General features: G+C 63.0%; 53 protein-coding genes and 1 tRNA gene (1 of these 54 cut by a window edge). 28 read left to right on the forward strand and 26 right to left on the reverse strand.

Annotation, left to right across the window (positions count from 1 at the left end):
- Window positions 1-667, reverse strand: a 667-nt coding sequence (locus FAA86_RS20230; protein WP_136542850.1) for a hypothetical protein, incomplete at its 3' end; no start/stop codon positions are given.
- Between the two features lie 145 nt (window positions 668-812).
- Between FAA86_RS20230 and FAA86_RS20235 the strand changes: the two genes are divergently transcribed.
- The 4 genes from FAA86_RS20235 (at window position 813) to sseA (ending at window position 4,514) form a co-directional block, all read left to right on the forward strand.
- Window positions 813-1,061, forward strand: coding sequence for a type II toxin-antitoxin system Phd/YefM family antitoxin (locus tag FAA86_RS20235; protein WP_136542851.1), 249 nt, complete (start codon window positions 813-815; stop codon window positions 1,059-1,061).
- A 212-nt stretch (window positions 1,062-1,273) separates the two neighbouring features.
- Window positions 1,274-2,311, forward strand: a complete 1,038-nt coding sequence (locus tag FAA86_RS20240; protein ID WP_136542852.1) for a cysteine synthase A — start codon at window positions 1,274-1,276, stop codon at window positions 2,309-2,311.
- Between the two features lie 19 nt (window positions 2,312-2,330).
- Window positions 2,331-3,068, forward strand: coding sequence for an alanyl-tRNA editing protein (locus FAA86_RS20245; protein ID WP_136542853.1), 738 nt, complete (start codon window positions 2,331-2,333; stop codon window positions 3,066-3,068).
- Window positions 3,069-3,089: 21 nt separating this feature from the next.
- Window positions 3,090-4,514, forward strand: a complete 1,425-nt coding sequence (gene sseA, locus FAA86_RS20250; protein WP_136542854.1) for a 3-mercaptopyruvate sulfurtransferase — start codon at window positions 3,090-3,092, stop codon at window positions 4,512-4,514.
- Between the two features lie 3 nt (window positions 4,515-4,517).
- Here sseA and FAA86_RS20255 read toward each other — a convergent pair whose 3' ends face one another.
- A complete protein-coding gene (locus FAA86_RS20255) occupies window positions 4,518-5,444 on the reverse strand; it encodes a DUF4344 domain-containing metallopeptidase (protein ID WP_246035141.1) in 927 nt (308 codons plus the stop codon).
- 192 nt (window positions 5,445-5,636) lie between these two features.
- Between FAA86_RS20255 and FAA86_RS20260 the strand changes: the two genes are divergently transcribed.
- The 3 genes from FAA86_RS20260 to FAA86_RS20270 all read left to right on the forward strand — a co-directional run bounded on the left by FAA86_RS20260 (window position 5,637) and on the right by FAA86_RS20270 (window position 8,240).
- A complete protein-coding gene (locus FAA86_RS20260; protein WP_136542856.1) occupies window positions 5,637-6,113 on the forward strand; it encodes a DUF1203 domain-containing protein in 477 nt (158 codons plus the stop codon).
- Complete coding sequence (locus FAA86_RS20265; RefSeq protein WP_205910048.1) at window positions 6,110-7,060, forward strand: DMT family transporter; 951 nt, start codon at window positions 6,110-6,112, stop codon at window positions 7,058-7,060. Before FAA86_RS20260 ends, FAA86_RS20265 begins: the two co-directional genes overlap by 4 nt.
- 82 nt (window positions 7,061-7,142) lie before the next feature.
- Window positions 7,143-8,240 carry a catalase family protein gene (locus FAA86_RS20270; RefSeq protein ID WP_136542857.1) on the forward strand — a complete coding sequence of 366 codons (1,098 nt, stop codon included), beginning with the start codon at window positions 7,143-7,145 and terminating at the stop codon, window positions 8,238-8,240.
- A gap of 110 nt (window positions 8,241-8,350) precedes the next feature.
- Here FAA86_RS20270 and ald read toward each other — a convergent pair whose 3' ends face one another.
- Complete coding sequence (ald, locus tag FAA86_RS20275; RefSeq protein ID WP_136542858.1) at window positions 8,351-9,469, reverse strand: alanine dehydrogenase; 1,119 nt, start codon at window positions 9,467-9,469, stop codon at window positions 8,351-8,353.
- A 159-nt stretch (window positions 9,470-9,628) separates the two neighbouring features.
- Between ald and FAA86_RS20280 the strand changes: the two genes are divergently transcribed.
- The 4 genes from FAA86_RS20280 (at window position 9,629) to FAA86_RS20295 (ending at window position 13,116) form a co-directional block, all read left to right on the forward strand.
- Window positions 9,629-10,090, forward strand: a complete 462-nt coding sequence (locus tag FAA86_RS20280; protein ID WP_113461753.1) for an Lrp/AsnC family transcriptional regulator — start codon at window positions 9,629-9,631, stop codon at window positions 10,088-10,090.
- Between the two features lie 91 nt (window positions 10,091-10,181).
- Window positions 10,182-10,517, forward strand: coding sequence for a PilZ domain-containing protein (locus FAA86_RS20285; RefSeq protein ID WP_136542859.1), 336 nt, complete (start codon window positions 10,182-10,184; stop codon window positions 10,515-10,517).
- A gap of 167 nt (window positions 10,518-10,684) precedes the next feature.
- On the forward strand, window positions 10,685-11,023 hold the full coding sequence (locus tag FAA86_RS20290; RefSeq protein ID WP_136542860.1) for a PilZ domain-containing protein: 339 nt from the start codon (window positions 10,685-10,687) through the stop codon (window positions 11,021-11,023).
- 104 nt (window positions 11,024-11,127) lie between these two features.
- Window positions 11,128-13,116 (forward strand): bifunctional 2',3'-cyclic-nucleotide 2'-phosphodiesterase/3'-nucleotidase, encoded by a 1,989-nt coding sequence (locus FAA86_RS20295; protein ID WP_136542861.1) that lies wholly within the window; start codon window positions 11,128-11,130, stop codon window positions 13,114-13,116.
- Window positions 13,117-13,168: 52 nt separating this feature from the next.
- Here the strand turns inward: FAA86_RS20295 and FAA86_RS20300 are convergent, their stop codons facing one another.
- Window positions 13,169-14,104, reverse strand: coding sequence for a LysR family transcriptional regulator (locus FAA86_RS20300; RefSeq protein ID WP_136542862.1), 936 nt, complete (start codon window positions 14,102-14,104; stop codon window positions 13,169-13,171).
- Window positions 14,105-14,234: 130 nt separating this feature from the next.
- Between FAA86_RS20300 and FAA86_RS20305 the strand changes: the two genes are divergently transcribed.
- Window positions 14,235-14,846, forward strand: coding sequence for an FMN-dependent NADH-azoreductase (locus FAA86_RS20305; protein WP_136542863.1), 612 nt, complete (start codon window positions 14,235-14,237; stop codon window positions 14,844-14,846).
- Window positions 14,847-14,906: 60 nt separating this feature from the next.
- On the opposite strand, the gene amt is transcribed toward FAA86_RS20305, so the two are convergent.
- A complete protein-coding gene (gene amt / locus FAA86_RS20310; protein WP_246035142.1) occupies window positions 14,907-18,152 on the reverse strand; it encodes an ammonium transporter in 3,246 nt (1,081 codons plus the stop codon).
- Window positions 18,153-18,251: 99 nt separating this feature from the next.
- Window positions 18,252-18,572 carry an HlyU family transcriptional regulator gene (locus FAA86_RS20315; RefSeq protein ID WP_136542864.1) on the reverse strand — a complete coding sequence of 107 codons (321 nt, stop codon included), beginning with the start codon at window positions 18,570-18,572 and terminating at the stop codon, window positions 18,252-18,254.
- Window positions 18,573-18,687: 115 nt separating this feature from the next.
- Between FAA86_RS20315 and FAA86_RS20320 the strand changes: the two genes are divergently transcribed.
- Entirely contained in the window at window positions 18,688-19,677 is a 990-nt protein-coding gene (locus FAA86_RS20320; protein ID WP_183954720.1) for an alpha/beta hydrolase, read from the forward strand.
- On the opposite strand, the gene ilvA is transcribed toward FAA86_RS20320, so the two are convergent.
- Entirely contained in the window at window positions 19,670-20,884 is a 1,215-nt protein-coding gene (gene ilvA, locus FAA86_RS20325) for a threonine ammonia-lyase (RefSeq protein ID WP_210309988.1), read from the reverse strand. The genes FAA86_RS20320 and ilvA overlap by 8 nt on opposite strands.
- Before the next feature lie 132 nt (window positions 20,885-21,016).
- On the opposite strand from ilvA, the gene FAA86_RS20330 reads away from it, so the two are divergent.
- Entirely contained in the window at window positions 21,017-22,471 is a 1,455-nt protein-coding gene (locus FAA86_RS20330; protein ID WP_136542866.1) for a TrkH family potassium uptake protein, read from the forward strand.
- Window positions 22,472-22,567: 96 nt separating this feature from the next.
- Window positions 22,568-23,182, forward strand: coding sequence for a hypothetical protein (locus FAA86_RS20335; protein WP_183954718.1), 615 nt, complete (start codon window positions 22,568-22,570; stop codon window positions 23,180-23,182).
- A 30-nt stretch (window positions 23,183-23,212) separates the two neighbouring features.
- Here the strand turns inward: FAA86_RS20335 and FAA86_RS20340 are convergent, their stop codons facing one another.
- The 6 genes from FAA86_RS20340 to wrbA all read right to left on the reverse strand — a co-directional run bounded on the left by FAA86_RS20340 (window position 23,213) and on the right by wrbA (window position 27,401).
- Window positions 23,213-24,031 (reverse strand): ABC transporter permease, encoded by an 819-nt coding sequence (locus tag FAA86_RS20340; RefSeq protein ID WP_136542867.1) that lies wholly within the window; start codon window positions 24,029-24,031, stop codon window positions 23,213-23,215.
- A complete protein-coding gene (locus tag FAA86_RS20345) occupies window positions 24,028-24,816 on the reverse strand; it encodes an ABC transporter ATP-binding protein (protein WP_167495045.1) in 789 nt (262 codons plus the stop codon). The genes FAA86_RS20340 and FAA86_RS20345 overlap by 4 nt, the downstream gene beginning before the upstream one ends.
- A 145-nt stretch (window positions 24,817-24,961) precedes the next feature.
- A complete protein-coding gene (locus tag FAA86_RS20350) occupies window positions 24,962-25,996 on the reverse strand; it encodes an ABC transporter substrate-binding protein (RefSeq protein WP_136542868.1) in 1,035 nt (344 codons plus the stop codon).
- Window positions 25,997-26,190: 194 nt separating this feature from the next.
- Window positions 26,191-26,276 (reverse strand) — tRNA-Leu (locus tag FAA86_RS20355).
- Between the two features lie 94 nt (window positions 26,277-26,370).
- Entirely contained in the window at window positions 26,371-26,634 is a 264-nt protein-coding gene (locus FAA86_RS20360) for a PilZ domain-containing protein (RefSeq protein WP_136542869.1), read from the reverse strand.
- A 170-nt stretch (window positions 26,635-26,804) separates the two neighbouring features.
- The gene (wrbA, locus tag FAA86_RS20365) at window positions 26,805-27,401 is read right to left on the reverse strand and encodes an NAD(P)H:quinone oxidoreductase type IV (protein WP_113461766.1); all 597 of its coding nucleotides are present in this window, start codon (window positions 27,399-27,401) and stop codon (window positions 26,805-26,807) included.
- Window positions 27,402-27,592: 191 nt separating this feature from the next.
- Between wrbA and FAA86_RS20370 the strand changes: the two genes are divergently transcribed.
- The 5 genes from FAA86_RS20370 to FAA86_RS20390 all read left to right on the forward strand — a co-directional run bounded on the left by FAA86_RS20370 (window position 27,593) and on the right by FAA86_RS20390 (window position 32,882).
- Window positions 27,593-28,378: a competence/damage-inducible protein A gene (locus FAA86_RS20370; RefSeq protein ID WP_136542870.1), complete on the forward strand. Its 786-nt coding sequence runs from the start codon at window positions 27,593-27,595 to the stop codon at window positions 28,376-28,378.
- Between the two features lie 119 nt (window positions 28,379-28,497).
- Window positions 28,498-29,340: a universal stress protein gene (locus FAA86_RS20375; RefSeq protein WP_136542871.1), complete on the forward strand. Its 843-nt coding sequence runs from the start codon at window positions 28,498-28,500 to the stop codon at window positions 29,338-29,340.
- Between the two features lie 225 nt (window positions 29,341-29,565).
- Entirely contained in the window at window positions 29,566-30,063 is a 498-nt protein-coding gene (gene gpt, locus FAA86_RS20380; protein ID WP_113461769.1) for a xanthine phosphoribosyltransferase, read from the forward strand.
- Window positions 30,064-30,738: 675 nt separating this feature from the next.
- Window positions 30,739-31,179, forward strand: a complete 441-nt coding sequence (locus FAA86_RS20385; RefSeq protein WP_136542872.1) for a DUF2231 domain-containing protein — start codon at window positions 30,739-30,741, stop codon at window positions 31,177-31,179.
- Complete coding sequence (locus FAA86_RS20390; RefSeq protein WP_136542873.1) at window positions 31,176-32,882, forward strand: PQQ-dependent sugar dehydrogenase; 1,707 nt, start codon at window positions 31,176-31,178, stop codon at window positions 32,880-32,882. Before FAA86_RS20385 ends, FAA86_RS20390 begins: the two co-directional genes overlap by 4 nt.
- Window positions 32,883-32,973: 91 nt before the next feature.
- Here FAA86_RS20390 and FAA86_RS20395 read toward each other — a convergent pair whose 3' ends face one another.
- From FAA86_RS20395 to FAA86_RS24680, 3 genes are all read right to left on the reverse strand, one after another.
- Entirely contained in the window at window positions 32,974-33,513 is a 540-nt protein-coding gene (locus FAA86_RS20395) for an SRPBCC family protein (protein ID WP_136542874.1), read from the reverse strand.
- On the reverse strand, window positions 33,510-33,872 hold the full coding sequence (locus tag FAA86_RS20400; protein WP_136542875.1) for an ArsR/SmtB family transcription factor: 363 nt from the start codon (window positions 33,870-33,872) through the stop codon (window positions 33,510-33,512). Before FAA86_RS20400 ends, FAA86_RS20395 begins: the two co-directional genes overlap by 4 nt.
- Window positions 33,873-33,945: 73 nt before the next feature.
- Complete coding sequence (locus FAA86_RS24680) at window positions 33,946-34,107, reverse strand: hypothetical protein (protein WP_167495047.1); 162 nt, start codon at window positions 34,105-34,107, stop codon at window positions 33,946-33,948.
- 141 nt (window positions 34,108-34,248) lie between these two features.
- On the opposite strand from FAA86_RS24680, the gene FAA86_RS20405 reads away from it, so the two are divergent.
- Window positions 34,249-35,079, forward strand: a complete 831-nt coding sequence (locus FAA86_RS20405; RefSeq protein ID WP_136542876.1) for a DUF1206 domain-containing protein — start codon at window positions 34,249-34,251, stop codon at window positions 35,077-35,079.
- A gap of 37 nt (window positions 35,080-35,116) precedes the next feature.
- Here the strand turns inward: FAA86_RS20405 and FAA86_RS20410 are convergent, their stop codons facing one another.
- Window positions 35,117-35,746 carry an NAD(P)H-binding protein gene (locus FAA86_RS20410; protein ID WP_136542877.1) on the reverse strand — a complete coding sequence of 210 codons (630 nt, stop codon included), beginning with the start codon at window positions 35,744-35,746 and terminating at the stop codon, window positions 35,117-35,119.
- Window positions 35,747-35,918: 172 nt separating this feature from the next.
- Complete coding sequence (locus FAA86_RS20415; protein ID WP_136542878.1) at window positions 35,919-37,829, reverse strand: methyl-accepting chemotaxis protein; 1,911 nt, start codon at window positions 37,827-37,829, stop codon at window positions 35,919-35,921.
- Window positions 37,830-38,662: 833 nt separating this feature from the next.
- On the opposite strand from FAA86_RS20415, the gene FAA86_RS20420 reads away from it, so the two are divergent.
- The 3 genes from FAA86_RS20420 to FAA86_RS20430 all read left to right on the forward strand — a co-directional run bounded on the left by FAA86_RS20420 (window position 38,663) and on the right by FAA86_RS20430 (window position 43,740).
- Complete coding sequence (locus tag FAA86_RS20420) at window positions 38,663-42,445, forward strand: vitamin B12-dependent ribonucleotide reductase (RefSeq protein WP_136542879.1); 3,783 nt, start codon at window positions 38,663-38,665, stop codon at window positions 42,443-42,445.
- A gap of 552 nt (window positions 42,446-42,997) precedes the next feature.
- Window positions 42,998-43,237 carry a DUF378 domain-containing protein gene (locus tag FAA86_RS20425; RefSeq protein WP_113462271.1) on the forward strand — a complete coding sequence of 80 codons (240 nt, stop codon included), beginning with the start codon at window positions 42,998-43,000 and terminating at the stop codon, window positions 43,235-43,237.
- Window positions 43,238-43,428: 191 nt separating this feature from the next.
- Complete coding sequence (locus FAA86_RS20430) at window positions 43,429-43,740, forward strand: DUF1883 domain-containing protein (protein WP_113462272.1); 312 nt, start codon at window positions 43,429-43,431, stop codon at window positions 43,738-43,740.
- A gap of 35 nt (window positions 43,741-43,775) precedes the next feature.
- Here FAA86_RS20430 and FAA86_RS20435 read toward each other — a convergent pair whose 3' ends face one another.
- The 5 genes from FAA86_RS20435 to FAA86_RS20455 form a co-directional block, all read right to left on the reverse strand.
- The gene (locus FAA86_RS20435; protein ID WP_136542880.1) at window positions 43,776-45,182 is read right to left on the reverse strand and encodes a flavin monoamine oxidase family protein; all 1,407 of its coding nucleotides are present in this window, start codon (window positions 45,180-45,182) and stop codon (window positions 43,776-43,778) included.
- Complete coding sequence (locus FAA86_RS20440) at window positions 45,172-46,665, reverse strand: diguanylate cyclase domain-containing protein (RefSeq protein WP_136542881.1); 1,494 nt, start codon at window positions 46,663-46,665, stop codon at window positions 45,172-45,174. The genes FAA86_RS20435 and FAA86_RS20440 overlap by 11 nt, the downstream gene beginning before the upstream one ends.
- Window positions 46,666-46,750: 85 nt before the next feature.
- Entirely contained in the window at window positions 46,751-48,064 is a 1,314-nt protein-coding gene (locus tag FAA86_RS20445; RefSeq protein WP_136542882.1) for a replication-associated recombination protein A, read from the reverse strand.
- On the reverse strand, window positions 48,061-49,419 hold the full coding sequence (locus FAA86_RS20450; RefSeq protein WP_246035145.1) for a DegQ family serine endoprotease: 1,359 nt from the start codon (window positions 49,417-49,419) through the stop codon (window positions 48,061-48,063). The genes FAA86_RS20445 and FAA86_RS20450 overlap by 4 nt, the downstream gene beginning before the upstream one ends.
- Before the next feature lie 154 nt (window positions 49,420-49,573).
- Window positions 49,574-50,662, reverse strand: coding sequence for a serine hydrolase domain-containing protein (locus FAA86_RS20455; protein ID WP_136542884.1), 1,089 nt, complete (start codon window positions 50,660-50,662; stop codon window positions 49,574-49,576).
- A 143-nt stretch (window positions 50,663-50,805) separates the two neighbouring features.
- On the opposite strand from FAA86_RS20455, the gene FAA86_RS20460 reads away from it, so the two are divergent.
- A complete protein-coding gene (locus FAA86_RS20460) occupies window positions 50,806-51,204 on the forward strand; it encodes a lysozyme inhibitor LprI family protein (protein WP_136542885.1) in 399 nt (132 codons plus the stop codon).
- An 82-nt stretch (window positions 51,205-51,286) separates the two neighbouring features.
- Here FAA86_RS20460 and FAA86_RS20465 read toward each other — a convergent pair whose 3' ends face one another.
- The gene (locus FAA86_RS20465) at window positions 51,287-52,195 is read right to left on the reverse strand and encodes a LysR substrate-binding domain-containing protein (protein WP_136542886.1); all 909 of its coding nucleotides are present in this window, start codon (window positions 52,193-52,195) and stop codon (window positions 51,287-51,289) included.
- Between the two features lie 117 nt (window positions 52,196-52,312).
- On the opposite strand from FAA86_RS20465, the gene FAA86_RS20470 reads away from it, so the two are divergent.
- The 3 genes from FAA86_RS20470 to FAA86_RS20480 all read left to right on the forward strand — a co-directional run bounded on the left by FAA86_RS20470 (window position 52,313) and on the right by FAA86_RS20480 (window position 55,121).
- Window positions 52,313-53,449, forward strand: coding sequence for a TauD/TfdA family dioxygenase (locus FAA86_RS20470; protein WP_136542887.1), 1,137 nt, complete (start codon window positions 52,313-52,315; stop codon window positions 53,447-53,449).
- Window positions 53,446-54,210: a class II aldolase/adducin family protein gene (locus tag FAA86_RS20475; protein WP_136542888.1), complete on the forward strand. Its 765-nt coding sequence runs from the start codon at window positions 53,446-53,448 to the stop codon at window positions 54,208-54,210. Before FAA86_RS20470 ends, FAA86_RS20475 begins: the two co-directional genes overlap by 4 nt.
- A 122-nt stretch (window positions 54,211-54,332) precedes the next feature.
- On the forward strand, window positions 54,333-55,121 hold the full coding sequence (locus FAA86_RS20480) for a carbon-nitrogen hydrolase family protein (protein ID WP_136542889.1): 789 nt from the start codon (window positions 54,333-54,335) through the stop codon (window positions 55,119-55,121).
- A gap of 86 nt (window positions 55,122-55,207) precedes the next feature.
- On the opposite strand, the gene FAA86_RS20485 is transcribed toward FAA86_RS20480, so the two are convergent.
- On the reverse strand, window positions 55,208-55,570 hold the full coding sequence (locus FAA86_RS20485; protein ID WP_246035143.1) for a VOC family protein: 363 nt from the start codon (window positions 55,568-55,570) through the stop codon (window positions 55,208-55,210).
- Between the two features lie 73 nt (window positions 55,571-55,643).
- Window positions 55,644-55,960, reverse strand: the 3' end of a protein-coding gene (locus tag FAA86_RS20490) for an acyltransferase family protein (protein ID WP_136542890.1). The gene runs 778 nt beyond the window's last position; the window shows 317 of its 1,095 coding nt (coding positions 779-1,095); its start codon lies off the right edge, out of view — the gene reads right to left on this strand; its stop codon occupies window positions 55,644-55,646.

Consider the following 55,960-nt stretch of genomic DNA (forward strand, 5'->3'; position numbering starts at 1 on the left):
GCTTGAGGGAAACCATTTCGTTGTATCGCCCGGCTCGGAGATCTATCCACCACCCCAGCACATCCTTCACCCGCCCCTCGGTCACCGGCTCGTCCGTGATCGACAGCGTAATCGCATTGAGCCTATAGCCGAGCCCGAATGTAGCAGCGAGATCGCCGGGATTGACGCGGCGCACCGAGGCCGGGTCGTTTATGTCATCGAACGTGACCAGCAGAGGATAGTGCTTGCGCGGCACGTCGCGGGACTGCCCGTCGCTCGCCACCATCCGGTCGAGGTAAGGAAACATCTCCTCCTTCAGCATCGCCTTTCCCTCCAGTTCCGGAAAAAAGGCGGTATAGGCCGTCCACTCACTATAGCCCTGCAGCAACGCGAAGAGATAACGGCCCTCGCCGAGATCGACTACGACCGCCTCGCCGGAAACGCCGCCACGCTGCATACCGGCCGCATCGCCCACGCCGGTCCATTTGGGCGGAAACTCGATCCGCGCCGACGTGACCGCGCTGCCGACCTTCATGCCCTCCGGCGTCATGACCGACACCGTGAGTTTCTGATGCCATTGCCATTCCGGAAAATCGAAAAGCAGATCGCAGCCGGCGATCGGCAGAAACACGGCCAAAGCCACGAGAACCCTCAGCACCACCCCTCCCCGCACAACCTTGAGCAGCATCAGCAGCAGACTTCCCGGTCAGGCGTGAAAATCCGGTGAAGAGAATGCTTAAACTTGTAACGATCGGCAGAGGATTCGGGCCTCGCTTGCCCGATGCACAGCCCAGCATTAAGTTGACCACATCCAGTTAATTTCGGAGGCGAGCATGTCGAGCATGAGCATTGCCGATGCCAAGGCCGGATTCGCCGGTCTGGTAGACGCCGCCGCCAACGGTGCCTTCATTACCATCACTCGCCACGGCGAGCCCGTCGCTATGCTGGTCAGCGTCGAAGCCGGAGAGGCGGCAAAAAGGGTGATGACAAAGCCGAGACCGAATTTCGGCGAGTTCCTGATGTCCTATCCAGGCCCCGCCGATATCGGATCCACAGCGATTGACCCGAAGTTCACACCCTAACCCGTCCCCGAACGCATTTTCCCTCCCCTCGCCCCACCACGAAAAGCCATTCCTTGCCAATTGACGGCTCCGGGCGGAAAAGACCGGTTCGATCCCGCGCTGACCGTTCGCCCTTCATATTCTTGTCCAGAAGGACAAAATTGCGAGGTGCCCCGGTTTTCTTCCCCGCGCTTTTGGTTCTAGTGTCCGCGTCAGGCGAAAAGGCAGACATCATGGCATTTCATCCCTCGGTTCTCGAAGCGATCGGCAACACGCCCCTCATCCGGCTGAAAGGCGCCTCCCAGGCGACCGGCTGCACCATTCTCGGCAAAGCCGAATTCCTCAATCCCGGCCAGTCGGTGAAGGATCGCGCCGCCCTCTTCATCATCCGTGATGCCGAGCGGCGCGGGCTGCTTCGCCCCGGCGGCGTGATCGTCGAGGGCACGGCCGGCAATACCGGCATCGGGCTGACGCTGGTTGCCAAGGCGCTTGGCTATCGCACCGTGATCGTGATCCCGGAGACCCAGAGCCAGGAAAAGAAGGATGCCCTGAAGCTGCTCGGCGCCGAGCTCGTCGAAGTGCCGGCGGTGCCTTACAAGAACCCGAACAACTATGTGAAGATCTCCGGCCGTCTCGCCGCCCAGCTCGCCAAGACCGAGCCGAATGGAGCGATCTGGGCCAACCAGTTCGACAACACCGTCAACCGCGACGCCCATATCGAAACGACGGCGAAGGAAATCTTCGAGCAGACCGGGGGCGCTGTGGATGGCTTCATCTGCGCCGTCGGCTCGGGCGGCACGCTGGCCGGCACCGGGATTGGCCTTCGCAACAGGAAGCCCGGCGTCAAGATCGGCATTGCAGATCCGGAAGGCGCGGCCCTCTACGAATACTATAAAAGCGGCGAGCTCAAATCCTCGGGATCCTCGATCACCGAGGGCATCGGCCAGGGCCGCATCACGGCGAACCTCGAGGGCTTCAAGCCCGACTTCGCCTATCAGATCCCTGATTCCGAAGCGCTCGACATCGTCTTCGATCTCGTCGAGAACGAGGGCCTCTGCCTCGGCGGCTCCTCCGGCATCAACATTGCCGGCGCGATCCGTCTTGCGAAGGAGCTCGGTCCGGGCCATACGATCGTGACGATCCTCTGCGACTATGGCAACCGCTACCAGTCGAAGCTCTTCAACCCGGACTTCCTGCGCTCGAAGAACCTGCCGGTTCCGACCTGGCTCGAAAAGCGCAGCGAATTCGACCTGCCGTTCGAGACGGCCTGACATTCCTGAAAGCACCCCCATGACCACCATCGCCCTCTACCGCGACGATTTCTATCTCTCGACGGCGGAGGCGGTGGTGACGGCGGTGCATGTGGATGGCGCGGTCGAACTCGACCAGACCTGCTTCTATGCCGCCTCCGGCGGCCAGCCGGGCGATACCGGTTTCTTCGAGCGGGAAGACGGCAGCCGGATCCAGCTTGCCGAGACCCGGCACGGCGCTACCAAGGACGTGATCCTGCACCGCCCGGTCGAAGGCGAGCCCCTGCCCATGGTCGGCGAGAAACTTGTGCTGCATGTCGACTGGCCGCGCCGCTACAAGCTGATGCGCATGCACACCGCATGCCACCTGCTCTCCGTCGTCTGTTCCTATCCGATCACAGGTGCGGCCGTCGGCGAAGAGGAAAGTCGCGTGGATTTCGACATGTCGGAGACCATCGACAAGGATCAGGTGACCGCTGACCTGATGAAACTCGTGCACGAGAACCACCCCGTCACTCTCCAGTGGATCACCGACGAGGAGCTCGCGGCCAATCCCGGCATCGTCAAGTCGAAGAATGTGCGCCCGCCGATCGGGCTTGGTCGGGTCTCCCTCGTTTGCATCGGCGAGAACTCCGGCGTTGACAGCCAGCCCTGCGGGGGCACACATGTTTCGGAGACCCAGGAGGTCGGTGCGATTCATATCGCCAAGATCGAAAAGAAGGGCAAGGAGAACCGCCGGTTCCGCATTCGCTTTGGAGCCCCGGACGCCTCTGCCTGAAGAACGTTACGGGAGAAGTGCATGTCCGGTGAAAGAAGCCGTTTCGTCGTTTCGGCGGATTGGGTCGAAAAGAACCTCGGGGCGCCCGGATTCAAACTTGTCGATGCCTCCTGGTACCTGCCTGCACACAACCGCAACGGCGCCGTCGAATACGCCTCCGGCCACATTCCGGGTGCGGTCTTCTTCGATCAGGACGTGATTGCCGACACCACGACCGGCCTGCCGCATTCGCTCCCCTCGCCGTCCTTCTTCGCCCAGGCCGTCGGCCAGCTCGGCATCTCCGCCGATGACACCATCGTCGTCTATGACGGCCCGGGCTTTTTCTCCGCACCGCGCGTCTGGTGGATGTTCCGTGTCATGGGTGCACGCCGCGTCTATGTGCTCGACGGCGGGATCGATGGCTGGAAGGCGGAGGGCCGCAGGCTCGAGACGGATCTGCCGGAACCGGCGCCCGTCACCTTCGAGGCGCAGTTCGACCGGGCGAAGATCACCTCCTTCGACCAGATGTCGGCGATTGCCGACAATGCCGACAAGCAGATCGCCGATGCCCGCCCCGCCGGTCGCTTCACCGGTGAGGAACCGGAACCGCGTGCCGGCATGCGCTCCGGCCATATGCCGGGTGCGCGCAGCGTGCCCGCCGCGTCATTGTCGGAAAACGGCCGCCTCAAGGATCTCGCCACACTGCGCTCGATCTTCACCGATGCCGGCATCGACCTCAACAATCCCGTGGTCACCAGCTGCGGCTCTGGCGTGACGGCGGCCGTGGTGACGCTGGCGCTCGAGAGCCTGGGGCATACCGACAATTCGCTCTATGACGGCTCCTGGTCGGAATGGGGCTCGAAGACGGACACGCCCATCGTCACCGGTCAGGCGGAAGCGCTCGGCTCCAAGTCCTCGGGTCCGCTGACGGCCCATGTCACACGGCTTGAAATGACGGCGCCGCCGAAGTCCAGCCTGCCGGTGCCGGTCAATATCCAGACTGCGATCATGCGCACGCATGAGATCCCGCTCTCCTTCTACCGCTTCCTGCATCGCCAGGTCGGCGCCCGCTGGCACTGGTATGAGCGCCTGCGCATGCCCGACGAGCAGCTGAAAGCGATCATCCATGCCGACAAGGTGTCGATCTCGGTTCTTTATGTGAATGGCGCGCCGGCTGGCTTCTATGAACTCTCACAGGAAAGCGACGACCTCGTCGAGCTCTCCTATTTCGGCCTCTTCGAGCATGCGCTGGGCCTCGGCATCGGCAAGTGGTTCCTGCTGCAATGTCTCTATGCCGCCTGGGCGAGCAATCCGAAGACGGTGACCGTCACCACCAATTCGCTCGATCATCCGCGCGCGCTGCAGCTCTACCAGCAGTTCGGCTTCTCGCCCGTTGGAACCTACAACGCCCTGGTCGATCCCATGACCGACCAGGAGCTTCTGGCGCTCGTCAAGCGCGACGGCTGAGGCTCAGTCCTTCTTCTTCAGCTTCACAGCGGACGCACCCGTCTGTTCGGCGGCTGCGTCGTCGTCGGCCGTATCCTCGTTGGCGACCTCGTCATTGGCTGTGTCCTCTTCGCCCGCGGTCTGGTTCTCGAACCAGTTGGAAATCAGACCGGCGTGGAAGGCCGCCATCTCGTAGCAATAGGTGATCTCGCGGTTGCCGGCATGCCAGAAGGCGTTTTCCGTGCCGCAGGACTTGCCGGTGATCTTGATGCCGTCCTTCAGATTATAGCCTTCGCCGAAGACGGTCGCGATCGTCTCCAGGACGCTGGCGCTCTTCAGAAGGTCGGCGAAACCCTGCAGATCCTCGTTGCCGGCAGGTTCGTAAGTGACCTCGAACTTCGTCTTGGCGCTGTCCTTCATGTTGGCGGCCAGAAGGCTCATCCAGCTGTCGCGTGCCCTCTGGTATTCGAAGACGCATTCCTGGCGCCGCGCCTCGGGGAAGTCGAGCGAGTCGGCGAACTCCTTGAAGAACTCGGCATTGGCCCCGGTCATCATGCAGACAATCGCAAAGGCGCGCTGGCGGTCGAGGCCATGCGTGCCCATGAAGTCCTCATCCTGCGGGCCTTCCTCCTTCGCCTCATCCAGCAGGAACCAGCCATCGGCACTGTCCTGCATCGTTGTATAGAGCTCCTCATCCTCCGCCCCGAGCAGAAGCACGGAGGAGAGCGCATCCACCGCATCCTCCTCACGCCCCAGAACCGGCAGGTTGAATTCCGAGACCAGCATGTGGCCGGCCTCGTGGAAGAGGATGAAGATCGCATTGTTGACGACGAATTTCTGCCCTTCCTCGATCTGCTCCTCGGTCAGCTCGGCCGCAGCTGCGGGCATGGAAGGTTGAAACAGACATGCGGAAAGCGCCAGCAAAGCCGCGGCAGCCGACCTGGTAGACATCATGGGAGCCCCTCACCCGATATTGGATCGCCGCATTATCTACAGCAGAGGTTAAGCGAGAGAAAAACGCCTTTTCTGACAGCAACAGCTCGCGCAGGAATCGGGTGGCGGCGGCGGCTCCGATGACAGAGGCTCGGACATCTCAACCGTCATCACGAGGCTCTCATCACATCCGCCCTACGCTTTCTCGCCATGCCATCGGAAGAGGCCACCGCCTATCGGCTGGGCGCGCCCGACGCCTATGGTCTTTCTCCCGAGCGGCGCCTGTCTCCCGGCGGCTATCCCTGCCGCCACTGCCTCGGCGAGATCGCCGAAGGCGAGGCCTATCTGACGCTGGCCTACCGACCCTTCCCCGCGCTCCAGCCCTATGCCGAGACCGGGCCGATCTTCCTGCATGCCGAGGCTTGCCCGCGCTACGCGGCAAGCGAGGTCCTGCCGCCGATGCTGGAAAGCCCCGACTATATCGTGCGCGGCTATGGCGCCGACGACCGCATCGTCTATGGCAGCGGCGGCGTCGTGCCGACTTCGGCCATTGTCACGCGGGCATTGGACCTGCTCGCCGATCCGCACATCGCCTATCTGCATGTCCGCTCGGCGCGCAACAACTGCTATCAATGCCGAATCGAGCGGACCGAGACCGCGTCGACCGACAGCCGGAGACACGCATGACGCCCGCCCGCCCCTCCATGACCGCCACCGAATGGGGTCTGCTCCTCATCCTCTCCGTGATCTGGGGCGGGTCTTTCTTCTTCACCGGCGTTGCCGTCAAGGAATTGCCACCGCTCACGATCGTTGCGGCCCGTGTCGGTCTGGCAGCGCTTGCCCTGCATGCCGTGGTGCGGCTCTCGGGACACCCTATGCCGACATCCTCGAGAATCTGGCTCGGCTTTCTCGGCATGGGGCTCTTGAACAATATTCTGCCCTTCAGCCTGATCGTCTGGGCGCAGACCCATATCGAAAGCGGCCTCGCCTCGATCCTCAATGCCACGACGCCGCTCTTCGGCGTTGTCGTGGCGCATCTTTTGACACGCGACGAGAAGATGACGGGCAACCGGCTTGCCGGCGTGCTCGTGGGCTTTGCCGGCGTTGCCGTGATGATCGGACCATCCTCTCTGTCGCGCCTCGGCCAGGATGTGCTTGCCCAGGTCGCAATCCTCGGCGCTGCCCTCTCCTACGCTTTCGCCGGTGTCTATGGCAGAAGGTTCCGCCTCTGGGGGCTGAGCCCGATCGTGACTGCCTGCGGCCAGCTCACGGCATCGAGCGCGGTCATGCTGATCTTCGCCATGGCCGTCGATCGCCCGTGGACGATTGCTGCGCCCGGTGCGGCGACCATCGCTGCGGTGATTGCGATCGCGCTTATCTCCACGGCCCTTGCCTATGTGATCTTCTTCCGGATCCTGGCAAGCGCCGGCGCCACCAATATCATGCTGGTCACCTTCCTGATCCCCGTCAGCGCCATTCTGCTCGGCGCGGTCTTTCTCGGTGAACGTCTCGCACCGGAAGATTTTGCCGGCATGGCGATCATCCTAGTTGGTCTCAGCCTGATCGACGGTCGGCTATGGCCGCGTGTGCGACGCCTCGCGAGCCATGCGCTTGCGCGCCGCGAGCGGGGCTGACGCGACGACCTCCGGCGCCGGGAGGAACCTCGGTCACCGGCACTGCGTTCCGTTCGCTTGTCTAGAGAGAACGGAGCCCTCGATGCAGCCCAACCCGCCGATCCGCTATCATGCCGACTTGGAAAAACCGACCGCCGACGAACAGGAGGCGATCGAGGACATCAAGGAGAGCATGCTTTACATCATCGGCAAGACGCATGAGGACCTGGGGCACGCCCAGCGCAGCGTACATGCCAAGAGCCACGCGCTGCTCGAAGCCACAGTGACCGTGCATGACGCTCTTCCCGCAGAGCTCGCCCAGGGCATCTTCCAGACACCCGGCCGTTCCTATCCGGCGATCATCCGCATCTCCACCATTCCGGGTGATCCCCTGCGCGACAGCGTCTCGCTGCCCCGCGGCTTTGCGATCAAGCTCTTCGGCGTCGATGGCGACCGTCTGCCGGGCAGCGAAGGCGATGTGACGCAGGACTTCCTGTTTGCCTCGGCACCGGCCTTTGCCGCACCGGATGCAGCCGGCTTTGCCAAGAACCTGAAACTGATTGCCCGCACCACAGATAGGGTCGAATGGGCAAAGAGTGCGCTCAGCTGGATCCTGAGACCGATCGTCAAGGGGCTTGAAGCCATGGGTGCCGATGCCGGTGCGCTGAAGGCGATGGGCGGCTATCCTGAAACCCACCCGCTCGGCGAGCACTACTACACCCAGGTGCCTTTGCGCTTCGGTGATTATGTCGCCAAGCTCGATGTCATCCCGCGGTCCGAGAGCTTCAAGCGCCTCAGTGACGACCGGATCGACCTGTCGGAGGGCCCCGATGTCCTGCGCGAGGCCGTTGCCGAAGTCATGGCCCGTGAGGGTGGCGAATGGACGCTGCGGGCGCAGCTCTGTCGCAACCTCGAGACACAGCCGATCGAGGATGCCTCCGTCGTCTGGCCCGAGGAAGACAGCCCCTATCTGGAGATTGCGACGATCAACGTTGGCCCACAGACCGGCTGGTCGGAAGGTCGCTCCAGGGCCGTCGACGACGGGCTGACCTTCCGCCCCTGGCGCGGGGTCGAGCAGCACCGGCCGCTCGGCAATGTCATGCGCGCCCGCAAGGAGGTCTACCCCGTCGCTGCCGCCAAACGCAGCGCGCTTATCGGCTGTCCGATGCACGAGCCGAAAAGCCGCCCGGACCTGCCCTGATCACAGGCCATAAAGAAATGGGCCGGCCGATGGGATGGCCGGCCCAGATGGCCGCGTTACACGATACGATGCGGACCTGACGCAACGTGAGGCGACCGGAGAGTGTCGCCTTACGCTACGTTGAGTACGGCTTCCGGGGCGTGGGCCGGATATCCGAGCGCTTCCGCAACCGGCTTGTTGGTGATCCGGCCCTTGTGGACGTTCAGACCATTGCGCAGGTGACGGTCTTCGGCGATCGCGCGCAGACCACGGTCGGCGAGTGCCAGGCCATGAACCAGGGTGGCATTATTGAGCGCATGCGCCGAGGTGATCGGAACCGCACCGGGCATGTTGGCGACACAGTAATGCACGACGCCGTCCACCACATAGGTCGGATCGGAGTGCGTCGTGGCATGCGAGGTCTCGAAGCAGCCGCCTTGGTCGATCGCGACGTCGACGACGACAGCGCCCTTCTTCATGCCGGACAGCATTTCTCGGGTGACGAGCTTCGGCGCAGCCGCGCCGGGAATGAGCACGGCGCCGATGACGAGATCGGCCGAGAAGACTTCCTGTTCCAGCGCATCGATCGTCGAATAGACCGTGTGAACGCGGCCGTGGAAGATATCGTCGAGCTGGCGCAGACGCGGCAGCGAGCGGTCGAGAATGGTCACGTCAGCGCCGAGACCGACGGCCATCTTGGCGGCATGGAGACCAACGACCCCGCCACCGATCACGGTGACCTTGGCCGGGAGCACGCCTGGAACGCCGCCGAGCAGGATGCCGCGGCCTCCATGGGCCTTCTGCAGCGCCGTCGCACCGGCCTGGATTGCGAGACGGCCGGCCACTTCCGACATCGGCGCCAGGAGCGGCAGGCCGCCGCGCTCGTCGGTGACGGTCTCATAGGCAACGGCGGTGACGCCGGACTCGATCAGACCCTTGGTCTGGTCCGGATCGGGCGCGAGGTGGAGATAGGTATAAAGGATCTGGCCTTCGCGCAGCTGCACCCATTCGGAAGGCTGCGGCTCCTTGACCTTGACGATCATGTCGGACTTTTCGAACACGTCCTTGGCCGAGGCGGCGATTTTCGCGCCAGCAGCGATATAGGCGTGGTCATCGGCGCCGATGCCGGCACCCGCACCCGTTTCGATCAGGACATCATGGCCATGGGCCACATACTCGCGCACCGCACCGGGGGTCAGGCCGACACGATATTCATGGTTCTTGATTTCCTTCGGGCAACCGACACGCATCAAGCGTTCCTCTCTTTTATTCGCAGCCGAAGCCGCTTTGTTTCAGATACGGAAATTGAACCATCGGCGCTGCAAAATGTCCTTGCAAACTGAGGGTTCGAGCGGCACAGATTCCGCAGCTTATTGCGTGATCGCCTCATCAGACGGAGAATTATTCGAATGGCAGAACTGGATGCCATTGATCGTGCCATTCTGAAGGCGCTTCAGGAAAATGGGCGGATGACCAATGCGGAGCTTGCCGAGAAGGTGGGGCTCTCGCCGTCTGCCTGCTCGCGGCGGCACGACATGCTGGAAAAATCGGGCGTCATCAGCGGCTATCACGCGCGGCTTTCGCACAAGGCGATCGACTACAAGATGATGGTCATCGTCCATATCTCGCTGAGCGGCCAGTTTGCGAAAACTCTGACCGAGTTCGAAGCCGCGGTAAAGCGCTGTCCCAACGTCCTCGTCTGCTACCTGATGTCCGGCGAGTATGACTACATCCTCAGAGTCGCCGCCAAGGATCTCGAAGACTACGAGCGCATTCACCGTGACTGGCTCTCGGCACTTCCCCATGTCGTGAAGATCAATTCGAGCTTTGCGCTGCGCGAAGTCATCGAGCGCCCCAATGTGGGTCTTTGATCGGGATTCGTAAAAATCCTAATGATTTGTTTTAGACCGTTCTTACAGATCCTCTCTAAGCTCGTCCCATTGTTTTCATCAGGACGACATCATGAGCAATAATCTCGGAATGGATGTTCGAAAGGCTCCGCGCAGCCGCTGCCGCATCGACAGCAAGGTGCGCTATTTCAAGCAGGAGGCGGACGGGCGCGTGATCAATATTTCCCGCAGCGGTCTGGCACTCGAGCTCGCCTCGAAGCTGCAGGCAGCCGCCGGAAGCCCCGTCGTTATCGAGAATGACGATATCGGACTGCTCGAAGGCGTGGTCCGCTGGAACTATGGCGGGCGCATCGGTATCATGTTCAAGCCGAACAGCAATTCGATCGCGAAGGTCGCCGCCTATTTCCGCAACTTCCATCAGGAAGTCCGCCCCGTCCTGCGTGGCTGAGGCCCCCAAAGCCGGCAATTAACGGTAAACACCCCGGATATCGGGCAAAACACCTAAAATCTCCTGAGGAGATGGCTCGCATTCTAATGACCTTGGCCAGATGCCGTTAAGGCGTGTGGCCGAGGTTTTCTGCGTTTCTTTCAATCCATTTGACGGAGCGCAATTTTATGCTTGCTGCCAAACTCAATCCGGACGGTCGCCGGAGCCAACGCATCCGCTGTCACATCCGCGGAACACTCGAATTCATCGGCCAGAAGCTCAACATCCGTATTCTCGACATTTCCAGAACCGGCATGGCTCTTCAACTGGAAGGCTGGATCGAAGCCAAACGCGGGGCGACCGTCACCGTCAGCTGTGTGGAACTCGGCCATATCGAATGCACCGTCCGCTGGTACCGGGCGGGCAAGATGGGCCTCGAATTCGAACAGACAACCAATGCGGTGGCGCAAATCACTGCCTATTTCCGCAACTTCCATCGCGATCCCCGTAACCTGGTGCCGAGCTAGATCATGCGACGGCAACGTCTCACCCCTGTCATTTTACAGGTGCAAGCATTCCAAAAGCGACTTAACCTCCGTCGCTTTCAGCACCAGTTGACCGTGAGGCCCCCATGCCGTCTTTGCTTGATCTTCATCCCATCTCTCGCCGTTCCTTCCTCAGCGGCGTCGCCGCTTCGGCAGCCCTTGTCACGCTCCACCCCTTCGCCGTCCGCGCGAATGGCAATCAGGCGCATCTCAGGCTGATGGAGACCACGGACATCCACGTCAACGTGATGCCCTACGACTACTATGCCGACAAGCCGAACGACACGATGGGACTGGCGCGCACCGCCTCGATCATCGATTCCATCCGGGCCGAGGCCGGCAATTCGATGCTGATCGACAATGGCGACTTCCTGCAGGGCAATCCGATGGGCGACTACATGGCCTATCAGAAAGGCATGAAGCCGGGTGACGTGCACCCCGTGATCAAGGCGATGAACGTGCTCGGCTATGATTGCGGCACGCTCGGCAATCACGAGTTCAACTACGGCCTCGACTTCATGTTCAACACGCTGGCGGGGGCGACATTCCCCTTCGTCTGCGCCAACCTGACGAAAGGGCAACTCGCTTCCGACCCGAAGCAGGATCCCCTCTACTTCAAGCCCTACCACATCATTGAAAAGCAGATCCGCGACGGTTCGGGTGCCACAAGCCCCGTCAAGGTCGGCTTCATCGGCTTCGTGCCGCCGCAGATCATGCTCTGGGACGCAAAGAACCTCGAGGGCAAGGCGATGACGCGCGACATCCTCCAGGCGGCGCGTGCCTGGGTGCCGCAGATGAAGGAAGACGGCGCCGACATCGTGATCGCCCTCTCCCACTCAGGCATCGATGGCCATGGCGAGAGCGAAGGCATGGAAAACGCCTCGCTCTATCTCGCCGGCGTCGAGGGGATCGACGCGATCTTCACCGGCCACCAGCATCTGGTCTTTCCGGGCCCGAAGGATTTCGAGGATGTTCCCGGTGCGGATGCCGTCAAGGGCACGCTGCTCGGCAAGCCCGCCGTCATGGCCGGCTTCTGGGGCTCGCATATGGGCCTGATCGATCTGCTCCTCGAAAAGGACGGGTCGAGCTGGAAGATCGTCGACTTCACCTGCGAGGCACGGCCGATCTACCATCGTGACGACAATCGCAAGGTCGTGGCGGACGTCAAGGACAAGCCGGAGGTCGTCGCCTCAGTCGCCGCCGAGCATCAGGCAACGCTCGACTATGTGCGCACGCCCGTCGGCAAGACGTCGGCACCGCTCTACTCCTATTTCGCCCTGGTGGCCGATGATCCCTCGATCCAGATCGTGTCCATCGCCCAGTCCTGGTACATCAAGCAAATGCTGAAGGACGGGCCGCACAAGGATCTGCCCGTCCTGTCTGCCGCCGCACCGTTCAAGGCCGGCGGCCGCGGCGGCGCTGACTATTTTACCGACGTGCCCGCGGGCGATATCGCGATCAAGAATGTCGCCGATCTCTATCTCTATCCGAACACCATCCAGGCGGTCGCGATCACAGGCGAGCAGGTGAAGAACTGGCTCGAGATGTCGGCCGGGATCTTCAACCAGATCGAGAAGGGCGCGAAGGATGCTCCTCTGATCAATCCGGACTTCCCGTCCTACAACTACGACGTCATCGACGGCGTGACCTATCAGATCGATCTCACCAAGCCCGCCCGCTACGACAAGGATGGCGTTGTCGTGCATCCGGAATCGAGCCGCATCGTCAACCTGCAGTTCGACGGCAAGCCGATCGACCCGGGCCAGACCTTTGCGGTCGCGACCAACAATTACCGCGCCGGCGGCGGCGGCAAATTCCCGGAGATCGCCTCAGACAAGGTGATCTTCGTCGGCCCCGACACCAACCGCGACATCATCGTGCGCTACATCGTCGACCAGGGCACCATCAATCCGTCGGCCGACGGCAACTGGTCCTTTGCCCCGATCGGCGACACAACCGTCACCTTCGAGACCGGCCCGAAGGCGCGCGACTTCCTCGCCGACTTCAAGGGCGCTGAAATCGAAGATGCCGGCGACGGTGTGGATGGTTTCGCCAAGTTCCGCCTGACGATCTGATCACGGGAAAAGCCATAAGCGTGGAGTCGATTCAAGCAGTTGAATCGATTCCTTAAACTGCTTTCGCAAGCATCGGCGTCGCTTCGGCGGGGCAGTTCGACAGCTGCTCCTCGAAGGCGCGGATCAGCCAGGTGCCGGCCGGCCCGGGCGGATTGTCCGTCCGCCTGATGGCATAGAGATTGTAGGAGCCCTGCTCATAGGCCGGCAGGTCGAGATGCACGATCCGGCCCTTCGCCATGTCCTCGCGAATGATCGAGGCGGGCAGCCCTCCCCAGCCGAGCCCGCCACGGATCAGCTGGTGCTTGGTTGCCATGTCGCTCACCCGCCAGGTCTTGAAGGACAAGACGTTGAAATCCCGGCCCGAGGTCAGATCGGAAGCGTCGCTCACGACGATCTGCGTCTCCTCGCGCACATCCTGCAGCGACAGCGTGCCCCGGCGCTGCGCCAAGGGATGGTCGGCTGCGGCCGCCGGCAGCAGGAAATTGTGGCCGATGCGGTCGACGATCAAGGTATCGTCCTGACGGGTCGGCGCGCCGCCGATACCGATCGTCGCCCTGCCGCTCATCACCAGCTCGACCAGCCGGCCGAGTTCGCCCACTTCCAGCCGCAGCGAAACCGAGGGAAACTGCCGCTGAAAGTCTCGGAGGACCGCCAGCAACACGCCTGTCGGGACGAGAACGCTGATCGCCACCGACAGCTCGGCCTCCAGCCCCTGATGCATGCTGCGGACCTTGGCCCGCATCACCTGCAGGTCGCCGACGATGCGGCGGGCATCCGTCAGCATCGCCCGGCCCTCCTCGGTCAGCCGCGGCTGGCGCGTGCCGGTCCGTTCGAAAAGCGAGACGCCGAGCTGGCTTTCGAGATTGCCGATCGTATAGCTCACCACCGACTGGGCCCGGTTCAGCTGTCGGGCCGCAGCAGAAAAACTGCCGGCATCGGCAACGGCGAGAAAGACCTGCAGTTGGTCGAGGGTGGGGTTGGCATCCATGGCGCTTGGGCATCCATCCAGTTATTCGATATGATCAATCTAGATTATCACAGTTTTATCGATGCGTGCTCGGGCATAGATGCATGGCAGGCCTGCTCCCAAGGGCCCTCCAACATCCGAGGTACTGCACATGTCTTCCATCCTTCTCGTCACCTCCAGCCCGCGCGGCTCCGAATCCCTCTCCAACGCGATCGCGACCGACCTCGCCGAGAAGTTCGCCGGTGAAACCGGCACGCTGGTCCGCCGTGACCTCGTCGAAACCCAGCTCGACCATGTCGACGGCACCTTCACCGCTGCCATTCGCAAGCCGGCTGACGCCCGTACCGCCGAAGAGGCCGAGGCTGTCTCCCTCTCCGACAAGCTCGTCGCAGAACTGATGGCCGCCGACACGATCGTCATCGGCACCGGCCTTATCAACTTCAACATCTATTCGTCGCTGAAGAGCTGGATCGACCACATTGCCCGCGCCGGCCTCACCTTCAGCTACACCGAGAACGGCCCGGTCGGTCTCGCGAAGGGCAAGAAGGCCTATCTCGTGCTCGCCGCCGGCGGCATCTACTCCTCCGGCCCTGGCGCGCCGATGAACCATGCCGAGCCCTACCTGAAGACGGTTCTCGGCTTCATGGGCATCGAGCTGGTCGAGACGGTCTATGTCGAAGGCGTCGCCTATGGTCCGGAAGCCGCCGAAAAGGCCGTTGCTTCGGCCAAGGTCAAAGTCGAAGAACTGGCCCGCGCCGCCTGATGCTGGCAATCGCGTGCGGCCTCATGGCCGCCGCGTCCCAGATGCAGACGGCAAGGACCTTCAGTTGCCGTTTGCCGCGAGTGCAAGCGCTGTCTCGTTCCCCGCCCGGGACAGTCGCTTGCCGCGATGCGCCGAGAGCCGCGCCACTCGCTTGAGTTCTGCCGCGACCGTCGGACTGATCTCGGCGTCCACCTGTGCCACCGGCTGCGGCCGTCCGAGGAGATAGCCCTGGAGCTCATCGCAGCCCGCAGCACTCAGATAACCCGCCTGCTCCACCGTCTCCACACCTTCCGCCACGACCCGCATACCAAGCCCGCTGCCGAGATCGATGATCGTGCGCACGATGGCATCTGCCGTCTCTTCCGTTCCCAGCGCCGAAACGAAGCTGCGATCGATCTTGATGACGTCGAAGGGATAGCGGCTGAGATAGCTGAGCGAGGAATATCCCGTCCCGAAGTCGTCGAGCGCGATCCTCAGACCCAGCGTCTTCAGATGGCCGAGAATGAGGCGGGCCCGCTGATCGTCATCGATCAGGACGCTTTCCGTGATCTCGAGTTCCAGCTGATGCGGCGAGACCTCCGCCATGCTCAGGATCGATTCGATCCGGTCGAGGAACTGTGGATGGCGGAACTGGACCGGAGAGACGTTGACGCTGATATGCAGATTGTCAGGAAAACCGGCAGCCAGGCGGCAGGCCTCCGTCAGGACCCATTCTCCGAGCTCGATGATCTTGCCCGAAACTTCGGCCACGGGGATGAAGTCCCCGGGCTGCACCATGCCGCGCTCGGGATGCTTCCAGCGAACCAGCGCCTCATAACCGACGATCGCCCCATCGAGCGCACCGACGCGCGGCTGTAGATAAAGTTCGAATTCGCCCCGCTCCAGCCCCCGCTCGATATCGGCCTCCAGCGCGCGCCGCTTCTCGATCAGCTCGTCCATGCCCTTGCGGTAGGCGCGGAACGTGTTACGGCCAGACTTCTTGGCGTGGTAGAGCGCGACATCGGCGCGGCCGATCAGCTCGTCGAGCTCGCCTGCATGTTCGGGGCAAAGCGCACCACCGAGGCTGATGCCACAGCGGATGCGCTCGCCCTGCCCCGTATCGAAGGGCTTGCGGAAGGCTTCGATCAGGCGGCGGCTGACATCCTCGATCTGCGCCTCGAAATGGCAATTGCCAAGGATGACTGCGAATTCGTCGCCGCCAAGGCGGGCAGCCATGTCCGACGGGCCGATGATCTCCGTCAACCGCCGTGCCGTCTCGCGGATCACCTCGTCGCCGGCCGGGTGGCCGTAGAGGTCGTTGACGTCCTTGAAGTGATCGAGGTCGACGAGCAGGATACCGCAACCCCAGCCGTCATTCGCCTGTTCGACATGGGCGGCCAGGGTTTCGGTGAACAGGGCCCGGTTGGCGAGGCCGGTCAGCGGGTCGTGCTGCGCCAGATGGCGCATCCGGCTTTCGACCGCCTTGCGCTCGCGCAGGTCGACGAGGCAGCTGATGCGGATGTGGCGGCCGCGATACTCGATGTTTCGGCCCCGGGCCTCCACGGGGATCGCGGTTCCGTCTGTCCTCACGATGTGGAATTCGCGGGAGACATCCGGCGCGGGATTGGGATCGTCGATGAGAAGCCGGCGTCCGGTGTCGTCGACGAGGTCGAGGATGGAGGTACCGACCAGCTCCTTCACCGTGCGCCCCGTCAGCACCTCGAACTGCTCGTTGCCGTCGATGATCACGGCATCCTCATGCATCACGATCGCCTCGAAGGTGGCATTGGCGAGCGCCGTCACGCGCTCGGCCTCCTCCTGATCACGTACCTGCGCCTCCAGCTCGCTGCGGCTGCGCTCCTGTTGCTGGATATTGTCCATCAGGCTGTTGAAGAGCCGGGTGAGCTTCTCCGCCTCGTCGCCCGGGTCGACTGCCAGACGATCCCCGAGATCGGCCTTGCCCGAGACGAGCTTTGAAAGCGCGTCCTCGACATGGCCAACCCCGAGCCGTGTCCCATGTTCGGCGACGTTGAGGCCGATATCCTCGTCTTCCGCGGAGACGCGGATCGGCACCAGCTTCTTCAGCGTCCAGAAGAAGGCGTAGCCCAGCCCGAAGGCCCAGTAGAAATTGAGCGCCGAGCCGAAGATCTGGATATAGAGCTGATCGAAGCGGCTTCCGGCCGGCAGGCGCTCGACCGGCGCCAGCAGTGCCAGGGCCACGGTGCCGGCGACGCCGGCAAAGGCATGCACGCCGACGGCGCCGACCGCATCATCCACCTTCAGCTTCTGTTCGACATACTGGTTGCCGTAAAGCGCAACGATCGAGCCGAGCGCGCCAATCAAGAGCGCACCGCCAGGGTCGAGCACATGACAGCCGGCGGTTACAGCGACGAGCGCGCCGAGCATGCCGCTCAGCGCCTTTTCCGGCAGCACGACGCCATCCTGCTTGGCCCCGATGACATAGCCCACGCAGGTGCCCATGCCACCGGCCAGCACCGTATTGAGAATGATCGGCGCAACATCGGCATTGGCGGCGAGCGTGGAGCCGCCGTTGAAACCGATCCAGCCGAAGAAGAGAATGAGCCCCCCGGTCGTCGAAAGCACCGGATTGTTGCCGGCGATGCGGACCGGCCGCCCTTCGGCATCAAAACGCCCTCGCCGCGCGCCGATCACCAGGCAGGCGGCCAGCGCCACCCAGCCGCCGGTGGCATGCACCACGGTCGAACCGGCGAAATCGACGAAGCCGAGATTGGCGAGGAAAGCGCCGGAGTTTGGGCCGATTGCCGTGCCCCAGGTCCAGTGGACGAAGATCGGATAGATGAGGGTCGAGAGAATGATCGATCCCAGCACATAGGCCGACAGGGTCATGCGTTCGGCAATGGCGCCCGAGACGATGGTGGCCGCCGTGCCGCAGAACATCACCTGGAAGACGAAGAAGCCGGCAAGCCAGCTGTCGAGGTCCTGCAACAGGAAGAAATCCGAATCCAGCCCGATCGGCAGGACGCCCGACCTTCCGAAGGCCAGCATGAAGCCGATGACGGCAAAGCCGACGACACCGAAGACGAAGTCCAGAAGGTTCTTCTGCGCGACATTGATCGAGTTCTTCGAGCGCACCATGCCGGCTTCGAGAAGCAGGAAACCGACCTGCATCATCATGACCATGCCGCCGGCGGCCATCAGCCAGGCGAGATCGGCCGAGGCCTTGGCGGCCGTGATGGCGGCTGCGGTGTCAACGGCTGCGGCAGAGGGGCTCGCCGCCACCAGGGCAGCGCCCGAAACCAGCAAGCCAAGACGGAGGGACAGGCGGGAGCAAAACGCAATAATCACTTGAAAAACCCGAGCAATATCTCGGATTCAGTGTTGCGCTGCTCCATTAACATTCAGTGACCGCGAAGAAACTATTCTTCGCGGTAAGTCACTGCACCGTTACACGATGCGTGTCTCTTCGCCATCGCCGAACAGGGCGGGCCCGTTCTGATCGATGATCTGCTGCGCCTTGCGGAAGGTGCAGTCGAGCGCATCGTCAAGCGAGGTGAAGACGTCGGCGCGAATGAACTTCCGCTCCAGAACACGGTCATCCACCGTCTTCACGATGCGGCCTGCCAACCGGTACTGGCTGCCTTCGCGCATCGGTTCGGCATGAATGACGCAGTCCTTGTAGGTCTGCGGCTCGGCCATCGGCTTGGCAGCGGCCTCGGACGAGGAGCCGCCGGTGAACATCGAGAGAATGCTGGACAGGAACGACATGCATCTCCCGTAACACAGCTGACAACGACGAGGAAGAGCAGCGCGCGCGGCTTTCCGTCTCCGACGGTCATGCTAAGGTCGGCCGCGGTCGGGAGGGACCACGGGGAGAACGGGGATGCGGCGCATCATGGGACTTATTCTTGCAGTGATCGCAGTCGTCATCGCGACCCTCGCGGTGATTTACCGGCTGCCGCCGAATCTCGAACTGGAGCGCGAGGCGCGTCTTGGCGCCGATACCTCGCCACAGGCTCTCGACACTCTGATCGCGGCGGAAGAAGCCAAGGTCGGCCCCATCCGAAAAGGGCTCGGCAAGCAGATCGTCTGGGCGGACGCCGCAAAGCCTCAGAAAACGCCTGTCGCCGTGATCTACGTTCATGGCTTCTCCGCCTCGCCGGCCGAAATACGGCCGCTGCCGGATCTCGTTGCCAAGGCCCTTGGCGCCAACCTCTTCTTCACCCGACTTGCCGGTCACGGGCTCGAAGATGCCGATGCGATGGGGCGCGCCACGATCGAGGACTGGGCGGGTGATATCGGCGAGGCGCTTTCCATCGGCAGGCTGCTCGGCGACAAGGTCGTGGTCATCTCGACATCGACAGGCGCCTCGCTGGTCACCTGGGCGCTCGCCCGGCCGCGGCTTGCCGAAAACGTTGCGGCGTCGGTCTTCCTGTCGCCGAACTACGGCGTCCAGGCCTCGGGCAGCTTTCTCCTGACCGGCCCCTTCGGCGCGCAGCTTGCGCGGCTACTGCTGGGCGAAAGGCGCGGCTTCGAGCCGATCAGCCCGCTCAATGCGCACAACTGGACCACCGATTACCCGGTGAGCGCCCTGATCCCCATGGCGCAGTCCGTCCGCCTTGCCACGCACACGCCGGTGGAAAACATCAGCATCCCTGCCCTCTTCATCCAGTCGGCGGACGACAAGGTGGTGAGGCCGGACCGGACTGTCGCCGTCTCCGCGCGCTGGGGCGGGCCGCACCGGCTGGTCGATCCAGGGCCGACCGGCGACGCCAACAATCATGTGATTGCCGGCGACACCTATTCGCCTCAGACCACCCAACCGATTGCGCAGACCATAATCGGCTGGCTCGGCGAACAGGGCATTAGATGATCAGATTGGCGAGGATCTCGTTTTCGGTGATGTCCTCGAAGCCAAGGCCTGCCTGATCGAAGCGGTCGAAGAGCTCGGCGAAATTTTCGCGCTTGCCCGTCTCGATGCCGATCAGGATCGAGCCGAAATTGCGGGCCGACTTCTTGAGGTATTCGAATCGAGCGATGTCATCCTCGGGCCCGAGCAGATTGAGGAAATCGCGCAGCGCGCCGGGGCGCTGCGGCAGGCGCAGGATGAAGTATTTCTTCAGGCCCGCGTACCGCATGGCGCGTTCCTTGACATCGGGCAGGCGCTCGAAGTCGAAATTGCCGCCGGAGACGACGGCGACGATCGTGCGGCCGCTCAAGGCGACGCGCGGCAGAAGATCGAGCGCTGCCAGCGCCAGGGCACCCGCCGGCTCCAGCACCACGCCCTCGACATTCAGCATGTCGGTCATGGTCACGCAGATCGCGTTCTCCGGGACGATCAGAACCTGGTCCGGACGGAAGCTCTTCAGCGCCTCGAAATTGTGATCGCCGATGCGGGCGACGGCGGCGCCATCGACGAAATTGTCGACCTTGGGCAGCGTCACCACCTTGCCGGCTTCCAGGCTCTTCTTCAGGCTCGGGGCACCTGCCGGCTCGCAGAAGATCATCGCCTCCGGCGAGACGCGACCCGCCATGTAGCCGGTCATGCCGGAGGACAGTCCGCCACCGCCGACCGGCATCACGACGAGATCCGGCGTCACGCCGTCCGGCAATTGCTGCAGGATCTCGGCTGCCACCGTCGCCTGGCCTTCGATGATATCGGGGTGGTCGAAGGGCGGCACCATATAGCCGCCGATCGCCTCGACATGCTCGCGCGCGGCGGCATAGCACTGGTCGAAGATATCGCCGACCAGCCGGATCGTGATGAATTCGCCGCCAAAGATGCGGGTCTTGTCGATCTTCTGCTGCGGTGTGGTCACCGGCATGAAGACCACGCCCTGAACGCCGAAATGGCGGCAGACATAGGCAAAGCCCTGGGCGTGATTGCCGGCAGACGCGCAGACGAAGGTGGTACCGGAGGGGCTGTCGGCGACGATCTTGCGGAAGAAGTTGAAGGCACCGCGGATCTTGTAGGACCGGACGGGCGTCAGATCCTCGCGCTTCAGATAGACATTGGCGCCATAGCGGGCGCTCAAATGTTCATTGAGCTGCAGCGGTGTTTCCGGAAAGAGGCCACGCATCGCCTCCAGCGCTTCATCGACTTGACTGGGGCTCACGTCGCCCTCCGTTGAATTTTTAAACGAGCCCCGCTATGGCATAGACATCGGGCAGAGACAAAGCCTCTTTGCGTTGCAACAGACGGAAGTCATTCCTTGAATACCAATCTGCTCCGCTCCGTCGTTTATATCGCCGCGCTTTGCGGTCTCTATCTCTCTACTGCCATGCTCATCCCGGCCATGGTCGACCTTTATTATGGCGATCCGCACTGGTCGGTCTTCACCGTAGCCGCCGCCATGGTCGGCGGTCTGTCGATCACGGCTGCCATGGCAACGCGTGGACCGCCGCCGGCCTTTTCCAAACGCATGGGCTTCCTGCTCGTCAACGTGCTCTGGGCTGTCTTCTCGCTCGTCGGGGCCATCCCGCTCTTCTTCTCCGAACTCGACCTGACCTTTGCGCAGGCGTTGTTCGAATCGGTCTCGGCCATCACCACAACCGGCTCGACCGTGCTCGTGGGGCTCGACGACATGGCACCGGGGCTCCTCGTCTGGCGCTCGCTGCTGCAGTGGCTCGGCGGTATCGGGATCGTGGCGCTCGGCCTCTTCGTCCTGCCCTTCCTCCGGGTCGGTGGCGTCTCCTTCTTCAAGATGGAATCGTCCGACATCGGCGACAAGCCATTCGCCCGCATCGCCACCTTCACCCGCGCCTTCGTCGCGATCTATGTCGCGATCACTCTCATCTGCATGATCGCCTATGACGTGTTCGGCATGAGCCATTTCGATGCGCTCAACCACGCGCTGACGACCATCGCGACGGGCGGCTTCTCGACCCATGATGCGTCGTTCGCCTATTTCGACAGCTATGCGCTGCGCTGGATCGCCACCTTCTTCATGACGGTCTGCAGCCTGCCCTTCTCGATCCTGATCGTCTTCTTCATCAAGGGCCGGCTCGATGCGCTGCGCGACCCGCAGATCCTCGTCTTCCTCGGCTATCTCGCCGCCTTTGCGATTGCGGCCGCCCTCTACAACCATCTGCGCAACGGCGTGGACCTGCCGCTTGCGCTGTCGCATTCCTTCTTCAATTTCTCGTCGATCCTGTCGACCACGGGTTACGCCAGCGAAGACTATACGCTCTGGGGGCCGTTCGCTGTCGCTGCGGCCTATTTCGCCACCTTCATGGGCGGCTGCTCCGGCTCGACCGCCGGCGGCATCAAGGCCTATCGCTTCGTCATCCTGTTCAACATCATCATGAACGGCCTGAAGAAGCTGATCTATCCGAATGCCGTCTATTCCGTCCGCTACGGAAACCAGATCGTCGACGCCGACACGCAGCGCGCCGTCTTCCTGTTCTTCAGCGCCTATATCTTCATCTGGGTGATCGGCAGCCTTGCCATGGCGCTGGCCGGCTATGACTTCGCAACCGCCTCCTCCGCGGTCATCACGGCGCTGTCGAATGTCGGCCCGGGCATCGGCTCGCTGATCGGCCCGGCCGGCAATTTCTCGATGATGCAGGATCCCGAACTCTACGTCCTGTCGCTTGCCATGCTGCTCGGCCGTCTGGAAGTCCTGACCGTGATGGTGCTGCTCGTGCCGATGTTCTGGCGCTCCTAGAGATCAGCCCAACGTGATGGCGCGAGCGGCCTCGGCGCTTGACGCGCTTAGGCCGTTTTTCCCACACTCCCGCTCACGACCAAGCGGGAGAATCACGTGCCCATCACCTCCGCCGGCTGTTGCCGCCCCCTCGCCGCCGCCTTCGTCAGCGCTCTTGTCACGGTGGCTCCCGTCACGGTAGCGCCGGCCATGGCCGGCCCGCTGCTCGATGCCGCGATCGAGGCCGAACGGCTCGCCGCCCAGAACGATGCCCGCGGGGCCTTCGAGGCGATCCGCTCCGGTCTTGCGGCCTTCAGCCAGACCCTGCCGCTCACCGTGCCGCGGGCGCTCTTCGTCACGGAAGTGCCGAGCGCCTATCGCGCCTATGAGGCCAAGGCCGAACCGGTCTTCATGACCGGCGAAAAGCTCATCACCTATGTCGAAGTGACCGGGCTGAAATGGCAGCCGGCACCGGACAACCGGCGCCAGTCGCATTTCACCGTCGATCTCGAGCTCACCGATGACGAGGGCAAGACGCTGGCGCTGCAGAAGGAATTCGGCAATTTCACCTTCACCGCCCATTCGGATGCGGTCGAGGTCTATACGCATCTGACGCTCGACGTCGCCGGCGCCAAGCCCGGCGGCTATGTGCTGCGCTATACGGTGAACGACGTGATTGCCGAGCGCTCGACGCCCTTCGAGCTGCCCTTCACCCTGAAGGGCAAGAGCTGAGCGCCCGCCTGGGGCGTCCAGCTTTTCCCGTCAGTTGGCCATGGTCGAGCGGTGCGCCCAGCCGGTCATGCGCTTTTCGAGCCAAGCCATCAGCGCATACATGGCGATGCCCTCGACTGCGAGCGCCAGCAGCCCGGCAAAGACCAGCGGCACGTTGAACTGGCTCTGGGCCGAACTCATCATGTTGCCGAGGCCATAGTTGGAGGCCACGGTCTCGGAGACCACCGAGCCGACAAAGGCCAGTGTGATGGCGATCTTCAGCGAGCCGAAGAAGTAGGGCATCGAGCGCGGGATCCCGACCTTCAGCATGATGTCGAGCTTTTTGGCGCCCAGCGCCCGCAGCACGTCCTCCGTCTCCGGCTCGATCGTCGCCAGCCCCGTCGCGACATTGACGACGATCGGAAAGAAGGAAATCAGGAAGGCCGTCATCACCGCCGGCACCGTGCCGATGCCGAACCAGATGACGAGGATCGGCACCAGCGCCACCTTGGGGATGGCGTTGAAGCCGATCATCAGGGGGTAGAGCCCGGCATAGATGGTCTTCGACCAGCCGATGAAGAGGCCGAGCGCCAGACCGGCGACCACCGCGATCAGGAAACCGAGCGTCGTCGTGTAAAGCGTCTGCAGCGAATTCTTCCAGATCGGCGACCAATATTGCACCACCGCCTCGAAGACCCTCGAGGGCGCCGGCAGGATGGTCGGCGGCATGTCGAGCGCAATCACCGTCAGCTCCCAGACGGCAAAGAGCGCCAGCGTGTACAGGAAAGGTGCCGCCCGCACCCAGTTGATGCGCTGCGCAAGGGGCTTCACCACAGGCCGGATCGGCGACGTCTCGATCGTGACACTCATGCCGCCACCCTCGCCTTTGCGATCTCGCCATGCAGCACATGCACCATGTCGTTGAACTCCGTCTGATACATCAGCTCCAGATCCCGCGGCCGCGCGAAGGGCACGGCGTGTTCCTTCACCACCTTGCCGGGCCGCGCGCTCATCACGAAGATCCGGTCGGCCAGGAACACCGCCTCGCGCAGGTCGTGGGTGACGAGCACGATGGTCACGCCTTGCGCCGCATGCAGGTCTCGGATGACGCACCAGAGCTCTTCGCGGGTGAAGGCATCGAGCGCGCCGAAGGGCTCGTCGAGCATCAGCAGTTCGGGCTCATGGATGAGGGCCCGGCAGAGATTGGCGCGCTGCTGCATGCCACCCGAAAGCTGCCAGGGAAATTTCGCGCCCACGCCCTTCAGCCCGACGATCTCCAGCAGGTTCTCGGCTTTCTCGACATATTCTCGTTTGTTCGCCCGCAGCCGATGGCGATGCTTCTCGACGATCTCGAGCGGCAGGAGAATGTTTTCAAGCGTCGTGCGCCAGGGCAGCATGGTCGGGTTCTGAAAGGCCATGCCGACGATCGAGACCGGTTTGGTCACCTGCTGGCCGGCGACGATGACGACGCCCGATTGCGGGATATGCAGCCCCGTCACGAGCTTCATCAGGGTCGACTTGCCACAGCCTGAAGGACCGACCACGGCGGCAAACTCGCCCTTGTCGACCCGCATGGTGAGGCCCGACACAGCGAGCGTGCCATTAGCGCCGCCATAGCGCATATCGACATTGTCGATGGAAACGAGGTGAGACATCAAGGGCTCCGGTCAAAAGGGGATTTCCCAACCTCCCCTTGAGGGGGAGGTCGCTGCGAAGCAGCGGGTGGGGTGATTTCGCAAAAGGGTCACCCCACCCCGAACCTGCGGTTCGACCCTCCCCCTCAAGGGGAGGGTGTTACCATCAAGGCAACATCCGCTCTTCCTTGGCCGGCAGGAAGCTCGCGTCGAAAACCTGCTCGGCCGTGACATTGCCCTTCAGCCCCATCGAGACCTTCAGCGTCTCGATCGAGGCGGACAGCCGCTCCATGTCGACGCTGCCCATGCCGTTTTCGACGACGTAGGGCGTCTTGATGTTCATGGCATTGGCCATTTCAAGACGTTCCTTCTCGATGTCGGCGTTCAGCGTCTCGTTGCGCTTCAGGACCGCAGCGACGCCCTCTTCCGGATTGGCGACCGCATCGGCAAAGCCCTTGGCGAGCGCCTTCAGGAAGCCCTTGACGGCCTCGGGGTTTTCGGCGGCAAAATCGGAATTCACCAGCACGCTGTTGCCGTAGAGGTTCAGACCGTTATCGGCCATCAGGATGGTCGCGATGTCGTCTGCCGGGATCCCTTGCGCCTTGAGGTTCAGGATGACCGAGAAGGCAAAGCCGAAGACGGCATCGACGTCGCCCTTTGCAAGCATCGGCTCGCGCACGGGAAAGCCGATCGATTCGATGGTGATCTTGCTGTCGTCGATCCCGGCAACCTGCTTGAAGGCCGGCCACTGGGCGAAGGCACCATCCGGCGGCGGGGCGCCGAGCTTCTTGCCTTCGAGCGACTTCGGATCCTCGGTCACGCCGAGCGACTTGCGGCCGACGACCGAGAAGACCGGCTTGTCATAGACCATCATCACGGCCTTGACCTTCTGACTGGGGTCTTCATCGAGGAACTTGATCACCGAATTGATGTCGCCGAAGCCCATCTGATAGGCGCCGGTCGCCACGCGCGGGATCGCCTCAACCGAGCCATTGCCCGAATCGATCGTCACATCCAGCCCTTCCGCGGCGAAATACCCCTTGTCCAGCGCCAGCAGAAAGCCGGCCGCCGGCCCCTCGAACTTCCAGTCGAGCGTGAACTTGATTTCGGTTTCCGCATGCGCCTGCCCGACCGGCAGCGTCACACCGGCCAGCAGGCCCGCCGCGACAATGGCCGCCGAAAAGAGACGTCTTGAGATCATGGATTTTGCTCCCCTTGTTTTGATGGGCGCATCAAAGCAGGAAACAAGGAGGCCGCAAAGCGGAAAATGCTCAAACTTTCGTCATTTCTCCAATTGCCCAAATTTAGCGCATCGGACATGGAGACACATGATGATGAAGGCGTGCGAACGCGAACGCGCTAGTGCGGGAAGATCAGAGAGATGCAGAAGGAGGTTGGTGCGGACGGCGGGGATCGAACCCGCATGACCTAAGGCCGAGAGATTTTAAGTCTCTTGCGTCTACCAGTTTCGCCACGTCCGCGCGGGCCCTGTTTCGGTCAGTTCGTCGGACGCGTCAAGGGCGAGCAGCGCGGTGCCGGCGCTGCGCCGTGTCATCAATCACTCGGTCCTATTGCTCAACCTGCCAGCGCATCGAGGAATTCGACGCCAAGTTCGCGTTCCTTGCGCCATTTGACCGCGCAATCATGCGTCGTACCGTCCTCGAAGCGCAGGCGGAACTCTTGGGGGATGTCGACGGTCGATTCGAAGGTCACCTTGGCTCCAACAGGCGAGAGATTGCGAATCATGCAGTCGAAGGTCGAATGGCCGCCCGGGAGGATGGCGCGACCGGCTTTCAGGGCCCTCAGGCGTGGCTGGCGACGGCGTTCTGGCTGGGTCATGGCTGATGTCCGGATATGCTATGCATTACAACCATGATGATGCATCAGGCCGCCTAACCCACCCTTTCGATGATCGGCAGCATTTTAACGATCGCGCCAGCTTACAGCGTCCGACACAGAAAAGGCGGAGCCGAGGGCCCCGCCTTTCTTGATCATTCATCGTCTGCCGATCAGACGAGCTTGGCAGCCAGCTTTGCCACATGGGCGCCCTGGTAGCGGGCGGCTTCCAGTTCGATGTCCGAAGGCTGGCGCGAGCCGTCGCCGTCGGTGATCGTGGACGCGCCGTAAGGCGAGCCGCCCTTGACCTGCTCGACGCCCATCTGGCCCTGGAAGGCATAGGGCAGGCCGGCATAGACCATGCCGTGATGCAGGAAGGTCGGGATGAAGCCCATGATGGTGGTTTCCTGGCCGCCGTGCTGGGTCGCGGTCGAGGTGAACATCGAGCCGAGCTTGCCGGTCAGCTTGCCCTGCGCCCAGAGGCCCCCGGTCTGGTCCCAAAAATTGCGCATCTGGGATGCGACCGTGCCGTAACGGGTGCCTGCGCCGACGATGATGGCGTCGTACTGGTCGAGTTCGTTCGGGTCGGCGATCGGGGCCTGCTGGTCCATCTTGTAGTAGGAAGCCTTGGCGACCTCTTCCGGAACCAGTTCCGGAACGCGCTTGACGGTGACGTCCGCGCCGGCCGACTTTGCACCTTCGGCAACGGCATAAGCCATCGTTTCGATGTGGCCATATGCCGAGTAATAGAGAACCAGTACCTTCGCCATGTCGTATCTCCCTTGAAACATGCGGCCCCGCCGCGCTGATGGATGTGCGAGATGTAGCGCATTCCGGCGATCCGACCAGTCACGCGCGAGGGAACGCAGTGTTCAATCATTCACCGCCTTTACTTCTCTTCCCGGACACAAAACGGTAACGTCTTTCAGCCCCGCCTGCCTCATCCCATAGGACAACATCCATGACTTCGACGATCAAGACCGCCGCCATGCTCGCCATCGGCGACGAACTCCTGTCCGGCCGCACCAAGGACAAGAATATCGGCCATCTCGCCGATCTCCTGACGGTTGCCGGCATCGATCTGAAGGAGGTGCGCATCGTCGCGGACGAGGAGGACGCGATCGTCGAGGCGCTGAATGCGCTCCGGTCCAAATACACCTATGTCTTCACCTCCGGCGGCATCGGCCCGACGCATGACGACATCACGGCCGATGCCGTGTCGAAAGCCTTCGGCGTGCCCTGCCTGCATGATCCGGATGCGATGAAGCTGCTCGGCGACATGTATGCCGGCCGCGGTCTCGAATTCACCGAAGCCCGCCAGCGCATGGCGCGCATGCCGGAGGGCAGCCGCCATATCCCGAACCCGGTCTCGACGGCGCCCGGCTTCATCATCGGCAATGTGCATGTCATGGCCGGCGTGCCGCAGGTCTTCCAGGCGATGATGGCGCATGTGATCGAGACGTTGCCGGCCGGGCAGCGGGTGCTGTCGCGCTCCATCGCCTGCCCCTTCGGCGAAGGCGATATCGGCACTGCGCTCGGCACCATCCAGAAGGCGCATCCGGAAACCTCGATCGGCTCCTATCCGCATTTCGACGGCCAGCGCTTCTCGACCGAACTAATCGTTCGGGCGCGCGAGCAGGCGATCGTCGATGCGGCAGCGGCCGATGTCGAGGCAATGATTGCTGCGCTGCGGTCGGAAAAGGATGCTGCGGCCAAGCGCGATCTCGGCACCGGCGAAGTGGCTTAAGCGCGTTCCTTCGCGCCTGAAGCCCCGCCCGCCTTGACCTCGGTCAAGGCGGAACAACGTAACGGAACCCATAGTTATCTCATGCGGACAATGAATAAGGGCCGCAAGAGGAGACGACCATGGGTTACCGCACACTTCTTGCCATATTGGACACACCGAAAACCACGAAGCAGGTGACGGATTTTACCGTTGCCATCGCCAACCAGTTTCAGGCGCATGTGATCGGCGCCCATGCCGAGGCCGTGGCCATGGTGCCGCTGGTCGCGCCCATGGAGATCCCGGATCCCGCCACCGTTCAGGCGCTGCAGGAGATGGCGCATCAGGAAACCGAGGGCGTCGAGAAGATCTATCGCGAGATCGGCAGCCGCGAGGGCCTGTCCCATGAATGGCGCAGCTTCGTCACCTCCTCGGGCTTCAACTCCGCCGCGTTGATCGACAGCGCCCGCAGCGTCGATCTCGTCATTGCCGCCCAGGGCGAAGCGGGCATGCTGTCGGAAACCCGGTCGGAGCTTGAAAGCTTCCTGTTCGAGAGCGGACGCCCGGTGCTGCTCATCCCGCATATCCTGAAGGAGCCGAAACCGATCCGCCGGGTGCTGGTTGCCTGGAACGGCTCGCGCGAGGCGGCCCGCGCCACCTTCGACGCCCTGCCCTTCCTCAAGGCCGCCGAGGTGGTCGAGATCTTCACGGTCGATGCGTCCGATAGCGCGAATCAGACCGGCGCCATGGCCGGCGCCGAGATCGCCGCGTCGCTTGCGCGTCACGGGGTCAATGTCACGCTGACCGCATCGGAAAAGTCCGGGCTCGATCCGGCGATCGCCATCGAAAACCGGCTGTCGGACAGTTCCATCGACCTCCTGGTCATGGGCGCCTATGGCAACAAGCGCTGGTGGGAAATGCTGTTCGGCGGCGTCACCCGCACACTGCTCGATTCGATGACGGCGCTGACGCTTCTGTCCCGCTGATGACGGGGCCTGTTGGCGAGGGAACACGGGCCTTGCCAGAGGCTTCAGATTCCCGCTAATAGCAACGGCCAAAGACTGGAACCCTTCAAGGGCGAGCTTCGCGCGGTATCAGCCGCGCGAAACGCGTTTCGGGGCCCGCGCATCGTGGCCCGCTTGGAAGGATCCGGTTGACGGCGCCGCAGTCCGGCGCGGATCCCATCATCCAGCCAGCGGAGCCCGCATCTCATGTCTCTTCCCGATAAAGCCTTCCCCGTTTCCTGGGACCAGTTCCACCGTGACGCGCGTGCGCTTGCCTGGCGGCTCGCCGGCCTCGGCCAGGAGTTCCGCGCCATCGTCTGCATCACCCGTGGCGGCCTCGTGCCGGCCGCGATCATCTCGCGCGAGCTCAACATCCGCCTCATCGAAACGGTCTGCGTCGCCTCCTACCATGACTATGTCAACCAGGGCGAAATGAACCTCCTGAAGGGCATCACGCCGGAACTGACGGTCAATGGCGGCGAAGGCGTACTGGTGATCGACGATCTCACCGACACCGGCAAGACGGCGCTCGAAGTTCGCGAGATGATGCCGAAGGCGCATTTCGCCTGCGTCTACGCCAAGCCGAAGGGCGTGCCGACCATCGACACCTTCGTCACCGAAGTCTCCCAGGACACCTGGATCTATTTCCCCTGGGACATGGGCTTCACCTATCAGGAGCCGATCGCCAAGGGCTCCAAGGGCTGACAGCCAAGATCCTTTCTGCTCCGAAAGCCCGCATATCGACGCGGGCTTTTTTATGCCAGCCGACAAAGCAGAGCAAAGAGACTAGCAAACATTCAGCTCCTTGAGATTTCCAAAGAGAATCGACTGCCTCCCAAGTCCGCCCGATTCGACGGACATCACAGTCAAGTACTATGAGAATTATTGCCTAGAAATAAGAATAGATGCGGCTCTGCCTGTGAATCAATGTGGGTTGCTGAAACGGCTCTTACGAAAAGATCACAATGTGCTTGAGTAATTTCGTCCTTCCTAGGACGAATCGAAGCACAGGAGAAAATATTGGACGACAAACATGAGCTGCGAATATCCAAAGGTGAAATCGTCGCGAAAGGAGCTATCGCCGTTTTAGTGGTCGGTATCTTATTGATATTGCCCTTGGCAGTCTCTTTGACGACTTGACGGACGATCCACCGCGACGCTGCAATTCGAGCCCCGTCGCTTCAGACGGGGCTCTCTGCCATCCGGTTAACTTCCCGGATATTTTCTACCAGAAATTCAATCTCGAATACTGCGCGACAATCAAGGCCGGCTATTTCGTGGGCCGGCCCCAACACAGTCAGTCTTTTCCAGCGAACGGAACAAAAGAGCCCCTCGCCCGTATGGCTCTTGTGTTCCACCCCAAACGGTAGAGATCGACTGATGGCCGCCCTCCACTCTCCGCCCACGGCATCGAACGCCTATCCGCTTTCGGCGCTCTTCGTCCCCTTTCCCTTCGTCAGCTTCACACTGGCCCTGATTACCGACATCCTCTACTGGCGCACCTCGCACCTCATGTGGAGCAATTTCTCCGACTGGCTCTTGTTCTTCGGCCTCGTCTTCGGCGCGCTCTCCATCATCGCCGGGCTGATCGATCTGGCACGGCCCGCAACCCGCGCGCTTCGCCCCAGCTGGCCGGCGGTCATCGCCTATTTCGCCGTGCTGGTGCTCGCCATTCTCAACAGCTTCATTCACGCCGGCGACGGCTGGACGGCGATCGTGCCCTACGGCCTCCTCGTATCGGCTGTCACCGTGATTGCCATGATCGCCTGCGTCTATCTCACCGCCGAACAGCGTAGCGCCGATGCCTGGAGGACCCCATGAACCGCTCCGAAATCACCCTGCGCCGCGTCGCGCTTGCCTCCACCGCCCTCCTGGCGCTCACCCTTGCCGGCTGCAGCGATGACAATGGCGATTTCGACGTCTCCAGCCAGATCGGCCCCGATCCCGTTCTGCCCGAACCCAGCCAGTCGCTCGTGCCCGACCTGAAGGTCGCCGAGGTCGTCGGCTGGGGCGCGGACGAGACGCCCGACGTCATCGACGGCTTCACCATCTCCGCCTATGCCCGCGATCTCGCCAACCCGCGCACCGTACACACGCTGCCCAACGGCGACGTGCTCGTTGTGCAGAGCAAGGCACCGCCCGGCAAGCCGGTCGAGCGTCCGAAGGACGTCATCCGCGGCTTCATCATGTCCATCGCCTCGGGCGGTGGCGGCGGGGATAAACCGACGAACCTCATCACGCTGCTGCGCGACACCGATCGCGATGGCACCGTCGATGAACGCCATGACCTCCTGACCGATCTCAACTCGCCCTTCGGCCTCGCCTTCGTCGACGACACGCTTTACGTCGCAGCGGCCGACGCGGTGCTCGCCTATGACTACCAGCTCGGCCAGAACGAGATCACCACGCCGCCGCGCGTGCTCACCCCCTTGCCGGGCGGTCCGATCAACCACCACTGGACGAAGGATCTGGCGCTCAGCCCCGACGGCCGCTTCCTCTACGCCTCGGTCGGCTCCAATTCCAATGCCGGCGAACGCGGGCTCGAAGCTGAAAAGGGCCGCGCCGCCATCTGGCAGATCGACCGGGAAACCGGCGCCTCCCGCGTCTATGCGTCCGGCCTTCGCAATCCGAACGGGCTTGCCTTCAACCCGGACAGCGGTGCGCTCTGGACCGTCGTCAACGAGCGCGACGAGCTCGGCCCCAATCTCGTGCCGGATTACATGACCTCGGTCCAGGACGGCGCCTTCTATGGCTGGCCCTGGAGCTACTATGGCCAGCACGTCGATCCGCGCCTGCATCCGCCGCGGCCCGATATGGTCGAGCAGGCGATCAAGCCGGATTATGCGCTGTCCAGCCACGTGGCGGCCCTCGGCCTTGCCTTCTCCACCGGCATGGCCATGCCGGAAGGTTATGCCAACGGCGCTTTCGTCGGCAATCGCGGCAGCTGGAACCGCAGCCAGTTCAATGGCTACAAGGTCCTCTACGTACCCTTTGAGAACGGACGGCCTTCCGGCGACCCGACCGATGTCGTGACCGGCTTCCTCGATGCCGAAGCCGAGGAAGCCCATGGCCGCCCTGTCGGCGTGGGGTTCGACGGCACCGGTGCTCTGCTGATTGCGGATGATGCCGGCAACACCGTCTGGCGCGTCGCAGCCGAAGGCGCAACGCCGCTCGCCGAACCGATCGGCACGGACCAGATGCCGCCGGGCTCGGCCGTCGCCGAACAGCAGGCTGCAACGGATGAGGCTGTCGAGGGCACACCCGCTCCGGCCGACGGCACCACCGCTCCGGCCGACAGCACCAGCCCGGCTCCAGCCGAGGGCACAACGCCGGCTCCCACAGGCGCCGAGGCTCCGCCACCGCCGGCCGAAGATCCGGCCGTGGCACCGACGCCCGATGCCCCCGCCAATACCGGTGACGGCACGCTGGCACCGCCCACGCCTTCGCAGACGGATGTGCCCGCAACCGCACCCGAAGGTGGCGTTCAGGATGCGAGCCCGCCGCCTGCACCGATCCAGCCTTAAGGGCTGACTGTCTCGCTCTCATCAAGAAGGCCCCCCGCCATCGGCGGAGGGCCTATTGATTTCGGTCTCGTTCTTTTACGGCGGACCTGTTTCAGGCCGGAATGCGCCGGTCGTAGTCGTCCTTCAGCTTCAACCAGCCGTCCCAGAAAGGCTCGGACCGTGTCTCCGTCAGCCTGGCCGCCAGGATATCGAGATGCATGTGCCAGCCGGCTCCGACCATCAGCAGGTTTGCCCGGTCCGAGATCCGCCTGTGCGTGACCGTGAGCAGCACCTCGTCGCCCTCTGCCTTCAGATCGAAGGACACCTCGCCGCTTTCGCCCCAGGTGAAGACGAGCCGCTTGTCCTTCTGCACTTCGAGAACCCGGCTCTTCATCCGCATCTCTTCGCCGAAACCCTCCGGGCGGTTGCCGGGCGGATCGGTCAGTTCGTCGTTGCGCCAGACGAGTTCGAAGGGTGCGCCCGCCTTCTCTTCCATGGCACCACCAGCCAGCCATTGCCGACGCATGTCGCCTTCTGTGAGGTAGCGCCAGATCCGCGAGGCGGGCCCGGGCAGCAAGCGTTCGATCACCAGCGTCGCCGGCTCGGTCACGCGACCATAGGGGTTGATGTCCAGTCGTTGTGTCATCGTCATTCTCCATCCTGTCTGTTTCGGGGGAATGCGGCATCCTCCGCACGGAGGAGCCGTTCGAGGACATCCAGCCGGCCGGTCCAGAAGTGCTCGTAGGCGCTCAGCCACTGGTGGGCGGAGCCAAGCGGCCCCGGATCCAGTCGGCAGAGATGGGTGCGTCCTTTGACCTCGCGCTTGATGAGCCCTGCCGCTTCGAGCACCTTGATGTGCTTTGAGGCGGCAGCAAGCGACATCGTGAAAGGTTCGGCCAGCTCGCCGACACTCCTTTCGCCATCGACGAGCGCGGCGAGCATGCGGCGTCGCGTCTCGTCGCCAAGCGCGTGAAAGATCAGGTCCAGAGGATTTTGCGAAAGATCAACCATGTGGTTGAATATCGTCGCGTTCGAAGCGATTGTCAACCGATTGGTTGAATTTCGTTTTGATCGACGTGTCGCTTCAGATGAGAAACAGCCAGCCCAGAACCAGAACCAGGAAAACGCCGCCGATCACAAGCGACCAGGCCGAGAGCGCAAAGCCCGGCTTCGCCCCGCTGTCGGACTGGGCGCCATAGGCAGTCTCCTGCTGCACTTCCGTCTTCTCGCTACCCAGGTCTGCCATGTGATCCTCCCGCGGCATTTGCCTGAGCGGGAAACACGCCGTCAGCCCATCGGTTCCGGCGGCACCCCATCAGAGTGCGATCGCAGAGGGAACCCAGCCTCTCCTCCTCCGTTTTTCTCCGCAGACAAGGAGAGGGTTCTTATGAATACGCGGTCGAAATTTCACCTCATGGCGCGCGCCGGTTATGGCGCACGCGGCGTCGTCTTCCTGATGGTTGCCGCACTCGCCCTGTTTTCCGGATTTGCCGGCGCGGAGCCGGATACGAATTCGGCGCTGGAAACGCTCCTGCAGCAGCCGTTCGGCCGGGTCTGGATCGGCCTGATCGGTCTCGGTCTCGCAGGCTTTGTCGTCTGGCGCCTCGCCCAATCGCTCGCCAATGCCGATGGCCAGGATGACGACGCCAAGGGCTATGCCATCCGTGCGGCCCTGTTCGGTAGCGCCATCACCTATGCCGGTCTCGCGATGACCAGCATTCTCATGGCCCTGCAGATGTCGAATGGCAGTGGCGGTTCGGGTGGAGAAGAAGGCATCGCCGCCTGGGTCATGTCGCAGCCCTTCGGGCGATACCTTGCCGGAATCATCGGCATCGGCTTCATCGTCGGCGGCATCGTGACGGCCATGAAGGGCATCAAGCGCAGCTTCGGCCGCTATCTCGAACTCGATGCCAAGAAGAATTCGCCCGCCGTGCTGATCTCGATCTACGGCCTCGTGGCACGCGGCGTCGTCTTCGGCATCATCGGCGTGCTGTTCCTCTATGCCGCCTTCAATGTCGATCCGGAACAGGCCGGCGGTATGGCCGAGGCGATGGCCTGGCTGCGAGAACTGCCCTTCGGCGGGATCATCTACGCGGTGGTCGCTCTCGGTCTTGCAGCCTTCGGCATCTACAACTTTGTCGAGGCGCGCTATCGGCGCATCCAAGCCCCTGAAGCGAGCGATATTCGCCGCCAGCTCCCTCTCGGCCGCGCACACTGAACCTCAAAATAGACGTACGGACTCTCGCCCCATTCCGTCACAGCATATCCTGTGACGGAATGACGGTAACCCCGCGGGGTGCAGCAATCGCCGCCTCGAGCATGGTGCGGGCAATAGCCTCAGGTGGATTGGCCTGCAGCGTCGGCGGCAGGATCGGCTTAAGCAAGCCAAGCACTTTCCGTGCCCCCTGCTCCATCGGCCGCGGCTCCGGGCGCGGTCCGTCGATCAGGCCCGGACGGACGATCACGCAGCTGTCGAAACCGAGTGCCACGATGTCCCGCTCCGTTTCGCCCTTCACGCGACTATAGAAGAAGAGCGACTTCACATCGGCGCCTTTCGCGGAGTTGAGCACGAAGCTCCGCGCGCCATGCGCTTTCGCGAGCCGCGCGATCTCCAGCGGATAGTCGTGATCGACGCGATGGAAGCGTTCACGCGATCCGGCCGCCTTGATGGTGGTGCCGAGCGCGCAGATCACGGCATCGACGGCCCAGGTGCTGGGATCCTGCGGAAGCGCCTCGAAGTCCACGATTGGTGCAGACAATCCTGGCCGCTGCGGCAAGGGTCGGCGGGTTGGCGCGGTGACCGCCGTCACGCGTGGATCGGCCAGCGCCTGATCGAGAACATGGCTGCCGACCAGTCCGGTAGCGCCCAACAACAACAGATGCATGGTTCCGCGTCTCCTCGATCCGCTCATTTATCCCTGTCGCGGCCCAGTCGGCGGCAGCGCCAGACAGACCTCAATGGTCTGACACCTTGCCCGTTTCGTCGCGCAAACGAAAGAAGCGCCGCATTTCTGCGGCGCTTCCGTACTTCGCTCTTTAGCGAATTCCCGAAATGGCTCAGGCTGCCGTGCGGTAGCCCGCAGAGCCGGCCGAGGCGCCACCTTCGAGCTTGAAGCGGGCGAGCTGCGCCTGCAGCTGGCGGGCTTCGCCGGCCAGAACCTGGCTCGCTGCCGTCGTCTCCTCCACCATGGCGGCGTTCTGCTGGGTCATCTGGTCCATGTGGTTGACCGAGGTGTTGATCTCGCCAAGCGCTGCCGACTGTTCTTCGGCGGCACGGGCAATCGTCACCACGTGGTCGTTGACGCGGTTGACCAGAGATTCGATCTCCTTCAGCGCCTCGCCGGTCGAAAGCACGAGCGACACGCCGCCCTTCACTTCCTCGGCCGAGGTGTTGATCAGGGTCTTGATCTCCTTCGCAGCATTGGCAGAACGCTGGGCCAGTTCGCGAACTTCCTGGGCAACGACGGCAAAACCGCGACCGGCTTCACCGGCACGTGCTGCTTCGACACCGGCGTTGAGTGCCAGCAGGTTGGTCTGGAAGGCGATTTCGTCGATGACCGAGATGATCTGGCTGATCTTCTGCGAGGACTGCTCGATGCGGCCCATCGCGTCGATGGCGTTGCGGACGATGTCACCCGACTTGCCGGCGCTCGACTTGGTCTCGTCGACCATGTGCGAGGCTTCCCGGGCACGCTGGGTCGAGGTCTTGACCGTGGTGGTGATCTCCTCGAGTGCGGCGGCCGTCTCTTCCAACGAAGCGGCCTGCTGCTCGGTGCGGCGGGCCAGCTGGTTGGCGGCCGAGGACAGTTCGCCGGAGTTGCCGGTGATCGTGCCCGCGGCGTTCAGGATGTTCTGCATGGTCTGGCGCAGGACGGCCATGGTCTGGTTGACGTTGCCCTGGAGTTCGGCAAAGGCGCCCTGGAACTGGCCGTTCATGTCGTGTGTCAGGTCGGCGTCGGCGAGCGCTGCGATAACGCGGCGAACTTCGGTGATGCCGCGGTCGACGCTTTCGACGAGCTCGTTGACCGAACCGGCAAAGCGCTGCAGGTCGGCATCTTCGTAAGACTTGGTGATGCGCTTGGAGAAATCGCCAGCAGCGGCCGCCGCGACGATGTCGCTGATCGAGGTCTGCAGGTCACGGCTCTGGGCATGCAGGGCCGCTTCCTGGGCTTCCATGGCGCGCATCTGGGCTTCGTTGGTGCGGAAGACTTCCAGCGCACGGGCCATTTCGCCGATTTCATCCTTGCGCTCGGTGCCTTCGATGGCCTTGCCGAGCTTGCCGGAGGCCATCTCCGTCATGACGGCGGTCAGGCTGCGGATCGGGTTGACGATGCCGCGACGGGCAAGCAGGAAGCTGATGGCCACACCGGCGAGAATGCAGACAGCCGCGGTCACGACCTGGACCAGCATGGTGAAGCCGGAGGCAGCCAGCGCGTTTTCACGCGAGGCCTTCAGGCTTTCGGCAGACGAGGTCGAATATTCCTTGACCACTGCGGTGACCGTCTTCTGGGCGTCGAGAGCCTTGGCCAGCTCGCCCTTCATCACGGCGAGATCCTGGCCGGCAGGCGTCGCGGCGACGGCAACCATCTCGCGGATCTGGTTGAAGTAAGCGTCGAGCGCCGTCTTCGTGCGATCGAGGATCTGGGCCTCGGCCGGGCTCGCGGTCGTCGCGATCTTCGGCAGGCGGGCGAGCATTTCGGCCGCGCGCTTGTCGGTTTCAGCAGCGAAATCGGCGGCCTTTTCCGGAGCCAGCGCCAGCTGATAGGTCATGCGGGAGATGGCAATGATGTCGACGCGCAGGTCCATGGCCTCACGGGCCACCTCTTCGCGGGCGCCGGTGTCCTTCAGCGCCGAGCCCAGCGAGGACAGGCCGCTTGCGCCGACAGCTGCGATCGCCGCGGCCGCAACGCCCATCAGGACGACGACGAGGCTGATCTTTTTGAGAATGGAGAGATTGGCGATACTCATGAAGATTTACTCCGTGCGACCCGCCATCCTGGCAGGCGGCCTTGTGCGGCCGGGCATGGAGGTCATTCCATACTGATGGTTTCACTGAATAATCGTCACATATTGCGATTTGGTTGATGCGGGATGAGTGAATTATGCATCTGCAATATCAGGTAGCGTCCTCGGCCCGGGCGAGGAGATTTCCTGTCAAGCCCAGGATTTTTCCCGGCTCTCATCCCCAGCTTTTTCGAGCGACGATTCGGCCCGCCGGAAAAGCCCCGAAGACCTAGCTTTGAGCCCGGTTTGCGCATCGTTTCGGCACGAAATCGCCCCCGTGACTTTTGCGTGACGGCGCGGCATCGGCAGGGCCTTGCGTCACACGACACGAGAAAGCCGTGTCATTCCCGTGACTTCGCTCTTTTGCCCGTTATCCACAATCAATCACCACAACATATAGCGTTAACATTTCCTTCACAGACCACCCCTTGACGGAATCAGTCGGGACGATGTTAATGGACCCTGTTGCGGCGGCGACTGGACCGGGCATAACGAGGCCGGGTTTCATCAAACATTGTGGCGGCTTTCTTTGAGGTGGAACGGCGTTCTGAGGACGTCGCCCACAACAGGAAATTTGTGCGATTTTTGACCGCCCGGCAGGGGGTCTGGGTCTGGCAGCAATAATCTGTTAGTACTATATTTAGTGTTTGCAGCCACCATCACTACCATATACAGGGTCATCATCTCCGGATGAATCACCTGACGGACGAACAAGTGAGCGGCTGCGCAGTTTCGCGTTGGCCGAACGAAATTACTCGCGCCGATTTTTGGCGCCCTAGATCGAGGGACACAGGCAGATGCGCATTGAACGTCGCTTCACCAAACCGGGACAGTCCGCCTATGCGGAAATCGAGTTCCGCAAGGCCATCAGCGAAATCAAGAACCCCGACGGCTCAATCGTATTTCGTCTTGCCGACATCGACGTCCCGGCTCAGTTCAGCCAGGTGGCGGCGGACATCCTCGCCCAGAAGTATTTCCGCAAGGCCGGCGTGCCGAAGATCCTGAAGAAGGTCGAGGAGAACGACGTTCCCTCCTTCCTCTGGCGCTCGGTTGCCGATGAGAAAGCACTCGCTGCTCTGCCCGCGGAAGAGCGCTACGGCTCGGAAACCGATGCCCGACAGGTCTTCGATCGCCTGGCCGGTACCTGGACCTATTGGGGCTGGAAGGGCAAGTATTTCTCGTCCGAAGAAGACGCTGCCGCCTTCAAAGACGAGCTCGCCTACATGCTCGCCACCCAGCGCGTCGCGCCGAATTCCCCGCAGTGGTTCAACACCGGCCTGCACTGGGCCTATGGCATCGACGGCCCCGGCCAGGGCCATTTCTATGTCGACCCCTTCACCGGCAAGCTGGTGAAGTCCAAGTCGGCCTATGAGCATCCGCAGCCGCATGCCTGCTTCATCCAGTCGGTCGAAGACGACCTGGTCAACGAAGGCGGCATCATGGACCTCTGGGTCCGCGAAGCGCGTCTTTTCAAGTACGGCTCCGGCACCGGCTCCAACTTCTCCTATCTGCGCGGCGAAGGCGAAAAGCTTTCCGGCGGCGGCCGCTCGTCCGGCCTCATGTCCTTCCTGAAGATCGGCGACCGCGCAGCCGGCGCCATCAAGTCGGGTGGCACCACCCGTCGCGCGGCCAAGATGGTTGTCGTCGACATCGACCATCCCGATATCGAAGCCTATATCGACTGGAAGGTGAAGGAAGAGCAGAAGGTTGCCGCCCTCGTCACCGGCTCGAAGATCGTCGCCAAGCACCTGAAGGCGATCATGAAGGCCTGCGTCAACTGCGAGGCTGACAACGGCGCCTGCTTCGACCCGAACGAGAACCCTGCCCTGAAGCGCGAAATCAAGGCCGCGAAGAAGGACCAGGTTCCGGAAAACTACATCAAGCGCGTCATCCAGTTCGCCCAGCAGGGCTACAAGGATCTCGAGTTCAAGACCTATGACACCGACTGGGATTCGGAAGCCTATCTCACCGTGTCGGGCCAGAACTCGAACAACTCCGTCTCGCTGAAGGACGACTTCCTGCGCGCCGTCGAGAATGATGGCGAGTGGAACCTGACCGCCCGCAAGGACGGCAAGGTGATGAAGACGCTCAAGGCCCGCGACCTCTGGGAGAAGATCTCCTATGCCGCCTGGGCGTCCGCCGATCCGGGTCTGCACTTCAACACGACGATGAACGACTGGCACACCTGCCCGGCTGCCGGCCCGATCCGCGCGTCGAACCCGTGCTCGGAATACATGTTCCTCGACGACACGGCCTGCAACCTGGCTTCGCTCAACCTCCTGCAGTTCAAGGATGCCGAGACGAAGAAGATCAACATCGCCGACTACGAACACGCCGTCCGCCTCTGGACCGTCGTACTCGAAGTCTCCGTGATGATGGCGCAGTTCCCGTCGCGCCAGATCGCCGAACTCTCCTATGAATACCGCACGCTCGGCCTCGGCTATGCGAATATCGGCGGCCTCTTGATGTCCTCGGGCATCCCTTATGATAGCGCCGAAGGCCGCGCCATCTGCGGTGCGCTGACCGCCATCATGACGGGCGTCTCCTATGCGACGTCTGCCGAAATCGCTTCGGAACTCGGCCCCTTCCCGGGCTTTGCACCGAACCGCGACAACATGCTGCGCGTCATCCGCAACCATCGCCGCGCCGCCCAGGGTCTCGCCTTCGGTTACGAGGGCCTGTCGGTCAACCCGGTTCCGCTGATCCATGCCGACTGCACGGATCCTGATCTCATCACCCATGCCACGGCCGCCTGGGACAAGGCGCTCGAGCTCGGTGAAAAGCACGGCTACCGCAATGCCCAGGTCTCGGTCATCGCACCGACCGGCACGATCGGTCTCGTCATGGACTGCGACACGACCGGCATCGAGCCCGATTTCGCGCTCGTCAAGTTCAAGAAGCTCGCCGGTGGCGGCTACTTCAAGATCATCAACGCTGCCGTTCCGGAAGCGCTGCGCACCCTTGGCTATTCTGAATCCCAGATCGCCGAGATCGACGCCTATGCCGTCGGCCATGGCAATCTGAACCAGGCCCCGGGCATCAACCCCTCGACGCTGAAGGCCAAGGGCTTCACCGACGAGAAGATCGAAGCCGTCAACGGCGCGCTGAAGTCGGCCTTCGACATCAAGTTCGTCTTCAACCAGTGGACGCTCGGCGCCGACTTCCTTAAGGAGACCCTCAAGGTCTCCGACGAGCAGCTCGCCGACATGAGCTTCAACCTGCTTGAGCACATGGGCTTCTCGAAGAAGGACATCGAAGCCGCCAACATCCATGTCTGCGGTGCGATGACGCTCGAAGGCGCCCCCTTCCTCAAGAAGGAGCACCTGCCCGTCTTCGATTGCGCCAATCCCTGCGGCAAGATCGGCAAGCGTTATCTCTCGGTCGAGAGCCACATCCGCATGATGGCGGCTGCCCAGCCCTTCATCTCGGGTGCGATCTCCAAGACGATCAACATGCCGAACGAAGCGACCGTCGAGGATTGCGGCTCCGCCTACATGCTGTCCTGGAAGCTGGCACTGAAGGCCAACGCGCTCTACCGCGATGGCTCGAAGCTCTCCCAGCCGCTCAACGCCTCGCTGATCGAGGACGCGGATGACGAGGACGGCGTCGACGAACTGCTCCAGCAGCCGATGGCGGCCCAGGCCGTCACCATCACGGAACGCATCGTCGAGCGCATCGTCGACCGTGTCGTGCGCGAGCAGGAAAAGCTGCCGACCCGCCGCAAGGGTTACACCCAGAAGGCCAAGATCGGTGGTCACACGATCTTCCTGCGCACCGGCGAATATGACGACGGCCGTCTCGGCGAAATCTTCCTTGACATGAACAAGGAAGGCTCGGCCCTTCGCGCCTTCATCAACAACTTCGCCATCTCCGTCTCGCTCGGCCTGCAGTATGGCGTGCCGCTCGAGGAATATGTCGACGCCTTCACCTTCACCAAGTTCGAGCCGGCCGGCATGGTCACCGGCAATGACGCGATCAAGAATGCGACGTCGATCCTCGACTACGTCTTCCGCGAACTGGCGATCTCCTATCTCGGCCGCCACGATCTGGCGCATGTCGACACCTCGGACTTCTCCAACACCGCGCTTGGCCGCGGCATGAAGGAAGGCAAGGCGGATGTCGTCTCCAAGGGCCTGACCCGCGGTTACAAGCCGACGCTCGTCTCCAGCCACACGCCGGCTGCCGCGAGCGCCGAGCCGAAGGGTGCAGCCACCGCTGCCCCCGCCAAGGCCTCGGCCACGGTCACCGCCTTTGCCTCGACGGGCGCCACCGCCCGCAAGCTCGAAGTCGCCACCGCCGTCTCCACCCATGAAGTCGTGTCCTTCAAGCGCGACTACGAGGAACGCGCGGTCGAATTCGCCGAGGAGATCGCAGAAGAAAGCGTCTTCACCGACGCCGCCGCCGACGAGGCCGCCAGCGCCAAGGCCGAAGCCAAGAAACTCGAGGCCTCGCGCCGCATGCGCTCCATCGCGCAGGGCTACACGGGCAACATGTGCTCGGAATGCCAGAACTTCACGATGGTGCGGAATGGCACTTGCGAGAAGTGCGACACGTGTGGTGCCACGAGCGGGTGCAGCTGATCAGCTGAGAATTGAGTGAGATTTCGGCCCGGGGGAAACCTCGGGCCGAATTCGTTCTGAGAGCCCCACCTCCCCCCTCGCGGGGGAGGACGGAAAATCGAAGGCTTAGGCGAGCGCAAGCCGCCTAAACTTCAGATTTTCCAGGAGAGGGGCACAGTTCCGTTGGTGCCGACATAACCGAGCCCCCCTCTTGCGAAATCTGAGGTTTGGCCCTGATCGGGCCAATTCCTCGATTTCGCTTTCTCCCCCGCAAGGGGGGAGATAGAGCCGCGCTAAACGCAACGCACCCTCATTCCCCGCAGCTCTCGCCCCTCACCCTGAGGCGCCCGACCGCGTCGGGCCTCGAAGGGCGAGGCCACACCGTCCGGACCCTCATGCTGAGGTGCCGGGCAATGCCCGGCCTCGAAGCACGAGGCCACAGTGCCAGAAAAACAGAGGGATGCTTCGAGGCCCGCGCTTCACGCGGGCACCTCAGCATGAGGGCCGCACCGCCCCGGAACCAATCTCATTTGAAACTGTTAGGCCCTAGACCTCACCAACGGAGAGAACATCATGCGCGCCCTCAACCTCATCACACTGCTTCTCGTCATCGTCGGCGGCCTCAACTGGCTGCTGGTCGGCATTGCCGATTTCGACCTCGTTGCCGCCCTGTTCGGCGGTCAGGATACGGCACTCGCGACGATCGTTTACGTGCTGGTCGGCCTGTCGGCCCTGTGGCAGCTCGTGCCCTTCTTCAAGGCGATGCAGGTCGGCGAGACCCATGCGGAAGCCAATATCGGCACGCATCGCTAAGCGAAGCGTCGCCGTCGTTTCGAGACATGGACGCGGGGTCGGCAGTGCCGGCCCTGCTTTCATTCGGGTGAAGACGAAGTCCCAAAAAAGTCCGCCCTCGCCCCGGTTTGCAGGGCTTGCGGCCAACGCTTCTTTAACGGCCTCGCGGTATTTTACGATAGCTTAAAAGACTGGACGGAGACCTGAGCGAAATGTCCAAACCGACCTTCCGCTTCACCCATTACGATCTGAAGGAACAGCGCGCCGGCACGATCATCGAGGTGACGCTCTCGGCGGTCAACAATGTGCGGCTGATGACGCCGACCAATTTCCAGCGGTTCAAGGAAACGCTCGACTACAAATATCTCGGCGGCGTGGCGAAGAAATCGCCGATCAATGTCGTGATCCCGGAAAGCGGCCACTGGCACCTGATCGTCGACATGGAGGGCCATCATGGGCTCGCCGAATCCAAGGTCAAGATGATCGCAGCACCGGCCGTCCAGCCGAAGCAGAAGGCGTCCTGAGGCCATCCGCCTCCTTTCGCCCGGATCGGTGCCTCTCAGCCCTTGCCCGCAGCCAGAACGAGATCGGCCACCCGCTCGCCGCTCAGAAGCGCGCCGTGCACCGTGCCGGCATAATCGCCGCTCACATGCTCGCCGGCCAGCCGAAGCCGTGGCCCCACCGGCGCAGCAAGGGTCGCGTGATCGGCGGGGGATGCCCCGACCGCCGGGAAGGAATAGGCACCTCGGGCAAAGGGGTCCCTCGACCAGGCATGCCGGCTCATCCCCTTCGGCGCCGGAACATCCGATCCGAACATGTCGCGCAGGACGGCGGTGATGTCGGCGATTAAAGCCGCGTTGTCCATCGCGTCCACGCGGGGCGCATAATCCCCGCTCGCAACCAGCGTCAGCATCGGCGCATCGTGGATCGCCGTGAGGTTCAGCATGTCGGCAAAGCGGCCGCGCTCTCGTCCGGCATAGCCGAGAAAATGCACATCCTCCGGCCAGAAGGGCTTGTCGAAGGCGACCGAAACCTTGGCCAGCTGACCAAAGCCGATCGCAGCGATCGCCTTCCGGTGGCCGTCCGGTAAAGCGGGCTCGAAGGTGATGGCCTCGGCTTTCAACACGCCGAGCGGCACGGTGACGATGCAATGATCGGCTTCGACGGTCCCGGCGTCGGTCTCCACGGTGACGCCGTCAGGGCGGTGGCGGATCCTGCGCACCGGCTGGCCGAGGCGGATGTCGAGCCCCTGCCCCAGGAACTTCACCAGGAGATCGTACCCCTCGCGCAGCACCACATCCGGCCCGTCGAAGGCCTCACCGGCGTCGAGATGCAGCGCCGAGAGCTGAGCCAGCGGCGCGCCATATTCGCCCTCGTAGGTATCGGTCAGGGCCCAGTTGCCGATCGGCTCTTGCAGGAGGGCGGGATCGAGCATTTCGATCACCTCGAGCAGAGAAACCGACGGGTCGCCATCGGCCTCTTCCGCGGCGCTGTCGGCCAGCGTTTCGAGATCGTCGAAGACATCGTCGATCTCGAAATCTTCCGGCTCCACGCCGCCCTGCTCAAGCAGCTGCCAGCTTTCCTGGTCGATGAAGAAGGGCGTTGCGCGGGCCTTGGCAGCGAGATCCGCCACCGGGTTGCCGTGATAGCCGTGAATGAAATTGGCGCCGTGTTCGACCGGCACGCCAAGGCTGCTATCGGTGAAGATGCGGCCGCCGATCCGGTCGCGGGCTTCGAGCACCACGACCTCGGCACCGCTTTCGGCAAGGCGCGCGGCAGCGGACAACCCCGCCATGCCCGCGCCGACGACGACGACCTTCAGCCCCTTACCGGCCGCGTCCACGGGACCGGCTGCGCTTGCCAGTGGAGAGGCCTGGGCCAGGGCCCGGCGACCAACGGAGCTTAGCGAAAGGCCTGATGCGGCAGCGAGCAGCAGAAGCCTGCGGCGGAGCGGGTCAGGCCGCATGGACGGCCGCCTCGTCCTCGTCGGGGCTCAGATCCTCGGCGAAGAAGACCCGACCGCGGCCGCCTTCCTTGGAGGCATAAAGTGCCTTGTCGGCCATGGCCATGATCGGCCGGGCGGCGGCACCGCTTTCCGGTGCGGTCGCGACGCCCAGGCTGATCCCGACATCGACGACCGGCCCGCTCGACAGGGTGATGGGCTGAGAGACCGAGGCGATGATGTGCTGGGCGAGCATGGAAAGCCTCGGTCGGTCGCGGAAGGCATGGACCAGCACGACGAATTCGTCGCCACCGACACGTCCCACCAGCCCGTTTTCGCCGACGGCCTCCCGCAGCCGCTCCGCGACCACCCGGATCACCTCGTCGCCCGCGGCATGGCCATGGATATCATTGACGGCCTTGAAGCGGTCGAGGTCGCTGGCAATGACGGCAAAGGGCGCATGCGCCAGCCGTTCCGCCGCCTCGTTCAACGCCTTGTCGAAGCAGAGCCGGTTGGCAAGGCCGGAGAGCGCATCGCGATGAGCAAGCTCCCGGTTGCGACGCTCGCTTTCTTCCAGCCGCTCCGACAGGCGGCCGATATAGCGGCCGAGCACGAAGCTTGCGGTGAGCAGCAGGCCGCAGAGCAGCACCACCGCCGGCACGACGATGGTCCAGATCTCGGCACCGGGCTCGTAGAGGGCGAAGTCGAAGCTGCCGAGCTTGCGGCCGTCGAGGCTCCTGATCGCCAGCAGCCCGTCGTCGTGGCGATTGAAGCGGAGCTCCGGATATTCGAGTTGCGTGTTGAGATCGGCAACGAGCTCCGCATCGATCGGCCGTGCCGAAATCAGGACGACCGGATCGCCTTCGGGCAGCGCCACCTCGCCATCATCGGGCACGATGGCCATGGCGGTGGTGAGCATCACATCCCCGTCTATCTCGGCGAAACCGAAGGCGGCGATGGCATGAACCTGGGAGGCTGGCACCGGTTTCTGGCCATAGCCGCCATCGATCGTGGTGCGATGGGCATGGTGCTGCCTGATCGCCTGATCGGCAATCGCCTTCAGGTCCTCGCCGGGCTTCAGGTCGCGCGCGGTCAGATCCACCTCGTCCTGCCAGGCCGACATCAACAGGCGCCCGCCCGGACCGACGAGGAAGCTGCGCTCGTGGCCGAAATCATACCAGAGCGAGGAGACGAACTCCTCCACCACATAGGAGGCGCGGAACTTGAGCGTGATGTATTTGACCGAACGGTCCCAGCGCGCGAGCCCGAGCTGGTCCCGGGCAAGAAGGCTCTGACGGTCGCGCAGGACGTTTTCCAGCATCAGGATCTGCTTCTCGACCGCGATATCGTCGGCCTTGCGGGAAGCGATGTAACCGATGAAGAGGAGCGAAAGGGCCGACAGCGTGATCAGCACGAAGGCGAAGAGCTTGACCAGCGCCGGCAAACCAAGGCGCGGCGCGGCCTTGCCCCCCGGCTGCAAGTGCAAGAATTCAAGCTCTTTCGTCATGCGCAGTCCCCTGTGTTCGGCTCGGGAGATTACAGGAGAGCGCTTAAAAGCAGCTTAAGCTGAAATGACGATGGGCAAGTCCCCGTCAGCCGCCGGCCCGCTCGCGGCGGAGCTTCGCCCACCAGTCGAGGCGCTTCCTGATCTCGCGCTCGAAACCGCGCTCCGGCGGATCGTAATACTGCTGGCGGCCCATCTTTTCCGGGAAATAGTCCTGGCCGGAAAAGGCGTCCGGCTGGTCGTGGTCGTAGAGATAGCCGTCGCCATAACCTTCGCCCTTCATCAGCTTGGTCGGGGCGTTCAGGATGTGTTTGGGCGGCAAAAGCGAGCCATGCTCCTTGGCCGCCCGCATGGCCGCCTTGTAGGCGACATAGACGCCGTTCGACTTCGGGGCTGTCGCGAGATAGACGCAAGCCTCGGCCAGCGCGAGTTCGCCTTCGGGAGAACCGAGATAGTCGTAGGCATCCTTGGCGGCGTTGCAGACGACAAGCGCCTGGGGGTCGGCCAAGCCGATATCCTCGACCGCCATGCGCACCAGCCGGCGGCCGAGATAGAGCGGATCCTCGCCGGCATCGAACATGCGGCAGAGATAATAGAGGGCAGCATCGGGATCGGAGCCGCGCACCGCCTTGTGCAGGGCAGAGATCAGATTGTAGTGGCCGTCCTGGCCCTTGTCGTAGACAGGGGCGCGACGCTGGACGATGCGGCCCAGCCCCTCGGTGTCGAAGACCTCCCCTTCGCGGGCGGCACGCCAGACCTCTTCGGCCAGTGTCAGCGAGGCACGGCCATCGCCATCGGCCATGCGGATCAGGCTTGCCCGTGCATCGGCATCGAGCGGCAGCGGCTTGCCTTCGGTCTCCTCGGCGCGCTTCAGCAGGATCTCAATGCTCGCCTCGTCATGGCTCTTGAAGGTCAGGACCCTGGCGCGCGACAAAAGAGCGGCGTTGAGTTCGAAGCTCGGGTTCTCGGTCGTTGCCCCCACCAGAATGACGGTGCCGTCCTCCATCACCGGCAGAAAACTGTCCTGCTGGGCGCGGTTGAAGCGGTGAATCTCATCGACGAAGAGCAGGGTTTGGCGACCTTCCATGCGGCGCAGGCGTGCGCTTTCGAAAACCTTCTTGAGGTCGGCGACACCGGAGAAGATCGCCGAAATCTGCTCGAAGGCGAGGCCCGCCTCGCCCGAGAGCAGCCGGGCGACGGTGGTCTTGCCCGTGCCCGGGGGGCCCCAGAAGATCATCGAGCCGAGCGAGCCCGAGGCGATCATGCGGGCGAGCACGCCATCCTCGCCGGTCAGATGCTCCTGACCGGTGACTTCGGCAAGGTTCTTGGGCCGCAGACGATCGGCGAGCGGGCGACGCTCGGCCATCTCTTTCGACATCTGCGGCGCAAAGAGATCGCTCATCGGAAGATCTGCCGGATGCGCTGGCCATCGCGCTCGATCTCGACGCGCCAGAAGCCAGGATCGCTTTCGCTCATGGCCTGCAGATCATCCACGGAGGCGATCGGCTCGCCATTAACGGCCACCACGATATCGCGCGGCTGGAAGCCGAGGCGGGCCGCCGGCGATCCGCGCACGACTTCGGTCACGACGACCCCGGTCACTTCCGACGGCATCTTCAACTCATAGGCAAGGCGCGGCGAGAGATTGCCGGCGCGGATGCCGGCAAAGGGGCTGCGGCCTTCGATGAGTTGGATGTCGCGCGGCCGGGTCTCGGGAGCGGATGCCAGCTGCAGGGCAATTGCCTGCCGCTTGCCATCCTGCTGGATGGTCAGCTCTGCCGTCTTGCCGAGGCCCGCCGTGGTGAGGCGATAGCCGAGCGCATCCGGATGCTCGACCGGAATGCCGTTGACGGCCGTCACAACCTGCCCCGGTTTCAGGCCTGCCTTTTCGGCCGGGCCACCCTCGACGACGCTGACGACCAGCGCGCCGCGCACGGTCTGAAGGCCCAAGGCTTCTGCGACGTCAGAGGTCACAGGTTCGAAGCTTGCGCCGACATAGGGCCGCTCGAAGCTTGCCTCACCGCGGTCGGCGGCATCGAGGAAGACGCGCACGAGATTGGCGGGGATGGCGAAGCCAACGCCGTTCGAACCGCCGCCGCGCGAGAAGATTGCGGTGTTGATGCCGATCAGTTCGCCATTCATGTTGACCAGCGCACCGCCGGAATTGCCCGGATTGATCGCGGCATCGGTCTGGATGAAGAAGCCGAAATCGCCCTCGGTCACCTGGTTTCGGGCAAGCGCCGAGACGATGCCGGAGGTGACCGTCTGGCCAACGCCGAAGGGGTTGCCGATGGCGAGCACGAGATCGCCGACCTCGGTCGCATCGGAATCGCCGATCGGCAGCGTCGGCATCACTTCATTGGTTTCGAATTTCAGCACAGCCAGATCGAGGCGGTCATCCTTTAGCACGACCTTGACGGGGAACTCGCGGCCATCGGCGAGTGCCACCTTGATGTCGTCGGCGCCATCGATGACGTGGTTGTTGGTGACGACGACGCCGTCGGCTTCGACGATCACGCCCGAGCCGAGCGAGGACTGCTTTTCCGTGCGGTTCGGCATGCGCTGGCCGAAGAACTGCTCGAAGAAGGGGTCGCCGGCAAACAGGCTGGAGCGGGTCTGGACCAGCCGCTCTGCATAGACATTGACGACTGCACCGCGCGCCTGCTTGACCAGCGGCGCGAAGGAAAGCTGCATCTCGATCTGGCTCTTCGGCACCGCCTTGTCCTGCGCCAAAGCGGGGGCGGTGAGCGGCGTCATCAGAGCGACGACAACTGCGAGCGGTGTCAGACGGGCAAAACGCGGCATGCGAAATTCCTTCATGCGATATGGACGTTCTAGACCCGGTTCCTGCGCCGGCAAATAGGCAGAACCAAGGAAGACCAATCGCAGATGGGGATAACGCCTGCCCGGCTCAAGTGCTGACGGTTTCGATGATGCGCGTCATCAGGCCGTGGAGCTCATCACGGTAGCCGGTGCGGGCCGATGGCGCGCTCTCATTGGACGTCATCGCCACGGTCAACCCGAGGCTCGGCGCGATATAGAGCATCTGGCCGCCATAGCCCCAGGCATAGTTGACCTGGGCGCCGCCCATTTCCTTGAGGAACCAGGCATAGCCGTAGCCATCGCCGTTGAAGACGGAATTGGTGCGGCGGATCCAGCTCTCGCGGATCCAGGCTTCCGAGATCAGCCGGGTGCCATCCTCGGTCACGCCGCCGCGGCGATAGAGTTCGCCGAAGGCATGCAGCGAGCGTGGCGTCATGGCCATCTGGTTGCCGCCGAGATAATAGCCCTGCGGATCGCGGTGCCAGGAGCCGATGCGGAAACCTTCGAGCGGCCCAAGCCATTCCCGCGCGAGTGCCAGCGTCGGCTTTCCCGAGACCTTGGTGAGGATGACCGAGAGAAGGTGGGTGGAGGCGGTCGAATAGAGCATGCCGCCGCCGGGCTCGTCGACGAAATCGGCGGCGAGCGCAAAGCGCGTCCAGTTGCGGCTTGCGACCCAGCGGCCGTAATTCGGCCCGGACATGCGCTCGAGGCCCGACCGCATGGAGAGAAGATGGCCGATGGTGATCTGCGACAGGCGCGGATCGGGATTGGCGGGAAATTCCGAGCGCAGAACGGTTTCGATCTTCTGGTCGACGCCTTCGAGAAGGCCCTTGTCGATGGCGATGCCGATCAGAGCCGAGACGACGCATTTCGAGGCCGACTTGATGTTGGTCGAACCATTGAGCGAACTGTTGCCGTAAGCGCGCTCACCGAGCGCCTCGCCGTTGCGGGTGGCGATCACGGTTTCCAGAGTTTCGAGCCGCCTTGCCTCCTCCAGAAGGTTTGCGACCCGCGGGCGCACCGCCTCCAAATCCGCAGCCGGGCTGGCCGAGGTCACAACAGGCTCGGTCGAAGGCGACGCGCCAGGAGCCTCGGACTGTGCCAAAGCCTTGGGGCCGGAGATGACGGAGACGGCGCCGGAAGCACCGAGGAGGGAGAGGAAGGTTCGCCTTTGCATGGGCTGAAGGTAATGGCTGCGGCGCACAAGGGAAGGCCGAAAGCGCGCGTGCTCACCGCATCGTGAGGATTTTGCCGTTCACGCGTCGCGGAACGTTTGGCGCTGGAAGACCGTTGGTCCAGCATCAGGAAAGGAGACCGATCATGTCCCGAACCAAATCCACCATCTTCGGCCTCGCCGCCCTTGCCCTCGCCGCTCCGGTTGTTACCACCCTGCCCCAGCCAGCCCGGGCTGCGAGTTTCGATTGCCGCACGCCGGGCCTTGCCGCGGACGAGGCGGCGATCTGCCAGAACATCGATCTCAACGACATGGACGTGCGCATGGTCACCACGTTCGAATTGCTCCGCGAAATCCTGCCGATGGGCAGCCGCGGCGAGCTGGAGACGGCCCAGGTCAAGTGGCTCGAACAGCGCGGCGAATGCGGTGGCAATCTCGACTGCCTCGCCGCCGCCTATGCCAGCCGCATGGCCGAGCTCAGAAGCGCTGTCGGCGAGGTCATCGAGATGACCGAAACGCAGGGGCAGACGACGCAATCCAATTAGCGAATTGCCGAATTCTCAAAATGCCCATCTCAAGATTGGAGCCGGCCGCCTTTGCGGTCGGCTTATTCCGTGACGGCAGACGTCAGGGCGTGCCGAAGTCTGCCCCTGCCCTTTCCTCCAACCAGGCCACGAATGCCTTCACAGGCGACCGTTTCGCGGCGGCAGGGGCCATCGTGGCGAAATAGGCGGTGCCGAGATCGAGCGCACCGTCGGGCCAGGGTTTGAGGCTGCCGTCGGCGACGAGGTTGTCGGTGATCGAATGCCAGCCGAGCATCAGGCCCCGGCCATCGAGCGCGGCCTGCACCGCCTGAACGTAGTTGTCGAAGATGTGGGACCGACCGCGGGATTTCGGCAGGCCGCGACGGGCGAGATAATCGGCCCAGCCTTCCCAGTGGCGCGCCTCGACCGTGCGAACATGGATGAGCGGGGCGGTCTCCAGCCCCTCGCCTTTTGCCAGCAGGCTCTCGACCAGGGCCGGGCGACCGACAGGGCAGATCGTCTCGTCGAACAGGCGCAGCGTCTCGCCATCCTTCCAGGTGCCGCGGCCGTAGCGCAGGACGAGATCGGTGCCCGGCCAGATCTGCGGCAGGTCGGTCGGCGGGACCTGGACATTGACGAAGAGGCCGGGATTTTCCGCGTAGAAACCGCTGAGCCGCGGCATCAGCCAATGCGTGGCGAACCCCATGGTGCAGGCCACCGTCAGGCTCTGGTCCTCGAGGCCGGTGCTGGTGCGGATCTCCTCGATCGTGTCGGCGATCAGATCGAGACCGTCGCGGGTGGCGCGCGCCAGTTGCTGGCCGGTTTCCGTGAGCCGTGCCGGCCGGGTCGAGCGGTCAATCAGGATGGCGCCGACATGATCTTCGAGCGCCTTCAGCGCCTGGGTGACGGCGGGCTGGGTGACGTTCAAGGCGCTTGCCGCCTCGCGCATCGAGCCGAGCCGGGCGACGGCCTCGAAGGTGGTCAGCAGGCGCAGGGGCGGCAGACGGCTCAACTTAATCTCCAGCTTAACTCAGCATAAGCATAATCCCTCTGTTTTCCCCTGAGAAGTGGGATGATGATCGTCAAATCCGATCCGCTCTCTCGCCAGCCAGACTTAAGGAAGACCGTGATGAACATGCATGTTGCGACCGGGGCCGTGACACTCGCCGAGAAGGGCCTGCATCTGCCGATTGCCGATGGCAGACAGGCCTATTTCAATTACTACTGGCTGCGCGACAATTGCCCCAGCTCCTTCGACAGCAAGACGCGCGAGCGCAGCTTCGACATCTTCCACCTGTCGGAGGCACCGCGGGCTGCCAGTGCTGATATCGAGGGTGATGCGCTCATCATTCGCTGGGCGGGCGAAAACCATGTGTCGCGCTTTCCGCTGTCGCTGCTTGCGCTTTATACCGAGGGCAAACATCGCCCGGATCCGGCCGATCTGCCGCGCAAGGCCTGGTTCAGCGACCACTATCCCGACATTCCCCGCTTCTCGCAGCCGGAGCTGCTTCGCGATCCGAAGAAGGTCGCCGAATGGCTGGAGGCCATGATCGTCGAGGGGCTGACGATTGTCACCGACATGCCCGACAGCAATGAGGGGCTGACCGAGACGGTCAAGCTGATGGGGCATGTGCGGCCGACATTCTTCGGCGAATATTTCGACGTGAAGACGCATATCAACCCGACGAACACGGCCTATACGGCGAAGGCGCTGGAGCTGCATACCGACACGCCGGCGGAGGAGCATGCGCCGGGCATCCAGTTCCTGCACTGCCGGGCCAATACCGTCGAGGGCGGCATGAGCATCTATTCGGACGGCGTGGCTGTGGCGAATGCCTTCCGGGAGATCGATCCCGAGGGCTTCAAGCTCTTGTCCGAAATCGACATTCCTTTCTATTGCGAGCATGACACTTACGACATGCGCTCGCGGCAGCGGGTGATCGAGCTCGACAAGCATGGCGAGGTCTCGGGGCTTACGATCAGCCAGCACATGGCCGATCTCTTCGACCTGCCGCAGACCGTGCTTGACGACTATTATCCGGCCTTCTGCCGCTTCGGCAAAATGCTGCAGGACGACAGGTTCATGATGCGGTTTCTGATGAAGGCGGGCGAATGCATGGTGTTCGACAACCATCGCATCGTGCATGGGCGCATGGCCTATTCGGCGACCAGCGGCGATCGCTATCTGCGCGGCTGTTACGCCGATCGCGAGGAGATGCGTTCGACCTATCGGGCGCTGACGACGGAAGGACGGTTCAAGGCATGAATATCGCGGCTTCCGGAAACGACATGCTCGACGACGCAGCGCTGAAAGCGCTGCGTCAGGACCTCGCGGCCGCCTTCCGGCTCTGCCACCGCTTCGGCTGGAGTGAATCGGTCGGCAATCATTTCAGCGCGGCGGTTTCGGCGAATGGGCGGAAATTCCTGCTCAATCCGCGCTGGCAGCATTTTGCCACGGTGAAGGCGAGCGACCTGCTGATGCTCGATGCCGATGATCCCGATGTGATGAACGGGCCGAATGCGCCCGATCCGTCGGCCTGGACCGTGCATGGCACACTGCACCGGATGCTGCCGGAGGCGCGGGTGATCCTGCATTGCCATTCGCCCTATGCGGTGGCGCTGTCCTGCCTCAAGGACCCGACGCTGCTGCCGCTCGACAACAACACGGCGCGTTTCTACGGGCGGATCGGCTATGACCTCTCCTTCGGTGGCATTGCCGATGCGGCGGAGGAAGGCGAGCGGCTGGCGGAGATGATCCGCGGTAAGGCTGTGCTGGTCATGGGCAATCACGGCGTCTCGGTTGCCGGGGAGACGGTGGCGGATGCCTTCGAGGACCTCTATTTCTTCGAGAAGGCGGCGCAGACGATGGTTCTGGCGCTCTCGACCGGCAAGCCGCTGGCGGTGTTGTCGGACGAGATCGCGCAGGGCACGTCGGATGGCTGGATCCCCTATCGCGGCATGGCGGAGAAGCACTTTGCGTATTTGAAGTCGTGTCTGGACAGGGAAGACCCGAGTTACCGGGATTGAAACACAGACGGCTGGCAGAACCGTCCTCGCACTCGCGGCCATTGCGCTGACCAACACGCATTGCGCGAACACCAAGCTTCACCTATCTGCGGTGTGTCACGGCAATGGGTGGAGAAGCTGCAATGGTAAAGGCCGAACGGATCAAGGTGGCGCTGGCACAGGTGCTGCCGGGCGCTGACATCGAGGGGCTTTTGGCTCAGGCGGCGGCGGAGGCTGCCGACGTCATCGTCTTTCCGGAAATGTTCTCGAACGGATATAGCCGGTACGAAGCGACGCCATCTGGCCGCGCTGCGTGGATCGAAGCCGCCGAGCCGATCGACGGCCCCTTTGTCGAACGGTTTCGGCAGGCGGCGAAGCGCAATCACATCGCTGCCGTCGTGACCCTGCTGGAGCAGGGGCCGGAAAAGCCATTCAATACCGCTCTTCTGATCGACAGTCAGGGGCAGACGGTGTTGCAGCAGCGCAAACGGCACATCTGCTTCTTCGACAATCCGGAAGACGCCTGCGCTGCAGGAGATCGGTCGGACGTGGCGGAACTTGTCACGGCACATGGCTCGGCCACTGTCGGCATGATGATCTGCATGGACCGAGAATTCCCGGATGTCGCCACAGACCTGATGCGCGCGGGCGCCGAGATCATTCTGGTTCCCAACAGTTGCGCGCTGGTCGACGATCCCGAGATCGGCGATGTGCGTCTGGCGGGCATCCGTGCCACAGCCTACCAGACCGTGACGTGCATGGCGGTGGCCAATTATCCTGAAACGAAGGATGACGGGCATTCGGTGGCTGTTGACGAATTGGGTAAAGTCGTCGGCATGGGGACGCCAGAGGCAGGTCTTGTTCTCGCCGAGTTCGATCTAGCAAAGGTGCGCGAGACCCAAAAGCAGGAGTGGTTCCGGCGGAAGCGCTGACCGAACCTCCGGATGCGCGGATCAGCCCCGACCGTCCGGATATTCGGCGGGGCCTTTGATCTCGATCGTGTTGCAGAAGGGGTCCTTCACATAGAAGGAATGGCCCATGCCGCGGGCGCCGCCGTGCATGGCTTCGCGGTCGATGGCAACACCGTGGCCGGCGAGATGCGCGCGCAGCTCGTCATGATCGAAGGGGCCGGTAGCGATGCAGATGTGGTCGACATTACGACCGCCTGATACCGGTGGGGCGGCCTCTGGCCGCCGGGATGGGTGATGTCCCAGAGCACGATCAGGGCCGCGCCGCACCAGACCTGCTCCATGCCGAGCGCCGGATAGCTATAGCCAGGGCGGCAGCCGAGGACGTCGTGATAGAAGCGGAGCGCCTTGTCCATGTCGTCGACGATGAAGACGACATGGTCGATGCCGACGAGGCTGAAGGGGACGGTCATGGCGGCTCCTGATTTCAAAGGGTAGTGAGCAGTTGAGCGCCGGAGACGCGATTGCCGAGGATGCCTGAATAGGTCAGCGGCTGGTCGGCTCGTTGCCGGACCATTCGACGGTTCCTGTGGATGGCTGCCTCAGGCGATACCGGCGAAGATCGATGCCGTTGATGAACCTGCGCGCCGGCCCTTCGATAAACAGATAGCTCCCGATGGCACAGCACAGGGCGGCCATGACAAGCACGAAGACGTAGATCAGCCCCATGTCCCGGAACCGGCCAGCTGCAACATAAAATGGCTGCTGCCAAAGATAGAGCGAATAGCTGACGAGCCCGAGAGATGCCAGCGGCCGGAACGAAAGCGCCTCCCTTACCAGTTTCGGAGACACGTCGAGCGCGT

It is taken from the genome of Rhizobium rosettiformans W3 (genome assembly GCF_004912135.1).
Classification (GTDB): Bacteria; Pseudomonadota; Alphaproteobacteria; order Rhizobiales; family Rhizobiaceae; genus Allorhizobium; species Allorhizobium rosettiformans.

What these genes read in the sequence shown, in the direction of transcription:
- FAA86_RS20235 (WP_136542851.1), top strand. Translation starts at nt 813, where the DNA reads ATGTCGAGCATGAGCATTGCCGATGCCAAGGCCGGATTCGCCGGTCTG.
- FAA86_RS20240 (WP_136542852.1), top strand. Translation starts at nt 1,274, where the DNA reads ATGGCATTTCATCCCTCGGTTCTCGAAGCGATCGGCAACACGCCCCTC.
- FAA86_RS20245 (WP_136542853.1), top strand. Translation starts at nt 2,331, where the DNA reads ATGACCACCATCGCCCTCTACCGCGACGATTTCTATCTCTCGACGGCG.
- sseA (WP_136542854.1), top strand. Translation starts at nt 3,090, where the DNA reads ATGTCCGGTGAAAGAAGCCGTTTCGTCGTTTCGGCGGATTGGGTCGAA.
- FAA86_RS20255 (WP_246035141.1), bottom strand. Translation starts at nt 5,444, where the DNA reads ATGTCTACCAGGTCGGCTGCCGCGGCTTTGCTGGCGCTTTCCGCATGT.
- FAA86_RS20260 (WP_136542856.1), top strand. Translation starts at nt 5,637, where the DNA reads ATGCCATCGGAAGAGGCCACCGCCTATCGGCTGGGCGCGCCCGACGCC.
- FAA86_RS20265 (WP_205910048.1), top strand. Translation starts at nt 6,110, where the DNA reads ATGACGCCCGCCCGCCCCTCCATGACCGCCACCGAATGGGGTCTGCTC.
- FAA86_RS20270 (WP_136542857.1), top strand. Translation starts at nt 7,143, where the DNA reads ATGCAGCCCAACCCGCCGATCCGCTATCATGCCGACTTGGAAAAACCG.
- ald (WP_136542858.1), bottom strand. Translation starts at nt 9,469, where the DNA reads ATGCGTGTCGGTTGCCCGAAGGAAATCAAGAACCATGAATATCGTGTC.
- FAA86_RS20280 (WP_113461753.1), top strand. Translation starts at nt 9,629, where the DNA reads ATGGCAGAACTGGATGCCATTGATCGTGCCATTCTGAAGGCGCTTCAG.
- FAA86_RS20285 (WP_136542859.1), top strand. Translation starts at nt 10,182, where the DNA reads ATGAGCAATAATCTCGGAATGGATGTTCGAAAGGCTCCGCGCAGCCGC.
- FAA86_RS20290 (WP_136542860.1), top strand. Translation starts at nt 10,685, where the DNA reads ATGCTTGCTGCCAAACTCAATCCGGACGGTCGCCGGAGCCAACGCATC.
- FAA86_RS20295 (WP_136542861.1), top strand. Translation starts at nt 11,128, where the DNA reads ATGCCGTCTTTGCTTGATCTTCATCCCATCTCTCGCCGTTCCTTCCTC.
- FAA86_RS20300 (WP_136542862.1), bottom strand. Translation starts at nt 14,104, where the DNA reads ATGGATGCCAACCCCACCCTCGACCAACTGCAGGTCTTTCTCGCCGTT.
- FAA86_RS20305 (WP_136542863.1), top strand. Translation starts at nt 14,235, where the DNA reads ATGTCTTCCATCCTTCTCGTCACCTCCAGCCCGCGCGGCTCCGAATCC.
- FAA86_RS20315 (WP_136542864.1), bottom strand. Translation starts at nt 18,572, where the DNA reads ATGTCGTTCCTGTCCAGCATTCTCTCGATGTTCACCGGCGGCTCCTCG.
- FAA86_RS20320 (WP_183954720.1), top strand. Translation starts at nt 18,688, where the DNA reads ATGCGGCGCATCATGGGACTTATTCTTGCAGTGATCGCAGTCGTCATC.
- ilvA (WP_210309988.1), bottom strand. Translation starts at nt 20,884, where the DNA reads ATGCGTGGCCTCTTTCCGGAAACACCGCTGCAGCTCAATGAACATTTG.
- FAA86_RS20340 (WP_136542867.1), bottom strand. Translation starts at nt 24,031, where the DNA reads ATGAGTGTCACGATCGAGACGTCGCCGATCCGGCCTGTGGTGAAGCCC.
- FAA86_RS20345 (WP_167495045.1), bottom strand. Translation starts at nt 24,816, where the DNA reads ATGTCTCACCTCGTTTCCATCGACAATGTCGATATGCGCTATGGCGGC.
- FAA86_RS20350 (WP_136542868.1), bottom strand. Translation starts at nt 25,996, where the DNA reads ATGATCTCAAGACGTCTCTTTTCGGCGGCCATTGTCGCGGCGGGCCTG.
- FAA86_RS20360 (WP_136542869.1), bottom strand. Translation starts at nt 26,634, where the DNA reads ATGACCCAGCCAGAACGCCGTCGCCAGCCACGCCTGAGGGCCCTGAAA.
- wrbA (WP_113461766.1), bottom strand. Translation starts at nt 27,401, where the DNA reads ATGGCGAAGGTACTGGTTCTCTATTACTCGGCATATGGCCACATCGAA.
- FAA86_RS20370 (WP_136542870.1), top strand. Translation starts at nt 27,593, where the DNA reads ATGACTTCGACGATCAAGACCGCCGCCATGCTCGCCATCGGCGACGAA.
- FAA86_RS20375 (WP_136542871.1), top strand. Translation starts at nt 28,498, where the DNA reads ATGGGTTACCGCACACTTCTTGCCATATTGGACACACCGAAAACCACG.
- gpt (WP_113461769.1), top strand. Translation starts at nt 29,566, where the DNA reads ATGTCTCTTCCCGATAAAGCCTTCCCCGTTTCCTGGGACCAGTTCCAC.
- FAA86_RS20385 (WP_136542872.1), top strand. Translation starts at nt 30,739, where the DNA reads ATGGCCGCCCTCCACTCTCCGCCCACGGCATCGAACGCCTATCCGCTT.
- FAA86_RS20390 (WP_136542873.1), top strand. Translation starts at nt 31,176, where the DNA reads ATGAACCGCTCCGAAATCACCCTGCGCCGCGTCGCGCTTGCCTCCACC.
- FAA86_RS20395 (WP_136542874.1), bottom strand. Translation starts at nt 33,513, where the DNA reads ATGACGATGACACAACGACTGGACATCAACCCCTATGGTCGCGTGACC.
- FAA86_RS20400 (WP_136542875.1), bottom strand. Translation starts at nt 33,872, where the DNA reads ATGGTTGATCTTTCGCAAAATCCTCTGGACCTGATCTTTCACGCGCTT.
- FAA86_RS24680 (WP_167495047.1), bottom strand. Translation starts at nt 34,107, where the DNA reads ATGGCAGACCTGGGTAGCGAGAAGACGGAAGTGCAGCAGGAGACTGCC.
- FAA86_RS20405 (WP_136542876.1), top strand. Translation starts at nt 34,249, where the DNA reads ATGAATACGCGGTCGAAATTTCACCTCATGGCGCGCGCCGGTTATGGC.
- FAA86_RS20410 (WP_136542877.1), bottom strand. Translation starts at nt 35,746, where the DNA reads ATGCATCTGTTGTTGTTGGGCGCTACCGGACTGGTCGGCAGCCATGTT.
- FAA86_RS20415 (WP_136542878.1), bottom strand. Translation starts at nt 37,829, where the DNA reads ATGAGTATCGCCAATCTCTCCATTCTCAAAAAGATCAGCCTCGTCGTC.
- FAA86_RS20420 (WP_136542879.1), top strand. Translation starts at nt 38,663, where the DNA reads ATGCGCATTGAACGTCGCTTCACCAAACCGGGACAGTCCGCCTATGCG.
- FAA86_RS20425 (WP_113462271.1), top strand. Translation starts at nt 42,998, where the DNA reads ATGCGCGCCCTCAACCTCATCACACTGCTTCTCGTCATCGTCGGCGGC.
- FAA86_RS20430 (WP_113462272.1), top strand. Translation starts at nt 43,429, where the DNA reads ATGTCCAAACCGACCTTCCGCTTCACCCATTACGATCTGAAGGAACAG.
- FAA86_RS20435 (WP_136542880.1), bottom strand. Translation starts at nt 45,182, where the DNA reads ATGCGGCCTGACCCGCTCCGCCGCAGGCTTCTGCTGCTCGCTGCCGCA.
- FAA86_RS20440 (WP_136542881.1), bottom strand. Translation starts at nt 46,665, where the DNA reads ATGACGAAAGAGCTTGAATTCTTGCACTTGCAGCCGGGGGGCAAGGCC.
- FAA86_RS20445 (WP_136542882.1), bottom strand. Translation starts at nt 48,064, where the DNA reads ATGAGCGATCTCTTTGCGCCGCAGATGTCGAAAGAGATGGCCGAGCGT.
- FAA86_RS20450 (WP_246035145.1), bottom strand. Translation starts at nt 49,419, where the DNA reads ATGACGCCGCTCACCGCCCCCGCTTTGGCGCAGGACAAGGCGGTGCCG.
- FAA86_RS20455 (WP_136542884.1), bottom strand. Translation starts at nt 50,662, where the DNA reads ATGCAAAGGCGAACCTTCCTCTCCCTCCTCGGTGCTTCCGGCGCCGTC.
- FAA86_RS20460 (WP_136542885.1), top strand. Translation starts at nt 50,806, where the DNA reads ATGTCCCGAACCAAATCCACCATCTTCGGCCTCGCCGCCCTTGCCCTC.
- FAA86_RS20470 (WP_136542887.1), top strand. Translation starts at nt 52,313, where the DNA reads ATGAACATGCATGTTGCGACCGGGGCCGTGACACTCGCCGAGAAGGGC.
- FAA86_RS20475 (WP_136542888.1), top strand. Translation starts at nt 53,446, where the DNA reads ATGAATATCGCGGCTTCCGGAAACGACATGCTCGACGACGCAGCGCTG.
- FAA86_RS20480 (WP_136542889.1), top strand. Translation starts at nt 54,333, where the DNA reads ATGGTAAAGGCCGAACGGATCAAGGTGGCGCTGGCACAGGTGCTGCCG.
- FAA86_RS20485 (WP_246035143.1), bottom strand. Translation starts at nt 55,570, where the DNA reads ATGACCGTCCCCTTCAGCCTCGTCGGCATCGACCATGTCGTCTTCATC.